48 protein-coding genes, 1 tRNA gene and 3 pseudogenes (1 of these 52 running past the window's edge) are annotated in these 57671 nt (G+C 32.1%); 30 read left to right on the top strand and 22 right to left on the bottom strand.

Features of this window, described 5'->3' with window-relative positions; genetic code table 11:
• The 9 genes from RCH18_RS05540 to RCH18_RS05500 form a co-directional block, all read left to right on the top strand.
• A protein-coding gene (locus RCH18_RS05540; RefSeq protein WP_326935760.1) for a galactose oxidase crosses the window boundary here: on the top strand, positions 1-594 show its 3' portion. The gene continues 540 nt to the left of window position 1, outside the view; 594 of the gene's 1134 nt are visible here — the last part of the coding sequence; its start codon lies beyond the left edge, outside the window; it ends in the stop codon at positions 592-594.
• A gap of 57 nt (positions 595-651) precedes the next feature.
• Positions 652-1896: an MFS transporter gene (locus tag RCH18_RS05535; protein ID WP_326935759.1), complete on the top strand. Its 1245-nt coding sequence runs from the start codon at positions 652-654 to the stop codon at positions 1894-1896.
• Positions 1897-2210: 314 nt separating this feature from the next.
• On the top strand, positions 2211-3401 hold the full coding sequence (locus RCH18_RS05530; protein WP_326935758.1) for an AGE family epimerase/isomerase: 1191 nt from the start codon (positions 2211-2213) through the stop codon (positions 3399-3401).
• Positions 3402-3511: 110 nt separating this feature from the next.
• On the top strand, positions 3512-4648 hold the full coding sequence (locus tag RCH18_RS05525) for a sialidase family protein (protein ID WP_326935757.1): 1137 nt from the start codon (positions 3512-3514) through the stop codon (positions 4646-4648).
• 101 nt (positions 4649-4749) lie between these two features.
• The gene (locus RCH18_RS05520) at positions 4750-7350 is read left to right on the top strand and encodes a family 20 glycosylhydrolase (protein ID WP_326935756.1); all 2601 of its coding nucleotides are present in this window, start codon (positions 4750-4752) and stop codon (positions 7348-7350) included.
• Positions 7351-7528: 178 nt separating this feature from the next.
• Positions 7529-8689: an MFS transporter gene (locus RCH18_RS05515; RefSeq protein ID WP_326935755.1), complete on the top strand. Its 1161-nt coding sequence runs from the start codon at positions 7529-7531 to the stop codon at positions 8687-8689.
• Between the two features lie 241 nt (positions 8690-8930).
• The gene (locus tag RCH18_RS05510) at positions 8931-9149 is read left to right on the top strand and encodes a hypothetical protein (RefSeq protein WP_326935754.1); all 219 of its coding nucleotides are present in this window, start codon (positions 8931-8933) and stop codon (positions 9147-9149) included.
• Positions 9150-9527: 378 nt separating this feature from the next.
• Positions 9528-10223, top strand: coding sequence for an ankyrin repeat domain-containing protein (locus RCH18_RS05505; protein ID WP_326935753.1), 696 nt, complete (start codon positions 9528-9530; stop codon positions 10221-10223).
• An 11-nt stretch (positions 10224-10234) separates the two neighbouring features.
• Positions 10235-11590 carry an amidohydrolase gene (locus RCH18_RS05500; RefSeq protein ID WP_326935752.1) on the top strand — a complete coding sequence of 452 codons (1356 nt, stop codon included), beginning with the start codon at positions 10235-10237 and terminating at the stop codon, positions 11588-11590.
• A gap of 264 nt (positions 11591-11854) precedes the next feature.
• On the opposite strand, the gene RCH18_RS05495 is transcribed toward RCH18_RS05500, so the two are convergent.
• Together RCH18_RS05495 and RCH18_RS05490 are read right to left on the bottom strand one after the other, a co-directional pair.
• Complete coding sequence (locus RCH18_RS05495; RefSeq protein WP_326935751.1) at positions 11855-12442, bottom strand: RsmD family RNA methyltransferase; 588 nt, start codon at positions 12440-12442, stop codon at positions 11855-11857.
• Positions 12439-13260, bottom strand: coding sequence for a DUF3822 family protein (locus tag RCH18_RS05490; protein WP_326935750.1), 822 nt, complete (start codon positions 13258-13260; stop codon positions 12439-12441). Before RCH18_RS05490 ends, RCH18_RS05495 begins: the two co-directional genes overlap by 4 nt.
• A 272-nt stretch (positions 13261-13532) precedes the next feature.
• On the opposite strand from RCH18_RS05490, the gene RCH18_RS05485 reads away from it, so the two are divergent.
• Positions 13533-14954 (top strand): ATP-dependent DNA helicase, encoded by a 1422-nt coding sequence (locus tag RCH18_RS05485; protein ID WP_326935749.1) that lies wholly within the window; start codon positions 13533-13535, stop codon positions 14952-14954.
• A gap of 485 nt (positions 14955-15439) precedes the next feature.
• Here RCH18_RS05485 and pgl read toward each other — a convergent pair whose 3' ends face one another.
• The 6 genes from pgl to RCH18_RS05455 all read right to left on the bottom strand — a co-directional run bounded on the left by pgl (position 15440) and on the right by RCH18_RS05455 (position 21582).
• A complete protein-coding gene (pgl, locus tag RCH18_RS05480) occupies positions 15440-16153 on the bottom strand; it encodes a 6-phosphogluconolactonase (protein WP_326935748.1) in 714 nt (237 codons plus the stop codon).
• On the bottom strand, positions 16137-17681 hold the full coding sequence (zwf, locus tag RCH18_RS05475) for a glucose-6-phosphate dehydrogenase (protein WP_326935747.1): 1545 nt from the start codon (positions 17679-17681) through the stop codon (positions 16137-16139). The genes pgl and zwf overlap by 17 nt, the downstream gene beginning before the upstream one ends.
• A gap of 17 nt (positions 17682-17698) precedes the next feature.
• On the bottom strand, positions 17699-19105 hold the full coding sequence (gndA, locus tag RCH18_RS05470) for an NADP-dependent phosphogluconate dehydrogenase (RefSeq protein WP_326935746.1): 1407 nt from the start codon (positions 19103-19105) through the stop codon (positions 17699-17701).
• Between the two features lie 72 nt (positions 19106-19177).
• On the bottom strand, positions 19178-19819 hold the full coding sequence (gene hxlA, locus RCH18_RS05465; RefSeq protein WP_326935745.1) for a 3-hexulose-6-phosphate synthase: 642 nt from the start codon (positions 19817-19819) through the stop codon (positions 19178-19180).
• Between the two features lie 42 nt (positions 19820-19861).
• Positions 19862-20428 (bottom strand): 6-phospho-3-hexuloisomerase, encoded by a 567-nt coding sequence (gene hxlB / locus RCH18_RS05460; protein ID WP_326935744.1) that lies wholly within the window; start codon positions 20426-20428, stop codon positions 19862-19864.
• Between the two features lie 266 nt (positions 20429-20694).
• A complete protein-coding gene (locus tag RCH18_RS05455) occupies positions 20695-21582 on the bottom strand; it encodes an AraC family transcriptional regulator (RefSeq protein ID WP_326935743.1) in 888 nt (295 codons plus the stop codon).
• An 856-nt stretch (positions 21583-22438) separates the two neighbouring features.
• Between RCH18_RS05455 and tnpA the strand changes: the two are divergent.
• Both tnpA and kdsB read left to right on the top strand, forming a co-directional pair.
• Positions 22439-22892, top strand: a pseudogene (gene tnpA / locus RCH18_RS05450) (IS200/IS605 family transposase).
• A 505-nt stretch (positions 22893-23397) separates the two neighbouring features.
• The gene (gene kdsB / locus RCH18_RS05445) at positions 23398-24123 is read left to right on the top strand and encodes a 3-deoxy-manno-octulosonate cytidylyltransferase (RefSeq protein WP_326935742.1); all 726 of its coding nucleotides are present in this window, start codon (positions 23398-23400) and stop codon (positions 24121-24123) included.
• A 38-nt stretch (positions 24124-24161) separates the two neighbouring features.
• On the opposite strand, the gene RCH18_RS05440 is transcribed toward kdsB, so the two are convergent.
• The 3 genes from RCH18_RS05440 to RCH18_RS05430 form a co-directional block, all read right to left on the bottom strand.
• On the bottom strand, positions 24162-24548 hold the full coding sequence (locus tag RCH18_RS05440) for an ion channel (RefSeq protein ID WP_326935741.1): 387 nt from the start codon (positions 24546-24548) through the stop codon (positions 24162-24164).
• Positions 24549-24667: 119 nt separating this feature from the next.
• Positions 24668-24832: a hypothetical protein gene (locus tag RCH18_RS05435; protein WP_326935740.1), complete on the bottom strand. Its 165-nt coding sequence runs from the start codon at positions 24830-24832 to the stop codon at positions 24668-24670.
• A gap of 51 nt (positions 24833-24883) precedes the next feature.
• Positions 24884-25549: a spermidine synthase gene (locus RCH18_RS05430; protein WP_326935739.1), complete on the bottom strand. Its 666-nt coding sequence runs from the start codon at positions 25547-25549 to the stop codon at positions 24884-24886.
• A 61-nt stretch (positions 25550-25610) separates the two neighbouring features.
• Between RCH18_RS05430 and RCH18_RS05425 the strand changes: the two genes are divergently transcribed.
• On the top strand, positions 25611-26165 hold the full coding sequence (locus RCH18_RS05425; RefSeq protein WP_326935738.1) for a 1-acyl-sn-glycerol-3-phosphate acyltransferase: 555 nt from the start codon (positions 25611-25613) through the stop codon (positions 26163-26165).
• A 35-nt stretch (positions 26166-26200) separates the two neighbouring features.
• Here the strand turns inward: RCH18_RS05425 and RCH18_RS05420 are convergent, their stop codons facing one another.
• Positions 26201-26674, bottom strand: a complete 474-nt coding sequence (locus RCH18_RS05420; protein WP_326935737.1) for a helix-turn-helix domain-containing protein — start codon at positions 26672-26674, stop codon at positions 26201-26203.
• Positions 26675-26983: 309 nt separating this feature from the next.
• On the opposite strand from RCH18_RS05420, the gene RCH18_RS05415 reads away from it, so the two are divergent.
• From RCH18_RS05415 to RCH18_RS05400, 4 genes are all read left to right on the top strand, one after another.
• Complete coding sequence (locus RCH18_RS05415; protein ID WP_326935736.1) at positions 26984-28138, top strand: M14 family metallopeptidase; 1155 nt, start codon at positions 26984-26986, stop codon at positions 28136-28138.
• A gap of 77 nt (positions 28139-28215) precedes the next feature.
• Positions 28216-28695 (top strand): Lrp/AsnC family transcriptional regulator, encoded by a 480-nt coding sequence (locus tag RCH18_RS05410; RefSeq protein WP_035672404.1) that lies wholly within the window; start codon positions 28216-28218, stop codon positions 28693-28695.
• A gap of 103 nt (positions 28696-28798) precedes the next feature.
• Positions 28799-31384, top strand: coding sequence for a phosphoenolpyruvate carboxylase (locus RCH18_RS05405; protein ID WP_326935735.1), 2586 nt, complete (start codon positions 28799-28801; stop codon positions 31382-31384).
• A gap of 10 nt (positions 31385-31394) precedes the next feature.
• On the top strand, positions 31395-31910 hold the full coding sequence (locus tag RCH18_RS05400) for a DinB family protein (RefSeq protein WP_326935734.1): 516 nt from the start codon (positions 31395-31397) through the stop codon (positions 31908-31910).
• A 1-nt stretch (position 31911) separates the two neighbouring features.
• Here RCH18_RS05400 and RCH18_RS05395 read toward each other — a convergent pair whose 3' ends face one another.
• The 6 genes from RCH18_RS05395 to aroB form a co-directional block, all read right to left on the bottom strand.
• Positions 31912-32388, bottom strand: a complete 477-nt coding sequence (locus RCH18_RS05395) for a DNA-deoxyinosine glycosylase (protein WP_326935733.1) — start codon at positions 32386-32388, stop codon at positions 31912-31914.
• Positions 32389-32403: 15 nt separating this feature from the next.
• Positions 32404-34506 carry a DNA helicase RecQ gene (recQ, locus tag RCH18_RS05390; protein WP_326935732.1) on the bottom strand — a complete coding sequence of 701 codons (2103 nt, stop codon included), beginning with the start codon at positions 34504-34506 and terminating at the stop codon, positions 32404-32406.
• Between the two features lie 89 nt (positions 34507-34595).
• Positions 34596-35000: a DNA primase gene (locus RCH18_RS05385; RefSeq protein ID WP_326935731.1), complete on the bottom strand. Its 405-nt coding sequence runs from the start codon at positions 34998-35000 to the stop codon at positions 34596-34598.
• A 7-nt stretch (positions 35001-35007) separates the two neighbouring features.
• Positions 35008-35979, bottom strand: a complete 972-nt coding sequence (locus RCH18_RS05380) for a deoxyhypusine synthase family protein (RefSeq protein WP_326935730.1) — start codon at positions 35977-35979, stop codon at positions 35008-35010.
• A 98-nt stretch (positions 35980-36077) separates the two neighbouring features.
• On the bottom strand, positions 36078-37478 hold the full coding sequence (locus RCH18_RS05375) for an arginine decarboxylase (RefSeq protein WP_326935729.1): 1401 nt from the start codon (positions 37476-37478) through the stop codon (positions 36078-36080).
• Between the two features lie 288 nt (positions 37479-37766).
• On the bottom strand, positions 37767-38834 hold the full coding sequence (gene aroB, locus RCH18_RS05370) for a 3-dehydroquinate synthase (RefSeq protein ID WP_326935728.1): 1068 nt from the start codon (positions 38832-38834) through the stop codon (positions 37767-37769).
• 92 nt (positions 38835-38926) lie between these two features.
• Between aroB and RCH18_RS05365 the strand changes: the two genes are divergently transcribed.
• The 8 genes and pseudogenes from RCH18_RS05365 (at position 38927) to RCH18_RS05330 (ending at position 45851) form a co-directional block, all read left to right on the top strand.
• Positions 38927-40096 carry a proline dehydrogenase family protein gene (locus RCH18_RS05365; RefSeq protein WP_326935727.1) on the top strand — a complete coding sequence of 390 codons (1170 nt, stop codon included), beginning with the start codon at positions 38927-38929 and terminating at the stop codon, positions 40094-40096.
• Positions 40097-40990: 894 nt separating this feature from the next.
• A complete protein-coding gene (locus RCH18_RS05360; RefSeq protein ID WP_326935726.1) occupies positions 40991-41473 on the top strand; it encodes an RrF2 family transcriptional regulator in 483 nt (160 codons plus the stop codon).
• An 18-nt stretch (positions 41474-41491) separates the two neighbouring features.
• Positions 41492-41818 (top strand): annotated as a pseudogene (locus RCH18_RS05355) (HesB/IscA family protein).
• Between the two features lie 83 nt (positions 41819-41901).
• A pseudogene (locus RCH18_RS05350) lies at positions 41902-42273 on the top strand (4Fe-4S binding protein).
• A 65-nt stretch (positions 42274-42338) separates the two neighbouring features.
• Positions 42339-42500 carry a hypothetical protein gene (locus tag RCH18_RS05345; RefSeq protein WP_326935725.1) on the top strand — a complete coding sequence of 54 codons (162 nt, stop codon included), beginning with the start codon at positions 42339-42341 and terminating at the stop codon, positions 42498-42500.
• A gap of 161 nt (positions 42501-42661) precedes the next feature.
• Entirely contained in the window at positions 42662-43594 is a 933-nt protein-coding gene (locus tag RCH18_RS05340) for a WD40 repeat domain-containing protein (protein ID WP_326935724.1), read from the top strand.
• Between the two features lie 797 nt (positions 43595-44391).
• Complete coding sequence (locus RCH18_RS05335) at positions 44392-45345, top strand: PSP1 domain-containing protein (RefSeq protein WP_326935723.1); 954 nt, start codon at positions 44392-44394, stop codon at positions 45343-45345.
• Positions 45346-45365: 20 nt separating this feature from the next.
• On the top strand, positions 45366-45851 hold the full coding sequence (locus tag RCH18_RS05330) for an OsmC family protein (protein WP_326935722.1): 486 nt from the start codon (positions 45366-45368) through the stop codon (positions 45849-45851).
• Positions 45852-46197: 346 nt separating this feature from the next.
• Here the strand turns inward: RCH18_RS05330 and RCH18_RS05325 are convergent, their stop codons facing one another.
• Positions 46198-47982, bottom strand: coding sequence for an ABC transporter ATP-binding protein (locus RCH18_RS05325; protein WP_326935721.1), 1785 nt, complete (start codon positions 47980-47982; stop codon positions 46198-46200).
• Positions 47983-48194: 212 nt separating this feature from the next.
• On the opposite strand from RCH18_RS05325, the gene RCH18_RS05320 reads away from it, so the two are divergent.
• A tRNA-Val gene (locus tag RCH18_RS05320) sits at positions 48195-48269 on the top strand.
• A gap of 317 nt (positions 48270-48586) precedes the next feature.
• Here the strand turns inward: RCH18_RS05320 and RCH18_RS05315 are convergent.
• Together RCH18_RS05315 and RCH18_RS05310 are read right to left on the bottom strand one after the other, a co-directional pair.
• A complete protein-coding gene (locus tag RCH18_RS05315; protein WP_326935720.1) occupies positions 48587-49921 on the bottom strand; it encodes a sensor histidine kinase in 1335 nt (444 codons plus the stop codon).
• A 1-nt stretch (position 49922) separates the two neighbouring features.
• Positions 49923-51266 (bottom strand): sigma-54-dependent transcriptional regulator, encoded by a 1344-nt coding sequence (locus RCH18_RS05310; RefSeq protein WP_326935719.1) that lies wholly within the window; start codon positions 51264-51266, stop codon positions 49923-49925.
• 181 nt (positions 51267-51447) lie between these two features.
• On the opposite strand from RCH18_RS05310, the gene RCH18_RS05305 reads away from it, so the two are divergent.
• The 4 genes from RCH18_RS05305 (at position 51448) to RCH18_RS05290 (ending at position 57207) form a co-directional block, all read left to right on the top strand.
• Positions 51448-52686, top strand: a complete 1239-nt coding sequence (locus RCH18_RS05305; RefSeq protein ID WP_326935718.1) for an efflux RND transporter periplasmic adaptor subunit — start codon at positions 51448-51450, stop codon at positions 52684-52686.
• Positions 52687-52777: 91 nt separating this feature from the next.
• Positions 52778-53491: an ABC transporter ATP-binding protein gene (locus RCH18_RS05300; protein WP_326935717.1), complete on the top strand. Its 714-nt coding sequence runs from the start codon at positions 52778-52780 to the stop codon at positions 53489-53491.
• A 4-nt stretch (positions 53492-53495) separates the two neighbouring features.
• Positions 53496-55913 (top strand): ABC transporter permease, encoded by a 2418-nt coding sequence (locus RCH18_RS05295; protein ID WP_326935716.1) that lies wholly within the window; start codon positions 53496-53498, stop codon positions 55911-55913.
• Entirely contained in the window at positions 55906-57207 is a 1302-nt protein-coding gene (locus RCH18_RS05290; protein WP_326935715.1) for a TolC family protein, read from the top strand. The genes RCH18_RS05295 and RCH18_RS05290 overlap by 8 nt, the downstream gene beginning before the upstream one ends.
• 330 nt (positions 57208-57537) lie before the next feature.
• On the opposite strand, the gene RCH18_RS05285 is transcribed toward RCH18_RS05290, so the two are convergent.
• Positions 57538-57671, bottom strand: a 134-nt coding sequence (locus RCH18_RS05285) for a transposase (RefSeq protein ID WP_326935824.1), incomplete at its 5' end; no start/stop codon positions are given.

The raw sequence follows: 57671 nt of genomic DNA, 5'->3' as shown, positions 1-57671 counted from the left end.
GAAGCTAATCCAAAGTGGAAAATCTTACCTACTTTACCAATGGCTTTAGCCAATGCAGTGGTGATTGCACAGCAAGGAAAAAACGGAATGAATATTTACGTAATAGGAGGAAGAACAAAAACCGCTTCTGGTATAAGTGATTTGCATAATACTACTTTTATTTTCGATTTAAAAAAACAAGCTTGGGAAACTGCTGCAACAATCTCTGATGGAAAAAAGAATATGAATTTTTCGGCTGGAGCTGGAGTTGCCGTGGGAGCACATTCTCTATTAATTATTGGTGGAGACGATGGTGTTATTTTTCACCAAATAGAAACCTATTTGTCCCAAATCGCCAATGCCAAATCAGAACAAGAAAAGGCTGATTTAATAGCTAAAAAGAATCAATTGGTAATCAATCATCAAGGATTTTACAACGGAGTGTTGTTATACAATACCATAGAAAATACGTGGTCAAAAATAGACGAATTACCATTTTTGCCCCACGTGACCTCTCCCGCAGTTTTATGGGATAAAAAAATAATCTTGTCAAGTGGGGAAATTAAACCAGGAGTTAGAACTCCAAATATTATGTTAGGTTCCATTACTAAATAGTTTTTTAATTATTTCCATTTCTTAAACAGTAAATAAGCTAAAAATATACGCATAAATATGAAAGATTCTAAATATTATCCGTGGCTTGTTGTAGCCTTGTTATGGATAGTCGCATTGCTAAATTATATGGATAGACAAATGTTGGCTACCATGCGTCCATCGATGGAAACCGATATTCCTGAATTAGTTTCAGGCGAAAATTTTGGACGCTTAATGGCTATATTTCTATGGATTTATGCTTTAATGAGTCCTGTATCAGGAATTATTGCCGACAAAATGAACAGAAAATGGCTTATTGTAGGTAGTCTTTTTGTATGGTCAGCAGTCACGTACGCGATGGGATTAGCAAATAGCTACAACCAATTATATTGGTTAAGAGCTTTAATGGGAGTGAGCGAAGCTTTGTATATTCCAGCAGGATTATCTCTTATTGCTGATTACCATCAAAAAAAGACACGATCACTAGCCATAGGCATTCACATGACAGGTTTATATATGGGTTCAGCAATTGGCGGTTTTGGAGCTACTATCGCTGCATCTTTTTCTTGGCATACCACTTTTCATTATTTTGGACTTATTGGAATCATATATTCTGGATTTTTAGTGTTTTTATTAAAGGAATTCAAGCATCCTAAATCACAATCTAAAGCCACTCTTGCTAGCGTAAAGCCAGAAAAAGAATCCGTACTTAAAGGCTTGAGTATCTTATTTACAAATATGTCTTTTTGGATTATCTTATTTTATTTTGCTATTCCTAGTTTACCAGGTTGGGCTACTAAAAACTGGTTGCCGACTTTATTTTCACAAAATTTAAATATTCCTATGGAACAAGCAGGACCTTTAGCGACTATCACAATATCGGTATCCGCTTTTATAGGAGTGATCTTTGGCGGTATTTTATCTGATAGATGGGTGCAAAAAAATGTTAAAGGTAGAGTTTACACCAGCGCTATAGGTTTAGGATTAACGATTCCTGCTTTATTACTTCTTGGTTTTGGTCATTCATTATTGAATGTAGTGGGAGCGGCACTTTGTTTCGGTATTGGTTACGGAATGTTTGATGCTAATAATATGCCGATTCTTTGTCAGTTTGTTTCTTCAAAATATAGAGCTACCGCTTATGGAGTTCTAAATATGGTTGGCGTAGGTGGTGGTGCTTTAGTTACATCTTTGTTAGGGAAATATTCGGATAGCGGTACTTTAGGTAGCGGCTTTGCCTTAATGGCAGGTGTAGTTTTACTTGCGTTAATTATTCAAATAAGTTTTTTGCGTCCTAAAGTCAATGATTATGTAGATGCATAATTCTTGATTTATATAATCAAGTATTCATTTATAAATCAAGTAATTAAATTTCAATAAAGTTATTTTTTTTGGTTAGATCCATCTGTTGAGGAGAAATATAAGGTTTCGCCTCTTCAGATAGGTATTTAAAATTTTAAAAAAAAAGAATTTATTGTTTTTGAAAACTTTTCCAAGAGTCAATTTATTAAATCTATTGAACACTTTTAAGTTAGAACTGAATTAAATAATAAGAAATAAGTAGCTGAAAAAATGCTTCAAAACAATAAAACAAAATAGATGGAAATAAAAAATCCATTTATAAAATACAATATAAGATGAGTTATTCAACGACAGATCTGCAAGAGTTAAAAGATTTTTATCAAAATCAATTAGTAAATGACACGGTTCCATTTTGGTTTCCACGTTCTATTGACACTGAATTTGGAGGATATTTATTAATGCGAGATCAAGATGGAAGTTTGATCGATGACGATAAAGCGGTTTGGATTCAAGGTCGTGCTGCATGGCTTTTATCCACGCTTTATAATACGGTTGAACCAAAAAAAGAATGGTTAGACGGGGCCAAATCAGGAATTGATTTTTTAAACAATCATTGCTTTGATACAGATGGTCAAATGTTTTTTCACGTAACTCGTGACGGACAACCGATACGCAAACGCCGTTACTATTTTTCAGAAACATTTGCGGTTATTGCAATGGCGTCTTACGCTAAAGCAAGTGGTGATAAAGCTGCTGCTGAAAAGGCACGCTATCTATTTGGAAAATGTATGGATTATTCTACTAATCCTAGCTTACTACAAGCAAAATTCACAACTACTCGTCCTTCAAAAGGGATTGGTGTGCCCATGATTATGATGAATACGGCACAACAGTTAAGAGAAACAATAGGTGATCCTCGATGTGATGAATGGATCGATAAATGGATTAACGAAATTGAAACCTATTTTGTAAAAGACGATATTAAATGTGTGATGGAGCAAGTCGCTCCTGATGGATCAATTATTGATCATATCGATGGCCGAACTTTGAATCCTGGGCATGCAATTGAAGGGGCTTGGTTTATTTTGCATGAAGCAAAATATAGAAATAGTGATCCTTATTTAATCAAATTAGGCTGCAAAATGCTTGATTATATGTGGGAACGCGGATGGGACAAAGAGCATGGCGGCATTTTGTATTTCCGTGATGTATATGACAAACCGGTGCAAGAATATTGGCAAGACATGAAGTTTTGGTGGCCACACAATGAAGTGATTATTGCTACGCTATTAGCATACACACTGACTGGGGATGAAAAGTATGCTAAATGGCATAAAATGGTTCATGATTATGCGTATAGTAAATTTCACGATAAGGAAAATGGGGAATGGTTTGGTTATTTACATAAAGATGGAACAATTGCACAAACTGCTAAAGGGAATATGTTTAAAGGACCATTTCACTTACCCAGACAAGAGTGGTATTGTTTAGAAATACTGAAGGAGTATTTAAATAAACAACTATAAACACAGCTCTTCATTTCACAAATTGTTGAATCGAAAATTACAAGATTTGGAGAATATTTCAATTTCTGAACTATACAAACAACACATACTAACACTAAATCAATTTTATTATGAAAAAGATTTTCACATCACTTTTTTTCTTTGCTGTAATAGCAATTTCCGCCCAAAATGAAAACTATCAAATTGCCGATGGAGTAATTTCACATCAGGACTTATTCAATACTTCAATGGTTGAAGGGGTAAACTGCTTTCGAATTCCAGCAATTGTTACAGCGCCAAACGGTGATCTAATAGCGGCTATTGATGAGCGTGTTCCTAATTGCGGTGATTTAAATAGAAGCGGTGATATTAATATTGTTGTGAGACGAAGTGCGGACAATGGTAAAACATGGTCTGGAATTGAAACGGTAGTCAATTTTCCACTAGGACTTTCAGCCTCAGATCCTTCGATGATTGTAGATCGAGATACTAAAGAAATCATTCTTTTTTATAATTACATGGATTATGAAAAAGAAAGAGATATTTATTATTTACACGTAGTAAAAAGTAGGGATAACGGAAAAACGTGGAGTAAACCAGAAGATATCACCAGCCAAATTGCCAAACCAGAATGGCATAAAGATTTTAAATTCATCACTTCAGGTCGTGGAATTCAAACTAGAGACGGTAAACTTTTACATACTTTAGTTAATCTAAGCAAGGGGTTATTTATTTTTGGAAGTGATGATCATGGAAAAACTTGGTATTTTATTGATACTCCAATAAAACCAGCTGATGAATCTAAAATTATCGAATTAGCTGATGGATCATGGATGGTTAACGCGAGAGTTAACGGCGGAAAAATGCGTTATGTACATACTTCTGCTGATGAGGGAAAAACTTGGACAAGCAAGCCAGAACCAGCGCTTATTGATCCAAGTTGCAACGCAAGTATCATTAGATATACCGCAAAAGCAGATGGATTTGATAAAGACAGAATTATTTTCTCCAACGCTAAAATGGAGAAAGGGCGTATGAATCTTAATGTTCGTATTAGCTATGATGAAGGGAAAACATGGTCAGAAGGGAAAACTATTTATGCGGGAAGTTCAGCTTACTCCTCTTTAACAGTTTTAAAAAATGGTGATATGGCTGTATTTTTTGAAAAAGACAATCATACACAAAATGTCTTTGTAAGCTTTTCTTTAAAGTGGTTAACAGACGGAAAAGATAAGTTTAAAAAAGCATCTAAAAAGAAAATCAAATAATTACTTTAACCCTTCAAGAATTTAAAATTTTTGAAGGGTTTTTATTTTTGTACGATGTCAATTTATTTTTTAATAACAAACCACTTTATAAAGTATTCTAGATGCACAATTTTATAAAAAAATATTGGTTTTATTATTTTGCAGTTTTCTTATCATTTTTAATTGGTGGAAATGCTAGCGCTCAAATCAAGAAAAGTAATTTTCCTGAAAGTATGTTTCCCACCTATTACCATCAAAGGGTAAGTCATTTTGAGACTTTGCCAAAGACTAAAAGTGATATTGTTTTTTTAGGAAATAGTATTACTGATGGCGCCGAGTGGAACGAGTTATTCAACGATAATCGAATAAAAAATCGTGGAATTAGTGGAGATTTTACCGCTGGAGTTCTGAATCGTTTGGACGAGATAAGTATTCGAAAACCGATGAAAGTATTTTTATTAATTGGGGTCAATGACTTGGCGAGAAACACTTCAACCGACAGTATTTTTAAAAATATCATACAAATTGCAAAATTTTTAAAACAAGAAAGTCCGTCAACAAAATTATATGTTCAAAGTATTTTACCCGTAAATAACAACTTCAAAACCTTTGGTGGACACACTAGTAAAGAAGAGCAAATTAAAACTTTGAACGCTGCTTTAAAGTTAAATGCATCTACAAATCACTATACTTATATTGACCTTTATTCAAATTTCTTGGATAAAAATGGAAAAATGGATATAAAGTTTACCAATGATGGATTGCACTTAACGGGCGATGGATATTTATTATGGAAACATATCATTTTTCCTTACGTTTTCGATTTAGAATTTAAACCCTCTTTACTGCCAAAACCACAGCAACTAATTTGGAATAAAGGCTATTTTGCTCTCACTGATACCAATACTATTTTTGTAGATAATCCTAATTTAATGAAAGAGGGATTAGCATTACAAAAAGCAATGGTGATGAGAGGATTAGAGGTTGAATTGACCAATAAAAAACCAAGTAAAGTAAATTACATTACACTTCAATTAGGCAAAGTAAATTCATCTCTGAATCCTGTAGAAGCTTATAACCTAAAAACTAGCACTGATAAAATTACGCTAACAGCTAACATGCCCAACGGAATTCATAACGGCATCCAAACTTTATTGCAATTAATGCGTGACAATGTTGCTGTAGATGCTTCGGAAATTACAGATTGGCCAGCTTTTGCATGGCGCGGTTTTATGGTTGACGTAGGCAGAAATTACCAATCTATGAAACTGTTAAAACAACAAATTGATGTAATGGCGGCATATAAAATGAATATTTTTCATTTTCATTTTACTGAAGACATTGCGTGGAGATTGCAAAGTAAGCTATACCCACAATTAACTAATCCAGAATTTATGCTTAGGGATAAAGGCGAATATTATACGGAGGAAGATTTAAAAGAACTGATTGCCTTTTGCAAAGAACGTTATATCACTCTTCTTCCTGAAATTGATATGCCGGGTCACAGCGCCGCATTTACAAGAGCAATGGGTGTAGAGATGCAAAGTGATGCCGGTTTAGTGATTGTAAAAAATATAATTAAAGAGTTTTGCGCAACTTATGATGTTCCTTATTTGCATTTAGGAGCCGACGAAGTGAAAATCACCAATCAAAAATTTTTACCTGAAGTGATAGCACTTACTGAAAGTTTAGGTAAGAGAGTAATAGGATGGGAGCCAGGTGGCAATTTTACTGATGGGGTAATCCGCCAGCTGTGGATGGAAGGAGCGACAAAAGTCAGTGAAAATAAAAAAATAAAGTATATAGATTCAAGACATTTATATTTAAACCACATGGATCCTTTAGAAAGTGTAGTCACTATTTTTAATTCACAGATTTGTAATTTACCACAAGGAAATGAAAACGCTTTGGGAGGAATTGTATGCATGTGGAATGACAGAGCTTTAGAAAATGGTGATGACGTAATGAAAATGAATCCGGTATATCCTGGAATGTTGACTTTTGCAGAACGCAGTTGGCAAGGCGGCGGATCTGCTGGTTGGACTGCAATAATTGGCGAACCCCAAAGTGAAAAAGCGCTTGCTTTTATTGAGTTCGAAAACCGTTTATTGGATCAAAAAAAGCAAAATTTTAAAGCCTTAGATTTTAACTATCAAAAACAAGCTGATTTAGTTTGGAATATATATGGTCCATTTGAGAATAAAGGCGATTTAACTAAAACTTTTGCACCTGAAACCCTAAAGTTTAATCCATCAAAAGAAAAACCAACATACAAAGCTACTGGTGGAACTTTAATAATAAGACATTGGTGGGCACCCTTAATTTCGGGAATTATTGAAGAGGTTAAAGAAAATACAACTTGGTATGCTCAAACCAAGATTTGGAGTGATGAAGATAAAGAGCAACAATTTTGGATTGGTTTTAATAATTTATCGCGTTCTATGAATACTGATTCGCCTGCTGCTGGAACTTGGAATAATTTAGATAGTTCCGTTTCCGTAAATAATAAGATAATCAGTCCGCCATTATGGAAACGACCTAATCAAAAAGGAAGTCTAGAAATACCATTAATTGATGAAGGCTATGAATTTAGAGAGCCAACAAAAATTAATCTAAAAAAAGGGTGGAATACAGTGAATGTAAAATTGCCAATTAGTTCTTTTAAAGGACAAAATTGGCAAAATCCTGTAAAATGGATGTTTACTTTTATACCAGTACGTTAATACTTTAAAAATTCTACTTTAAATAAATTATTCAACTTGAAGAATATAGAGTTCTTCTTTCAATTAAAATAACCTAACACATCATAATATAGAAAATTAAAAAAACGCTGAAGGTCTTTAAATAAGAAAACAAGACCTATTTTTGCATTCTTTTCAAATTCCATCTCTAAATTATACAATGAAACAAGTTACCCTTAGTAATCAAGTATTATATCTTTTAAGTATTTCAGCAGGTTTAGTAGTCGCCAATCTTTATTATAACCAGCCATTATTGCATCAAATAGCTGTTAGTTATAAAGTTTCAGATGCTGAAGTGAGTAACGTGGCTTTATTCACACAGTTAGGTTACGCTTTAGGTTTATTATTTATTATTCCGCTTGGGGATAAAGTTTCGAATAAGAAAATATTGCAATGGGATTTTTTAGTTATGGTTATATCGCTGATTGCTGCAGGATTAGCCAACTCTCTTTTTATTTTAATTATCAGTAGTTTTTTTGTAGGTTTTACATCGGCAATACCTCAACTATTTGTTCCTATGGCGGCACAACTTTCAGACGATAAAAATCGAGGAAGAGCTATTGGAATTGTAATGAGTGGATTGTTGATAGGAATTTTAGGAAGTCGAGTTATTAGTGGTTTTGTGGGAGAGCAATTTGGATGGCGAGTGATGTTTTATGCCGCAGCAGTGATGATGGTTTTGTTGTTTGTAATTTTAAAATTTAAACTACCTTCAATAAAACCAGTATTTGAAGGAAGCTATGTAAGTTTAATGAAATCGCTTTATCATTATTTTTCTACTGATTCTTCTTTGCGATTAGCCACTTTAAGAGGAGGTTTAGCTTTTGCTGGATTAAGTGCTTTTTGGACCACTCTCGTATTTTTAATGGAAGATTCGTTTGGTTACGGCAGTACGATTGCTGGTGCATTTGGTATTCTAGGAATTGTAGGAGCTTTAGGAGCAACGGTTGTTGGAAAAATGGGTGAAAAAATTAGTAATCATTCAATAATAGTATTTGGTACATTATTACTCATTGTATCATGGATCATAATTGTATTCTCTGGGCACTCAATAATTGGTTTGATGGCAGGTGTATTATTAGTGGATCTAGGAATGCAATCTCTCCACATTACCAACCAAAAAATTATATTTTCTAACACTCCCGAAGCTAGAAATAGAGTAAATACCATTTATATGGTTGGCTTTTTTATAGGTGGTGCTTTTGGGACAGTGGCAGGAGCACTAGCTTGGGGAAATTATAAATGGATAGGAGTAGGTACATTAGGAATTGTTTTATCTGTATCAATCTTAATAGTACATTTGGTATTTAGAAAGCGTTAAACTAAAAAGAAAAGGACTTTTCTAAATACGCTTTTGTTATTGATTTTTTAAATTTGCTAAATTTTAAAACGCATTATTTTCTGGATATTTTTAAACTTTGTGAAATATATAATGAAATAATGATGCTCATATTTACTTTGATTGTAATCCTGACAAAGTAGATAAATTAGTAGATATTGTTCATCAAGAAATTGATAAAATAAAAAATGGTGCAATTGCAGAGGAAGATTTAAATAAGGTTTTGACCAGTTATATAAAGGAACTGAAAGAAGAAAAAGAGTATACTGGTTATGAGTTAAATGTAATGTATGATTACGCTATTGAAGGTTATAATAGAAATAATATTAAGAATAACCTCAATCTTATAAATGCAGTTATGAAGCAAGACATTCAAAACTTAGTAAAAACAATGATCACTGGTGCTGAAAGTTTTGAGTTTATATTTAAACCGAAAAAGTAATGCTAAAACAAGTTCTATGTTGACAGTATAAATTTGTACAAAAACGAATAAATATAGTAAGGGTCATTTTTAAAAATGGCCCTTTTTTACTTTTTATAATACAATTTTTACGTGTTTTATACCTTTTTTATGCTGTCCCAGTGAAACTATTTCTGATCAAATTTTATTTTCATTTTGATAACAGATATTGTAGTTTACATATAGATTTAAGGTGAAACATAATGCCGAATGACTACTTAAGTTGATATAATTCTTATTGTGATGAGATATCATAATAAAGTTATGAATTTATTTTTTGACGAGTAAGTTGCAATAAAGAGTTGTTTTACCTTTATAAAGTAAATCATTTGCAGTACTTTTAAAAAAACGAAAGAAAACATGAAAAAAAAAAACAGAATAGTATCCAGTATGGTTTTATTGATGGTATTATTACTTAGTTGCTCACCGAAAAAAAAAGAATTAAACATGGATAATATGGAAAATAATAAAGCACTTTTTGAAGCCGTTTCTAAAAGTGACATACAAATTACCGCTGAAATTATCACAAAAAATCCTTCATTAGAACTAAAAAATAATCAAGGTAGAACAGCATTAATGGAGGCGCTGTACAATGGGAATAATGAAGCAGCGAAATTATTAATAAATTCAGGTGCCGATGTAAACGCGCAAGATAATATGAAAAATAGTCCTTTTTTATATGCTGGAGCAGAAGGTAATTTAGAAATCGTAAAATTAACACTTAATCATGGGGCGAATTTCAAAATTTACAATCGTTATGGAGGAACAGCACTTATTCCTGCTGCTGAAAAGGGACACTTAGAAGTAGTAAAGTTGTTAGTAAATTATCCAAATTTCCCAAAGGATCACATTAATAATCTTGGGTGGACAGCATTGCTTGAAGCGGTATTATTGAGTGATGGCGGAAAAGTACACGTTGAAATAGTAGATGCTTTAATAAAAGGCGGCTGCGATGTAAACATTGCTGATAGAAACGGTGACACTTCATTAGATCACGCTAAGAAAATGCGATATAAGGAAATGGTAAAATTGTTGGAAAAAGCAGGAGCAAATTAATAAAAAGAAAAATGGATCAAAACGCAATTAGTAGAAAAAAATTTTTGGGATTGAGTGCAGCTGCTACTGGCGCTGCGTTGTTCTCTAGTATTAGCGGCAAAGCAATGATTAATAAAACATCTGATGATAAAAGTACAATTGATGATAAAGGATATATATTATCAAATGTGAGATTAGAAGAAAGTTTTGAATACAACGATAAAAACGAAGTTGTTGCCACTAACACTTCTCTCTATAATTTACATATTGCCAATGGCAAAATAAAAAAAATAACTAAGGATAAACTTGATTTAAAATTAAAAAAAGTAGATGCTAAGGGATTTTTAATGCTTCCCGCATTACGAGATATGCACATACATATTGATAAAACCTATTATGGAGGGCAGTGGAATGCAGCGCCTAGAAAAGGGTTTACCGTAAAGGATATGATTGTGCTGGAGCAAAAAATTATTCCTCAATTGCTTACTGATTCACAACGTAAAGCCGAGGAAGCGATCGCGTTAATGAAAAGTCAGGGTACTTTTTTTGCTAGATGTCAATGCAATATAGATCCTGTGAGTGGATTGAAAAGTTTAGAACATTTGTTACTAGCGCTGGACAAAAACAAAGATAGTTTTGCCTGGGAAATAGTAGCTTTTCCCCAACATGGCATTCTCTATTCGCAGTCTGAGTCTTTATTGAGAGAAGCGGCTAAAATGGGAGTGGACTTTATTGGTGGACTTGATCCTACAACTGTAGATGGAAATTTAGAAAAGTCACTTGATGCGATGTTTCAAATTGCTATTGATAATAATAAAGGAATTGATATTCACTTGCATGAATCTCCACCATCAGGTAAAGCCGCAATTGAATATATCATCAAGAAAACACAAGAGAATAAGCAACTTCAAGGTAAAACTTATATAAGTCATGGATTTGCATTAGCTCGAATGGAGCCGAAAGAAGTAGAAAAAATTGCCGAACAAATGGCGCAACTTGGTATTGGTATAGTTTCAACAGTTCCTATAGGAAGAACTATTATGCCACTGCCAACACTCAAAAAATATGGTGTAAAACTCACGACAGGAACAGATAGTATTGTTGATCATTGGCAGCCATTTGGCACTTGTGATATGCTTGAAAAAGCAAAGTTGTGTGCTCAGTTATATGGCTGGACAGATGAATTTAGTTTAAGTAGAGCCTTGCATATTTCTACAACTAACGAGATTTTACCGCTTAATGATGCTGGTATTCGTGCATGGCCTCTTGAGGATAACGAAGCTAATTTTATTTTAGTTAACGCTAGTTGTTCGGCAGAAGCAGTTGCACGATTGCCTAAAAGAGAAGGAGTGTTTTTTAAAGGAAAACGTATAGCAGGAGAAATGTAAGTTTATGGTTTGTTTTCTCCGTTTCCTATTCCAAACTACTATTTTAAAAAAAAAGATGCCGTAATAGCATCTTTTTTTTTATTTTGAATTCGCATAATTATATAAATTAATTTCAGAAACGATCTTGATACACTACGAGTCACTGGATATTCTTTCCGGTTTTACTGCTTGCAGAAAATCAGATTCAAACCAATATTATTTTGTTACTGATTTTAGGAAACTTAATAAATAACCTTTGTAGTCTTTTTTGTAAATAAAACAATATTACTCTTCTTCACTTTCTGAAAGCTTTAATTCTTGCTCTTCAATGTCAGAAGCAATTTCGAAGAAACTAAAAATAGAACCACCATAGCTTTTTTGAAAAGAAAAGTGAATCATGTGTTCCAGTTTAGTGTATTTAGAATGTTCAATAACCATCATTCCCTCTGTATTAAGCAATTCTCTTTCAAAAACTAATTCTATAATTTTTTCAAAGGTTTTTTGGTCAAATCCATAAGGTGGATCAGCAAAAATAATATCATACGATGTTTTACATCTTTCTAGATAAGTGTAAACATCACTTTTTGTGGCAGCGATATTAAAATCATATTCTGTAGCCACTTGCTTGATGAACTTTACACAACCAAAATCACCATCTACAGAGGTAATTGGCGTACTACCGCGTGAAGCAAATTCATAACTAATGTTTCCAGTTCCAGCGAACAAGTCTAATATTTTAAGTCCTTCAAAACTAAAATGATTATTCAAAACATTAAATAAGGCTTCTTTAGACATATCGGTGGTAGGACGAACGGGCAAACCTTTTGGTGGAGAGATGCGTCGTCCTTTGTATTTTCCTGAAATTATTCTCATGAGTTAAAAAGTATAAAATGTTTTCTGTTTTCTACTTCAGAAAAATTGTTATTTTTGTTAAAATCTTCACTGTTTATTAAAGAAACATTCCTGATGTATTTATAAGCTATTTTAAAATATTCGCTTTTGGATTCGATATCTCCAATAAGATCTAAATGGAAATTCTCTGGATTTAAATTTAATTGCTCTGCTGTAAACAAGATATAATAGATATAATCTTCAGGAGTGTTGTAATCAAAACTATTATAAAGAAGGAGTTTTTGATTCTCAACGATAATTATTTCAAAATGAAAAGAACTAAAATGGACAAACATCTTTTTTTCATCTTTATTTTTTGAGGCTATTAATAGTGTAGGAACTAAAATAGTACTAGAATGCTTATAATCAAAACTGCCAAAATGATCTATTAATAAATTATTGATATTGACGTATGGAATATAAACTGAATTTAATTCATAGTTTGGAATCACGTCAAAGGCAAAAAAGTCAGTATTAAAGACCTTTATATTATATTGCAAATAACTGCCTAAATAATCTTCGTCAAATAATGATTGAGGAACAAACGTAGATAGATTGTTCGCATGGATTACTAAAACTTCATCATATAATTCTCTTAATTCTGGGTAATTGGTGAAAGAATCGTTGATGGCATTTTCAATTTTAAAATTAGGCTCTTTCTGATCAAAATTTATTTCCTTAAAAGTGATAATAGTTTTATTCAACGTATCAAAACAACAATAAGAGAGACCGTTTAAAGAAATCTGAATTGATAATTTTTTGAAAACTTTTTTAGTAATATTAATTTCTTTTGTTAGCATTTTTTGTTAGCTGGGTTGCTTACTTTTTTTCTTTAAAAAAATAAATTAAGAGTACAAACTTACAAATAAAATTAGCAAAGGCAATTGCATTGACAATATCAATTTTGAAAATCAATGCCAACTTTATTTCATAATTAAAAAACACTTTTAATTATTAAAATTAAGAAAAACGTAATATTTAGTGTTTTATAGTTTTATATTAACCCGCTATTTTTGTCAGTCAAATTGATTATTACCACTGAAATAGCTTACTTTGCATTAAAATAACATTTATGAATTCCTCATTGTTTTACAGTGTTTTAAAGCGAAAATTTCCATTTCAACCTACTTACAAACAAGATATATTTTTTCAAAAAATCGCTATTTTTTTGACAGAAACTGACAACAGAACTATTTTTGTGTTAAAAGGGTATGCTGGAACAGGAAAGACAACCGTAATTTCGACAATTGTAAATAGTTTAATTGACATCAATAAAAAGTATGTCTTACTAGCGCCAACGGGTCGTGCAGCGAAAGTGATCGCTAACTATTCAAATAAACCAGCGTTCACTATTCATAAAAAAATATATTTTCCAAAAAAATCTTCTGGAGGAGGAGTTGCCTTTACACTGCAACAAAATAAACATAAAAACACCATTTTCATAGTTGATGAAGCTTCGATGATTTCAGATACAAATTCTGATTCTAAATTATATGAAAATGGTTCCTTGTTAGATGATTTGATTTCATACGTATACTCAGGAGCAAATTGTAAAATGATATTGCTAGGAGACACAGCACAACTACCGCCTGTGAACTTAGATATAAGTCCCGCTTTAGACATTCAAACTTTAGCGATCAATTATGATAAAGAAATTGAGCATATTGAACTGGATGAAGTGATGCGTCAAGAAGAAGACTCAGGGATTTTATATAATGCGACGGAATTAAGGGAATTATTAAAGGATTCATTTATCGATGAATTCAAATTTAAAGTCAAGAAATTTAAAGATATAGTTAGACTGACTGACGGTTATGATATTCAAGATGCTATAAATTCGGCTTATAGTAATTACAGTATTGAAGACACCGCTTTTATTGTTCGTTCGAATAAAAGAGCAAATCAATATAATGAGCAAATAAGAACCAAAATTTTAGATAAGGAAAGTGAACTTTCTACTGGCGACTTTTTGATGGTTGTCAAAAACAATTATTTCTGGCTCAAAGATTCAGATCAAGCGGGATTTATTGCCAATGGTGATATTATTGAAGTTTTAGCAATCTTTACTATAAAAGAGTTATATGGATTTAAATTTGCCAACGTAAAAATTAGAATGATTGACTATCCTGATCAAAAACCTTTTGAAACCGTTTTATTATTAGATACCATTAAAAGCGAATCGCCTTCACTAACGTATGAAGAATCAAATAGACTATATCAAGAAGTTTTAAAAGATTATGAAGGCGAAACCAAATACAAGCAGTTCCAAAAAGTTAAAGAAAATGAATATTTCAACGGACTTCAAGTAAAATTTTCTTACGCAATAACTTGTCATAAATCACAAGGTGGACAGTGGAATACGGTTTTTATAGAACAACCGTATTTGCCAGATGGTATTAATCGAGATTATATTAGATGGTTGTACACCGCAATGACAAGAGCCAAGAATAAATTGTATTTAATAGGGTTTAAGGATGAGAGTTTTGAGGAATAAAATAAAATTCTTTTTCCCGAAGAGATACAAATTACCCTCGCATCTCTTAAAGATTTAACTGTATTTGTAGAAATATGGTCAACTTAAGAAAATAGATTCTTTTTTGATGATAAAATTTAACAAAACAAAAAGTTTTTCTCTCATTTTAAAAAAAAACTCCGTAATGATTACTCTTGTTAAAACAGTTAAAGTAGAATGTCAAGAAATTAGAATTAGGGATAAAGCTCTAATCGACTTGTATTCGTTAGCAGTGTTGAGAATTAGACAGCCTGTAGAATCCCTTTTAAATTAATTAATTGAAAAAAGAAATATTCAATTAGCATGTAAAGTCAGATCTACAAAAGGATCGTTACGACATCTGTTTGGCAAGATTGCAGCTGCCTTTACAAACATAATATTTTCACCTTTTTTTGACATAATTTAGTTAATTACAAATATATTGGTTAGCTAAATGCGCAGTTTTTCTTTGCGTTTCAAAATTATCTTTATCCATTTATTGCAGCCTGATCAGTCAAGAATAACAATGTTCCGTCCAAGGGTTTAATTAGTTGTGTAGGATATTTTTCGGGATTATAATCACCATATAAAACTTCGTTTAATGCATGCGCTTTACTTTTTCCGAAAGTTATTACGACAATTTCCTTCGCTCTATTAATAAAAGGCACAGTTAGGGTTATTCGATGCATACTTTGCGATTCGAGATAATAAGCTGATACCCATTTATTATTTTCATGCAATACGGCTTCACCAGGAAAAAGTGAAGCGGTATGTCCATCATCGCCCATTCCTAATAAAATCAGGTCAAATTGTCCATGCTCTCCTATAAGACTCTTTATTAATTCTTCATATTTCAAAGCATATTCCTCCGGTGAAAAGCCTTGTTTATACATTGGAAACAAGTTGCTTTTTGGTATGCCAACATGATTTAACAGGTAGTCGGACGACATTTTCGCATTGCTGCGTTCATCATCAAGGGGCACCCAGCGTTCGTCACCCCAAAAAACAAAAATATTTTCCCAATCTATTTTGGCCTTGTACCGAGGAGTCGCCAAAAGCTTGTAGATAGATACAGGCGATGAACCACCTGTAAGCGCTACTATAAAGCGGCCCCGCTTCTGTATTGCATTTTTTGCCGCAGCTACAAATATATTGGCCGCATGAGGTGTTATTTCTTCTTTACTACTAAAAACACTTACCATCTGTTACTTCTTTTTCTTCTAGTTCTACGTCATTTAATGAGTTTGATGCCCATTCATGTCCCTGGCGGGCAAGTAATTTATTTGCTTCTTCAGGACCCCAGCCCCCAGCTTCATATTTATACAAACTTAAAAGCTTGTCGTTTTCCCATGCTTCCTGAATGGTTGTTACTACATCCCATGCTTCTTCAACCTGATCTGAGCGCATGAATAAAGTTGGGTCTCCCAACAAAGCATCCAATACTAATGTTTCATAAGCTTCAGGAGATTGAGTGGAACATGAAAAATAATCAAAAACCATTTCTGCAGGTTTTAGCGAAAGTGACTGGCCAGGTTTTTTTGTCATAAACTGCAGCCTAATATCCATTGCAGGTTGAATATTTATAATTAAACGGTTTGGCATCATACCTTCTTTACCAAAAGAAAAAGTAGAATGGGGTACAGGCTTAAATTGTATGACGATCGAGGATTGTTTTTTCTTCATTCTTTTGCCTGTTCGAACGTAAAAAGGAACACCTTGCCAACGCCAGTTGTCAAGATAAAATTTCATGGCTACAAATGTTTCTGTGTTAGAATTGGCTCCAACTCCCTTTTCTTGTAAATATCCGGGTACTAGCTTTCCTTTTATTGATGCCTTATCATATTGACCCCTGACTGTGTAATGTTTTACTTCTTCTGGAGTTATACGTCGTATCGCTTTTAAAACATCAGCTTTACGGTTTCTGATTTCATCTGCTTGCAATGATGTAGGAGCTTCCATCGCTACCATAGTTAAAATTTGCATCAGGTGATTTTGTATCATATCCCTAAGTGCGCCGGCATCTTCATAAAACTCGCCACGATCTTCAACACCAACTTCTTCTGCAACAGTAATCTGGACAGAATCAATAAAGTTACGGTTCCATAGCGGCTCAAACATCGAATTTCCAAAGCGGAAAGCTAGGATATTTTGCACCGTTTCTTTGCCCAAATAATGGTCGATTCGGTATATCTGTTCCTCTTTAAAAGTTTGTGACAATAACTCATTTAAAAGCACTGCAGAACTTTTATTGTATCCAAAAGGTTTTTCAATAATGATACGATCTTGTGCAGAATTAGCGGCAAGATCCATTTTCTTTATATTATTTGTAATTATTTCAATGAAAGATGGCGCTATTGACAAGTAAAAAAGTCTGTTGGCACGTTCGCCAAAAGACAAATCTATACCGTCCAACTTTTGTTTCAGTACTTGATATGATTCTTCTTGATTTATATCATGTTGCAAATAGTTGATATGAGAAGCAAATTCTTGGTAGACTTCTGTTGTAGCTATTTTATTTCTGGAAAACGCTGTCAGGTTCTCGCTTACATGGTTTCTATATAATGAATCGCTTCTCTCTGCTCTTCCTAGCGCTAAAATTTTAAACTTTTTCGGCATGCGACCATCAAGGTATAGATTATAAAAAGCCGGAAAAAGCTTTCTTTTTGCTAAATCGCCCGTTGCCCCAAAAACAATAATGATGGTGGGCTTTATAGTATTGACAATATTCATTTTGTTACATTTAAAATTTAGTCATTCCACTCTGTGTGAAATTTACCGCTCGTATCAATGCGCTCATAAGTATGTGCCCCGAAATAGTCACGCTGCGCCTGTATAAGACTAGTAGGAAGTTTTTCGGATCGATAAGCATCAAAATAAGCTAAAGAATTCATTAAGCCCGCAATAGGTATCCCTTTTTGAACTGCGAATTGTACCGTAGACCTAACACTAGATTGATTCTCATTTATTGCCTTCGCGATAGTATCATCAAGCAATATGTTTTTTAGTCCACTATTTTTGGCGTAAGCTTGGCGGAAATCCTCAAGCACGACAGAGCGAATAATACAACCACCGCGCCAAATCTTAGCAATGATTTCAAGGTTCAGGTCATAATTATACTCTTGTGAAGCTTTAGTTAACAATGCTAATCCTTGTGCATAGGTTATTAATATAGAAAAATGTAGAGCTCCTCTTAGTGCTTCTACAGCCGAAGGTAGATTAGTGTTATCTTGTTCTGCATCCCAAACTAATTTCGCAGAAGCCTCAATTCTTTCCGGTTTGTTTTTCGACATATTACGCATTGCAACCGCAGCGTCTATGGTGGGTAACGGTACTTCTAAGTCCATCGCATTTTGAGAAGTCCATTTTCCGGTTCCTTTAGATTTTGCCCAATCGGATATTACGTTTATTAGCCTCTGGCCGTCAGCATCTGTTTTTTTTAAAATATGCCCTGTAATTTCAATTAAATAGGATTGAAGTTCGGTATCATTCCAGTCTTCAAATACTTTTTGAATGGTTGTATCGTCTAGGCCGTACCCTCGTTTCATAAGATCGTATATCTCTGAAATAAGCTGCATGATACCGTATTCAATTCCATTATGAACCATTTTTACGTAATTTCCAGCAGATCCGTTGCCCAAATATTCTACACAAGGTTCCCCATCCACTTTGGCCGCTATGGATTCAAAAATAGGCCGTAGTCTTTCATAGGCTTCTTTATTACCGCCAGGCATAAGGCTCGGACCAAATCGTGCTCCTTTTTCACCACCAGAGATACCCATTCCAAAAAAATGGATCCCTTTGGATGATAATTCTGTAAATCTACGGTCGGTATCCGTAAAATAGGTATTTCCACCGTCGATAAGAATGTCTCCTTTATCCAAGTAGGGAAGTAGGCTTTGAATGACAGTATCCACAGGCTTACCTGCAGGAACTAATACCATTATAGCTCTTGGTTGTTTTAGAAGTTCTACAAACTCTTTCACTTCTGCTGTGGCCTTAATATGTTGTTGGGAATTAGATTCCTGTGTCAGGGATAAAACTTTTTCCGTATCCAAATCCAAACCTGCCACAGCATATTTTTGGTCGGCCATATTTAACAGCAGATTACGACCCATGACCCCTAGCCCAACTATACCAAAATCGAATGTTTTCATAATTAGTATCTAAATTTATTATTGCAAAAAAAGGCTGGAATTAATTTATAAATTCCAGCCTTCATCCATCAATTACGCTACAGTTACACTGTTTATAGCATCTTTTAATGCTTTAGCAGCAGCAGCTGGGTCTTCAGCACCATAAATGGCACCCCCTGCGACAGCTACATCAGCACCAGCAGCTACAACGCCTTTTATTGTATCGATGCTAACGCCACCTGCAACAGAAAACGGAACTTTTGCTAATTTTCCTTCACTAATAAGTGTTTGTACAGAGTATCCTGCTAATGTTTGCTCGTCAAGACCAGCATGTAACTCTACAAAAGCAACTCCAAAAGCAGTTACTTCTTGAGCTCTTTGCACTCTGTTTTTAACTCCAATAGTATCAACTACTACCTTTCTACCGTATTTTTCTGCAGCTTGCACCGCTCCTTGTATAGTAGCATTATCTACAGCACCCATAACTGTTACTAAATCTGCACCTGCTAAAAATGCAATCTCTGCTTCTAGGAAACCAGTATCTGCAATTTTCATATCTGCAAAAATTAATTTGTCAGGGAAAGCTGTTTTCATTGCAGTAACAACTTTTAAACCTTCCGCTTTAATGAGCGGTGTACCTAATTCTATAATATCTACGTAAGGTGCTACTTTGTGTGCTAATTCTAATGCGGCTTCTGTTGTAAGTAAATCAATTGCGACTTGTAATTTTGTCATGTCTAAATGTATAAAAAAAAATTAATAATATAAAAAAAATCGTTATTCTAGGTTGGCGTGTTTGGGCCATAGTGCTTCTTTGGTCAAACCTGATTCTTGCCATAGGGTCATAAAAACACCTTCCAGGATAAATAATGTAAATTGTTCAAAAAGGCTGCCTGCATATTGCTTAGAAACGGAAACACCGAAGTCTGTTTTTGTTGCTGCGTTTATTAGTATGATACTGTCTGCCAATTTTGCTAATTTGCTTTCTGCATCAGCAGTAATAGCAATAACTGTAGCTTGTTGACTCTTAGCTTTCTCAGCCGATGAAAGTACGGAAGAAGTAGTTCCTGAACCAGATGCTAGAAGTAGCAGATCTCCTTTTAATATAGCAGGTGTATTCGTTTCCCCTACAATGAAAACAGTATACCCTAAATGCATAAAACGCATAGCCGCCATTTTTAATGCAAGTCCGCTTCTCCCAGCAGCCATAACAAAAATTCGTTTGGCTACTTTTATTTCGTGAACCAAAACTTTTAGCTGTTGTGGATTCACCTGATTTGCCAGTTGTCTATTTTCCTCTAGAATAGCAAGCAAATTGTTGTTTGTCAAGATATTTGTGTTCATATTGTTTTATTTTTAAATAAGGCCGTCCGCTCATTATATCAGTCAAATTATCACACTATTAAAATTGGGTAATTTAAAATGCAATTTTATGCAGTAACTATTTATTACGGGATACATTTATATTTGTGATTCCCATGTGTATAATCAAACGGGATAATTATCCTATTATAACTATTTTGAAATAGTAGTTTGTATACATTTGATTCGTAATAATTACTGATACAAAGATATATCTGAAGGGAGGGAGTAATGTTATATATACAAGACTATGCGGTATAAATTTGCGCCAATCCGTTTTGAAGGTCGGTTGGCGTTTCTTTTAATTTTGCTTTTACAAATTTATTAAGTGCAGATGGGGAACTAAATCCAAGATCAAATGCGATTTCTTTATGAGAGTGATCAGAGAACAATAATTGTCTTTTAATTTCAATAAGAATGCGGTTATGAATTGCATTTATTGCGGTTTCGCCAGAATATTTTTTAGTTAGAGCATTAAGTTTTTTTGTACTAACAAAAAGTTTTAATGCATAATATTGCACGCTGCGCTCACTTTTATATTGATGGTTTAAAAGTTTTTTAAAAGCTATATAAATATTTTGATTTGGTCCTTGCGTGTCGTGATGTAAAACGGGATGTTGGCCGTGTATTGATTCTATAAGTCCTAAAAGAAAAATTTTGATGTAAAAACGAGCCTGTTCTTTTTTAACAAGGCTTGGGGCGTTGTAAATATCTTGTATGTTCTTTATAATTGGGAGGACTTTTTTAAATTCTGGACCAGAAAGTGCAGTATTATTAAGGTGTACCGATAGATTAACATTATAAGCACTGAGTTCATTTTTCAATATATCCGAGCAAAATAATACTTCTTCAAATAATATAATTTTGCCAACCAAATCGGTACTCAAATTTGAAAAAAAATGAATTTGATCCGGAAATATAATAGAGATATTTCCTGATTTTAATAAATATGTTTTATCCTCAATATGTACTTTAATATTTCCAGACTCAATTACAATAATACAAAAATGATCTTTTTTATGTGGTTGAAAATAATCTTGAATACTTGCCGTCTCAAGGTCAAAAACCCGAAACGACAAATTTTTATCATCCGTTTTTTGAATGTTTTTCTTGATCTCAAGCCTCTTTAAGTACATAGGTTATTTTTTATATAGGTACACTGCGCGCTCAAATCAAAAATTCCAAGCAATCACGTTCATTTGGATATTGTGTGTAGTAATACTCGCAACGATAATTTATTAAATTCAATAAAATTATTTTCCTGCTCGCATTTTGTTATTATAATTATGATTAACTAATAATAATAGAAAAATGAAATGGCAATAAATTTACGTAAAATAGTTATTTCCAAAGATAGACTTTTCTTAATGGTCAGAAAATAACAAAGCCTAAAATTAGGCTAAAAATGGATTTAATACTTTTCTTAAGTCGGTAAAAAGGAATTTTATTTGACACTTTTATAGGAAAAATAAGAAAATTAAATACTCGATTCCAATGTAAATGGAACACCAGTTATCGGATAAATGTAATTGGTTATTTTATATCAGTTAAACAAAAAAAATTAATTAAGAATCAGAAAGAAAGTGGTAAAAAGTGAAACAAGAACACGTACACTAATAAAAAATAATTTCAATTTAATTGTATCCTACTTTTGTTTTTTAAGGTTCTAAAAAAACAGTAAAGAAGTTAAATTTAACTTAAATAAAACCTTGATTTTTTAATAACTCAAGCGATCGAAAAGAACATATTTCAGCAGTTTTTATTTCAATTCTTAGTTTCAAAAAAGATATAAAAAAAATATTTAGGGTATAATTAGAGCCAGTAATTCCCTAATAAAATATTTTTTTCGAAAGGAAATCACATTTGGTTCTCTACACTTGGGCAATATTGAAATTTTTAATTGTGTATAAAATCATAAATACTTTAGATTTACTGGTCTTGAAAACAGTTAAAATTATTCACTTTAATGCCCCTCGCTTATAGCCTCAAATATTGTACGTAAAAGATACCAATTGTCAAATAACAAATAAACATAAAGTATTAAGATTAAAAATTCATATAGTTTGGGTTACAAAGTACAGATATGGAGTTTTGCACGGAGATATTAAAATGAGATACAAAACTATTTTGATACAAATATATGAAGGGGAAGGCGTTCAGATATTAAAAAGAATAGTGTCAAAAGATCATGTCCAAATGTATATTGAATATCGACCTTCCCAGTATGTAAGCACTTTAGTTAAATTACTGAAAGAGCTTTCTTTAAGAAAACTAAAAATTGAATTCCTGGATCTGAAAAAAAGATATTGGAGGCCTCATTTTTGGACAATAGGTTTTTCATGTTTGGAGTACGTGTAATATCACAGATATAATGGTAAATCAATTTTTGGAAGATCACAGAAACCCGAATAAAAATAATAATGACAACTTAATAATTGACGAATAGCAGCCGTGCAGACTTTAAGTCTGCCAACCAATTCTATGGACTTACAGTCCTTAATGGTTTATTAATTAAAATAGGATATTTTTTACGATTATATTTGGGCTTGACCATCAAGACAGCCACATATTTCTGTTCTCTATTTTTAGATTTGTGCTGATTAAAAGGAATAAGAACTGATAAACAGATAGTAATGTTTTTAATAAACCTAAAGGTAATTTTACATTCATTAATTCGTATTGTTTTTAGGCGAGGTGCATTGATTATTGATAAAAAGAATTATTTTTGAAAGATTGTACGTTACTAATTACTTTTTACTTTATGATTTTTAGTGATATTAATACAATGCAAAATAGTTGCAGTTTTGGGATCATACTTGATTTTTACGGCTTTATTGTAAGAATAAAAATAAAAAAGAATTCATTATAGAATTAACCGATGAAAACCAAACGCATTATTAGTAAAATAAAAAAATCATATTATCTTAGCGCATCAGCAATTCCGGATAAAAATGAAAATAATAGCAGTCATACCCGCACGATATGCATCCACTCGATTTCCAGCAAAACTTATGCAAGATTTAGGGGGGAAAACCGTGATTTTAAGAACCTACGAAGCCGCCATTAAAACAAATCTATTCGATGATGTTTTTGTAGTAACCGATTCAAATTTAATATTTGATGAAATTATTTCGAATGGCGGAAAAGCAAGTATGAGTATAAAAGAACATGAATCAGGAAGTGATCGCATTGCCGAAGCTATTAAAGATATTGATGTAGATGTTGTTGTTAATGTGCAAGGTGATGAACCTTTTATTAATGCCGAACCTTTACAGCAACTAATTGACATTTTCAAGAAAGATTCTACTAGTGAAGTTGATTTAGCTTCGTTGATGCGAGAAATAAAAACAGAGGAAGAAATTAATAATCCTAATAATGTAAAAGTTGTTATAGATCAAAGTCAGTTTGCTCTCTATTTTTCTCGTTCCGTAATTCCATTTCCAAGGGAGAGAAATATAGGTGTTCGTTATATGCAGCATATAGGTATTTATGCTTTTAGAAAACAGGCATTACTTGATTTTTATAGTTTACCAATGAAATCTCTGGAAGCATCCGAAAAATTAGAGCAACTACGTTATTTAGAATATGGAAAGCGTATAAAAATGGTTGAAACTAGCCATATAGGAATAGGTATTGATACGCCAGAGGATTTAGAAAAAGCTCAAAAACTACTTTAACTTAGTCAATATCATCGTGATCAAAATAGCCTTTAGTATTAATTTTTGTAGAGAAAAAATTCAAAAAAAGGACAACAAAAAATAAAAATAGTGAGGAATTGTGTCGTTACTAGGAATTTTCCAATAGGATTCACAGGATAAAGATCACCATAGCCTATTGATGAAGATGTGACAATACTAAAATAAATAGGGTCAAACCAGTGCGTAAACTCTTTATTTAAATAATTACCAACGGAGTAAAAGGTAGCAAATTCAAAAGCTATTTCTATATAATTAAAAAATAGTAATAACATCGATCTTTTATAAGAACGTGGTTTTCCAAACTTATCTGAAGCAAAAATTAGAGTAGGATTATAGAAAAGAGTTTCTAAAAACAGATAAATAAGTATCCAGATGATCCAATCGTGATGTTGCCATTGATTCATTAAAATCAATAATGAAAATACAACCTTTAGTAAAACATAAAAATCTGAGGCTAAATCTTAGTATTCAATACCTTTTTTACTAGCAAAACACTTAATATATACCTGAAAAAAAAATGTGACTACGCAAATATCAACCTCACGATTTTTTCGATACCATTATCATTTTGATGCTCATTGTTCCATATAGACTCAATATTCCGAATCCTTTTTTGGATAGGATTATAACGTGGTTGCACACCTTCGGAACTTTTTCCTAAAAAGAGTTTCTTTATCTTTTTTTTCATTTAGAAATATTATTATTTAGTTGACGCCTAATTTTTTAATATATAAATCTTTCAAAACAATTTTTCGATTACAATTAGTTCGTTATGCTGTTCAATACGAGCTATGGTTTTGATAGTAAAGTTAGAATCTGTAAATTGAGTAACGTACTCTTTATTTCTTTTGTTATGATTGTCATTTAATATCATCGTATTAAATAATATAAAACCGCCTTTTTGTAAAAGAAAGCAAATCCTTTTTACAAAAAAACTTTCAAAAAGGAAATTTGGCATTATAGTATCTTGGAAGACATCAACAATAATTAGATCATATCTTTCTTTCGATTTTAAAATAAATTCAAAAGCATCATCACATACAATTTCTAAATTTTTAATTTCATTTAATTTAAAATAGGTGTCAGCTATTGTGATAATTTCTGGATCTATTTCAACTCCCGTAATTTTACCTTTATAGTTAATTTCATCTACAATAGTTTTGATAACGCTACCGCCAGCAACGCCTAAAACTAAAATATGATTCATCGAGCTTATTTTATCGAATCCAATATTTTTTAAACCTAATCGTAAAATACGCTGTAAACTACCATAAGAATAATTTGTGTTTTCAGAATCTAAAACTAATTCACCATTTGCCCAAGTAACCTCAATAGACTTACTTATGGCGGAATTCACTTGATATATTTTTATTGGAATAAAATAACTAAATAATTTTTTTAGCATTGCTAACACATTTAATCAAAAATAGGATTTAATTATTTATTTTGCGATAAATAATAAGGTAATGAAGAAACAATTATACACATTTATATTTTTCAAGCTCATGGGTTGGAAAATCGTAGGAACTATTAATCCAAGTATAAAGAAATGTATTATGATGGTAATGCCACACACTAGCGCACATGATTTTTATTTGGGAATATTCACAAGAGGAATCACAGAGATTGAGATGAATTACGTGGGTAAAAAAGAGTTGTTTCGTTTTCCTTTTGGCTGGTACTTTAAATATATGGGAGGCGAACCACTAGATCGAAGTGGAGGAATGAATAAGGTAGATGCTGTAGCAGCTATTTTTGATAAAAAAGAGATTTTTCGATTAGCTGTAGCTCCAGAGGGAACAAGAAAAAATGCAAACAAAATAAAAACGGGCTTTTATTATATAGCTTTAAAAGCAAATGTTCCAATAATTACAGTAGCATTCGATTTTGGAAAAAAAGAAGTAAGATTAGGACAACCACTATTACCAACAAATAATTTAGAAGCTGATTTAAATATTTTGAAAAAAAATTTTATTGGTGTAAAAGGTAAAATTTCGGAAAATGGATATATTTTTAATTAATTTACAAAGAGTTCATTCTTTATGAACTGATACTATCAGCTGGGACGATAACTCTTAAAAGTTCCATTTTTATAAAATATTACTATTTTATCAACTTCCTCATTTTTATTTTGTGAGTCAACATTTTGATTAGTTATCTTTTTTGCTGCAATTGAACCAGTTGAATTTGTACTTTGATTTTCAGAAAATAAATCTATATTATTGTTTTCTGCAATTTCACTAACAGGGGTAATCTTTTGAGGTTCCAATTTAGCAGCAGTGGATATTACATTATTTTCTTCGGTTTTTGGAAAAGTACCTTTTCCATTTAAAATCCAGTACAAATCAATATCTGGAAAAACATCCAATATTTTAAGCACAAAATCCAAACTAGGTTTATTTCTACCTGATAAAAGGTGAGACAAACTCGAGCGTTGTACACCTATCTTATCTGCAAAAGTGGAGGCATTTAAATGATAATAATCTAAGATTATTTCCAATCTTTTTACAAAATCTTCTGTGTTTACCATTGTAAATTATTTTAAAACTTATCTATTTACAAATGTAATTAAATCAAATCACAAAACCTAAATTACAGTTGTAAATTATCAAATATAATATTTATATATTAAATAATTACTATAGGTAGTTAAATACAAAGATATGGTTATCAACACTTTAATTTTAAATAATATTATCATTACAATTGTAATCACTAGTCCTATTGAACAGCAAACAATTACTGATAAGATAATTTACATTATTAAATAATTGTCAAAATTAATTGTTTACAAATGTAAATACAAAGATGTTTACTTTTGTAAATTAAAATAAATAGTATGAATTTACAAAAGTTATATTTAGATAATAAAGAACATTCTTTAAGCGGACGTTACATTACATTACCATCTATTGAACCTCTTTTACAAAAATTGAATAGCAATAATCAGCTAAAAGTGATCGGAAAATCTGTGCTTGAAAAACCTATATATTCTTATGAATTAGGAACTGGAAAAACTAAGATTTACTTATGGTCACAAATGCATGGTAATGAAAGTACCACTACAAAAGCGCTGTTTGATTTTTTTAATCTATTAAAAAACGGATCTTCATTAGCAGAAAAACTTTTAAAAACTTTTACTTTTTTTAGTATTCCAATGCTAAATCCTGATGGAGCCATTTTATACACTAGAGAGAATGCTAATAATATTGATCTTAATAGAGATTCACTAAACCTCTCACAGCCTGAAAGTCAGATTTTGAGAAAGATATTTGATGAATTTAAACCGAATTATTGTTTTAATCTTCATGATCAACGCACTATTTTTGGTGTTGGTGATTCTGGTAAGCCAGCAACTCTGTCCTTTCTTGCTCCTTCTTATAATGAAGAGCGCGCGATAAATGAAACCAGATTAAGTGCTATAGAAGTCATTGCAGCCGTTAATGGAGAATTACAAAATTATTTGCCAAATCAAATTGGGCGTTTTGACGACTCTTTTAATATAAATTGTATTGGTGATATGTTTCAAAGCTTGGGAGTACCCACTATTTTATTTGAAGCAGGCCATTTTCAAGATGATTATCAGCGAGAGGAAACGCGTAAATTTGTTTTTATGGCATTAGTTTCAAGTTTTAAATACATAAACGAAAACGTTATAGTTGTTAATGGAATTGATAAATATTTGAATATTCCTCAAAATAAAGTCGTTTTTTATGACTATATTTATAAAAACATCAAAATAAATTATGATGGTATTGAAAAAATCACCAATTTTGCAGCACAATACAAAGAAGAATTAATTGAAAATCAAATTTGTTTTAATGCTTACATTTCTAAAATAGGAGAATTAGAACAATATTTTGGTCATTTTGAATATGATGCTGAAAATCACCTTTATACAGATGGTGAGAAAGATATTCCGAAATTGGATCAAAAAGCTGATTTTTGTTTAGGTAAAAACATAAAAGTTACTAATGGAATGGTAAAAATGTAGTTTTTTAGTCTTTTATTTATTATTTATTCATAATTTTATACTTTGTTAAAGCATTTAAAAATATTAATTTTAGAGTTATGAGTAAATTTCGTTTAGATGAAGTAGATCACCAGATACTAGATATGTTGATTGATAACACAAGAGTTCCTTTTACAGATATTGCAAAAAAACTTTTGATTTCAGCTGGTACTGTGCACGTGAGGGTGAAAAAGATGGAGGATGCAGGGATAATAATGGGATCTTCATTAGTCCTTGATTATGATAAATTAGGGTATTCTTTTATAGCATACGTTGGTGTATTTTTGAATAATACTTCTCAAACAAAATTTGTCTTAGAACGTATCAATGAAATACCTTATGTAACTGTTGCGTCTGTTACGACAGGTAAATTTAATATTTTTTGTAAAATTAGAGCTAAAGATACTAAGCATGCTAAAGATGTAATCTTTATGATCGATGATATTGAAGGTGTATATAGAACTGAAACTATGATTTCGTTAGAAGAAAGCATTAACGATAAAAAGCGTTTGATGCATACTATTTTTAAAAATATGTAACTACTCTTGATCGCGATATATAACCATATAACCTCAAGTTAATTCTTGAGGTTTTTTTTTAAAAAATTAACTAACTAACTACAACAACTATAATTACCACAAGATGTACACATTACCTAAAATTGAACGGTTTAATCAGGATGTTTTGTCTAAATACAATATTTACAATAGTGTTTTTATCACACTTCCTTTTGATTCTATAGACAACACAGGAGCTTTACTGCCATTATTTACAGAAAGTTGTGATGCTGGTTTTAAAAAACAAGAAACACCTAAAGAGATTGTAGATTTCTTTGCTAAACGTTATCTTCAAGATGCTACAGAAGAAGATAAAATAGATATCATGTTTCGATTTATTCAGTATATCGAACGCCAAATTGTATTATTTGACGCCATTGAAGACGCCGCTTTTCTGGTGATTAACAATATGGAGGGAAGAGGTTCACTTCGAGATATAAAAGAGAAATCTGATGCAAAGAATAAGCAAGAAGAATTAATTGAGTTTTTAGAAGATTTTCATGTGAGAACAGTTTTAACGGCACATCCTACTCAATTTTATCCAGGAGCTGTTCTAGGAATTATCAATGATTTAACTATTGCCATTCGGAATAATGATTTGTTAATCATTAAACAATTACTAGCGCAGTTAGGTAAAACTCCATTTATTCAAAATGAAAAACCAAATCCTTATGATGAGGCAGTAAGTTTGATATGGTATCTTGAAAACGTATTTTACCAGACTTCGGGTGAAATGGTGCATTATTTGCAAAAGAATATATTTGATGGGCAATCCATCAATAATCCAATAATTCAGCTTGGTTTTTGGCCTGGAGGCGATAGAGATGGAAATCCATTTGTAACTACCGAAATTACTTTTAAAGTAGCGGAGCGTTTAAGAACTTCTATTTTAAAATGCTACTATATTGAAATTAGAAAATTAAAAAGAAAGCTAACCTTCTCAGGCGTTAATAATCTAATAAACGAACTAGAACAAAAATTATATCGTTCTGTTTTTTACTCTGTAGGAGAAATTTATATCACTTTAAGTGAATTTAAAGCGCAATTAAATAAAATAAAGCAAATTATAATAGATCAGCATCAGTCTTTGTATCTCGATGATTTAGATGCGCTATTGATCAAAGTCAATTTATTTGGTTTTCATTTTGCCTCTTTAGATATTAGACAAAACAGTAAAATCCATGATGCGGTTTTTAACGACGTGGTCGATTATTATTTAAAAAATAATTCAACTGTTTTCCCTGAAAACTATTTTGAACTATCAGATGAAGACAAGTTTCAAATTCTTTCAAAAACTACTGGTAATCTTGATCCCGCTGTATTTGAAAATGAATTGACACGACTAACTATAGAATCTATTCAAGCAATTAAAGCCATACAAGGAAAGAATGGCGAATTTGGTGCAAACCGATATATAATTAGTAATAATGAAAGTGCACTTAATGTGATGGAAACTTTTGCATTATTTCGCTTGAGCAATTGGGAAGATCCCAAAGTTGATATCATTCCGCTTTTTGAATCTGTTGATGATTTACAAAATGCACACACCATCATGGAAAAGCTTTATACTAATCCTGCTTATGCTGCACATTTAACTAACAGAGAGAATAAGCAAACGATAATGCTAGGATTCTCTGATGGGACTAAAGATGGTGGTTACTTGATGGCAAACTGGAGTATATATAAAGCAAAAGAAGAATTAACAGCAATTTCAAGAAAGTACGGTATAAAAGTAATTTTCTTTGATGGTCGTGGTGGTCCGCCAGCTCGCGGTGGTGGTAAAACGCATAAATTTTATGCTTCTCTTGGACCAACAATTGAGAACAATGAAATTCAAGTTACTGTTCAAGGACAAACAATTAGTTCTAATTTTGGTACTTTAGATTCCTGCCGTTATAATCTGGAAAATTTGTTGAGTGCTGGAGTCACAAATCAAGTATTCAGTAAAGGAGAGAATGAATTATCTGGTGATGAAAAGACCATTTTAGATCAGTTAGCCGGTGTTGGTTATGAAAAGTATTTAAGTTTTAAAAATCATCCTAAATTTATTCCCTATTTAGAACAAATGAGTACCTTAAAATACTACGCTAAGACCAATATTGGAAGTCGACCTTCAAAAAGAAGTAAATCTGCCAGTTTAGATTTTGCTGATTTAAGAGCGATCCCTTTTGTGGGTTCTTGGAGTCAATTAAAGCAAAATGTTCCTGGTTTTTTTGGTGTTGGAACTGCTTTAAAAAAGTTTGAGGAAAATGGACAATGGGATAAAGTTCAAGATTTATATAACAGCTCCTTGTTTTTTAAAACCCTATTAGAAAATAGTATGATGTCGTTAGCAAAATCATTTTTTCCATTGACGGCGTATATGCAAAAAGATCCCGAATTTGGTGAATTTTGGCAAATTATTTATGATGAATTTTTAGAAACTAAACGTTTATTATTAAAAATCGCAGGTCATCAAACACTTATGGAGAACTATGCGGATGGTAAAGCTTCTATTGAAATAAGAGAACGTATCGTATTGCCTTTGATAACAATACAACAATATGCGCTATTAAGAATTAATGAATTAAATAAGGAAGCAATCGTAAATGATGAATTAATAAAAATATACGAAAAAATAGTTATGCGATCGCTTTTTGGAAATACTAATGCGAGTAGAAACTCCGCTTAAAAAATAAAAAATGAATGCATCACAATTGCCCATTAAAGAATATGCAGAATACTACTTTAAATACATAAATGTATTAGAAGAGGTTACATTACTGGAGGAGTTGGAAATTTCGCTACACGATTTTATTCGCTTTGTACAAAACATTCCTATGGATAAGTTTGATTATCGCTATGCCGAAGGAAAATGGACTATCAAAGAAATTATTCAACACGTGATCGATACAGAACGTATTTTTGCTTATCGCGCTCTTCGCATCTCTAGAAATGATAAAACGCCACTGCCAGGATTTGATGAAAATGATTATATAGACAATACTGACGCTAATAGCCGAAGCATTCAAGCGCTTTTAACTGAATTTTCGGCAGTTAGGCATTCTAATATTTATTTGTTTAAAAGCTTTTCAAACGTTCAATTAGAAAGAATGGGAATGGCTTCAAATGCTGGTGTATCTGTTCGTGCTATTGGTTTTATAATGATTGGTCATCAAAAACACCATCAAAAAGTATTTGAAGAAAGGTATTTCTAATTTACTCTAAAAATACGGACCATTGTTGCAATTTCTTTTCGAAAGACATAGTATTTGCAGGACTTGTAGAAGGCATCACATAATAAGTGATGCCTTTAATGTGTCCAAATTTTTTGAGAAAAAATTTATGACTTTCTTTGCCATTGAAAACTATTTTATTTATTAGTGGAAATGTAATAAATAAAGTTTCGAAATCATTTTCCTGATGGTTTTTAATATGCATGTCTAAACTGCCTTTTCTTTCGCAGTGTTGCAAAACATCCCATAATCCAATATTATTATTTTGAAGCACTTTTATTTTTTCTTCGAAATGCGTTGATATTGGTAAGCAATCAAAAAGAGTGTATATAATTTTCCAAAAATGATTTCTTGGATGCGCGTAATATTCTTGTTTTTCTAAAGAAGTTATGCCAGGCATTGTTCCTAAAATTAAAATCTTTGAAGTTGAATGTACAAATGGCGTAAAAGAATGAATCATATCATTTTATTGAATCTATATTCCTTGTTTTTCGATTATTGCTAATGCCAAGCGGATTTTACCATAATCCATTTTCTCTTCAAAATAATCAAAATAAGGTTTTAAAGCCACGGGTGATTCCAGTGTAATTTTTGCCACAGCGATTTGTTGAACTTCCTCATGCGAAATAAATAGAGTCAAGTCAATTGGGGAGCCATCAAGATATAGTTTTGCTAAATGAGACATGATCGTGCTTTGACCTAATTTTCTTTTTTCGGCGATTGCTTCAACGGAGAATCCATTATTATACATTTCTAAAGTTTCTTGATAAGTTGTTCCTTCTTTCTTTTTTTTTACAACTTTTGTTTTTTGGAATTCAATTATCGCTTTTATAAAAGCATCACCATATTTTTCAAGTTTCACTTTACCAACTCCATCTATTGCCAGTAATTCCTTATCGCTCATCGGTCGCTCTGTTTCCATTTGGCGCAAAGCCGCATCACTAAATATAACATAAGCGGGAACTTCCTCTTCTTTAGAAATTTCATATCGCAATTTTCGTAAGATTTCAAATAGTGAATTTGCGGTTGATGCGATTTTATTTTCTTTACCTTCTTGTTTTTCGGTGAACTTCTGAACGTTAGTTAATTCAACTCTTTTGCCCTCAAAAAGTACTTTTTTGGCGAAAGCCGTCAACCTAATTTTATTTTGCTGGTCAAATGCAATCTCGCAGTACCCTAAATTGATCAATTGAATTAAATATTGATTCCAGTTGAACCAAGAAAGATCATTACCAACTCCATACGTTTTTAATAGTTGATATTCTTTTTCATAAATATAAGCGTTTTTGGAACCGCGCAAAAAATCAATAATGACTGGTAATGGCTCTGATTCCTTCAATCGAATAATTGCCGACAACGCTTTTTGAGCGATAATAGTTCCATCAAAAAACAAAGGTGGGTTTTTACAAATATCACAGTTTCCACAATTTTCGGTTACTAATTCACCAAAATAAGAAAGTAAAATTTTACGACGGCAACTTAGTGCGTCAGCGTATTGTTTCATTCTTTCTAATTTTGCCAGTTGTACTTCAGCATTTAGACCTTGTGATGCAAATTTCTGCAACTGAATCATATCGCCATAACTTTCAAAAAGTACTGTTTCAGACGGCAATCCGTCACGACCTGCGCGACCAATTTCCTGATAATAACCTTCAATATTTTTTGGTAAATTATAATGAATCACCCAGCGAACATTAGATTTATCTATTCCCATTCCAAAGGCAATGGTAGCACAAACTATTTGGCAATCATCATTTATAAATTCATCTTGTGTCTGCGATCTAATTTTGCCATCTAATCCTGCATGGTACGCTTTAGCATTGATACCTGTTTTTTGTAATTTTGCCGCGAGTTCTTCTGTTGTTTTTCGACTTAAGCAATAAATAATTCCAGATTCCTTTGGTTTATCTTGTACAAAATCTATAATTTGTTTTACTCTATCTAAGGAGGGTCTTACTTCTAAACTTAAATTTTTTCTATCAAAAGAAGCAATGAATATTTGAGGATTTATTAAGTTTAATTGTGTGCTAATGTCTTTACGTGTAGCTTTATCCGCAGTTGCAGTTAAAGCTAAGATTGGAGTAGAAGGGAAGCGATTTTTAAGATAACCTAAGTTAGTATAGGCCGGGCGAAAATCATGTCCCCAAGCCGAAATGCAGTGCGCTTCGTCAATAGCAATAAGGCTTATTTCCAAACGATTAAAAAGATTATCCAAAAATGATAAACTCTCAGGTGCCACATAAACTAATTTGATTTTATTGGACTGTAAGCTTTCAATATAAAATTGTCTCTCGCCTTCTGTTTGGCTACTGTTGATATAACAAGCTTCAATTCCGTTTGCTTTTAAGCTATCTACTTGGTCTTTCATCAACGCAATCAACGGCGAAATTACAATTGTAATTCCTGGAAAAAGTAATGCTGGTAATTGAAAGCAGATCGATTTTCCGCCACCTGTTGGCATAATTGCTAGTGTATCTTTTCCGGATAAGATACAATTTATTATATCTTCTTGGTTGGGTCTAAATTTCTCAAAACCAAAATTCTCTTTTAATGTGGTATGTAAAATAGCAGTAGTCATTTTTGGAGTATAAATTCGATCTAAATTAATAAAAAAAGGAACCCAATTACGAGTTCCTTTAAAAATGTATATTTTAAAAATAATATGAATTAATCCTCATCCTCTTGATCATCGTCTTCATCAATAAAATCTTTTTCATCATCATCATCATCGTCATCTCCTGAATCAGAATCTGGTTTATCTAAATTTTCATCATCCTCATCGTCGTCTTCAATGTCATCATCAAGATCTAAACCTTTAATAGGTTCAACCACTTCATCAATTATTAATTCATCATCTTCGTCGTAATTTTCAATTCTATCAGAAAGTTTAGTACTTACCTTTACTAAATAAATCGTGTCAACAGTGCGTACCTCCACTGCTTCAATCAATTCATTTTTAGCATTTCTAAAACTGATGATATTAGAATCATCATAACCATCTGGGAATTTTTCTACCAAAAGGTTTAAAATTTCGTGGGTAAGCTTTGCGTAATCAACTATTACTCTTTTCATAAATATTCTATAGGTCTAACAAATAAGCGAAAATTAAAGGTGCTACAATTGTAGCATCTGACTCAATTATAAATTTTGGAGTTTTTATATCTAATTTACCCCAAGTAATTTTTTCATTCGGTACCGCTCCAGAATACGAACCATAACTAGTTGTTGAATCTGATATTTGACAGAAATAACTCCAGAAAGGGACATCATGCATTTCCATATCTTGATACAACATAGGAACAACACAAATAGGGAAATCTCCTGCTATTCCACCACCTATTTGAAAGAAACCAACACCTTTACTACTATTTTTTGGATACCACTCTGATAAATAAATCATATACTCAATACCTGATTTCATCGTTGATGCTTTTAAATCACCTTTGATCACATACGAAGCAAAAATGTTACCCATCGTACTATCTTCCCATCCTGGAACAATTATAGGTAAATTTTTCTCTGCAGCTGCGTACATCCAGCTATCTTTTAAGTCAATTTCATAGTATTCTTCAAGAACACCTGAAAGTAACATTTTATACATAAATTCATGAGGAAAATATCTTTCTCCTTTCTCTTCAGCATCTTTCCATATTTTATAAATATGCTTTTGCAAACGACGGAAAGCTTCATGTTCAGGAATGCAAGTGTCTGTAACGCGGTTCAAACCTCTTTCCATCAATTCCCACTCTTCTTGAGGAGTTAAATCACGATAATTTGGAACTCTTTCATAATGCGAATGAGCTACTAAATTCATAATGTCTTCTTCGAGATTTGCTCCAGTACAAGAAATAATATGAACTTTGTCTTGACGGATAATCTCAGCAAAAATTTTCCCAATTTCGGCAGTACTCATAGCACCCGCCATAGTGACCATCATTTTTGCTCCGTTAGCTAATTGTTCTTCGTATGCTTTAGCTGCGTCAACTAAAGATGCAGAGTTGAAATGCAAATAATGCTTTTCAATAAACTGACTAATAGGTCCTTTGCTCATTTTTAAAAATTTTATTTCTTGAATTTATAATCTCATAGTGATGTAAATCAAATTTAACAAATTTAATTTAAAATAAATCACTATGAATGTTGTTTACTTTATTTTTTATGATATCCTAATATTTTTAAGACTTCATCAGCGGTTTGCTGAGCAGAAAACACTTCTGTAGCAAGAATTCCATTTTCATCTCTATCGATCAAGATGTGTTTTGGTTGCGGAATTAAACAGTGATGTAAACCGCCATATCCACCAATTGTTTCTTGATATGCTCCAGTATTAAAAAAACCAATATACAATGGTTTTTCTTTGTTGTACTTAGGCAAATAAATAGCATTCATGTTCTGCTCTGAATTATAGTAATCATCGCTATCACAGGTTAATCCGCCTAGTAATACTCGTTCGTAAGTTTCATTCCAACGATTGACAGCAAGCATTATAAAACGTTTGTTTATAGCCCAAGTATCAGGCAAAGTGGTGATAAAAGAAGAATCGATCATGTTCCACTTCTCTCTATCATTTTGTTGTTTTTGATATAAGACTTGGTATATTGCGCCACCGCTTTCACCAACAGTAAATGATCCAAATTCAGTAAAAATGTTAGGAACATCAACTTCAGCTTCATCACAAGCAATTTTTATCTGATTGATAATTTCGTCAATCATATATTGATAATCAAAATCAAACGCTAATGAATTTTTTATTGGAAAACCACCACCAATATTTAATCCGTCTAATGAAGGACACTCTTTTTTTAGGTTTACATATACTTTGATACATTTTACAAGCTCATTCCAGTAATACGCAGTATCATTGATTCCTGTATTGATAAAAAAGTGCAACATTTTTAATTCCAAATTCTTATTATCTTGAATTTGTTTTTTGTAAAAGCTTACAATATTTTTATAGCCTATTCCAAGTCTTGACGTATAGAATTCAAATTTAGGTTCTTCTTCAGCGGCAATCCGGATTCCGATTTTAAATTTACCTTTAATTTCGGCTTGCAGTAAGTCAAGCTCTTCATAATTATCGATAATTGGAATGGTATTTTTATGGCCGTTATTGATCAATCGAGCGATGTTTTCAATATATTCATCTCTTTTAAAACCATTACATATTACATAGGTACTTTTATTTATCTTGCCATTTTCTAGTAAGTTTTCGACAATATTAATATCAAAAGCAGATGAAGTTTCGATATGAATATTGTTTTTAAAAGCTTCATTCATTATGTATTCAAAATGAGAACTTTTAGTACAGTAGCAATAGTAATATTTAGCTTCGTACTTATTTTTTTCCATCGATTTTCTAAACCAAGCTTTAGCTTTGTTTATGTTATTAGAAATTTGTGGTAAATACGTAAATTTTAAAGGAGTGCCATATTGCTCTACTAATTTCATCAAATCGATATTGTGAAATTGGAGATTATCTTTGTTTAATTTAAACTCGTCTTGAGGGAAATAGTATGTTTGATTGATTAAATCAGAATATTTTGTATTCATTAGATTTTGATATTATAGATTAGAATATTTAATAAAGATTACATCTAAAAGATCAAACTCGGATATTAGCATAAATTATTTGAAGTTTCTCATGGTCGGCTTTCAAATATTGGAATATATCAAAACTAAAGTTTCCTTTAATTGAATAAAATCGCTTCAATATCCTCAAAAAAGAAAATTTTTTTCGAGTTTTTGTAGAACTATAACCGCGTTTGTTTTGACATTTTTTCATTGGTGCAAATGTAAAAAAATAATATAAACACTCAGTGTGCTTTTTATAAAATTTTATTATGATTTATAATCTTCAAACGCCTCAATAATTAGTTCATTTTCAACGGATTGATTGATTTTTATTTTTCCTATTCCGTTTAGTAATGCAAACTGTATATTGCCATATTCGTTTTTCTTGTCATGAATCAATAATTCCAAGATAGGTTGGATATCATTTTCTTCAAAAAGGATGTCATCATAAATTGATTTTAAGCTGGATTTAATCTGTAGATATTCCTTTTTATCTATTAATTTTTTACTCATAGAGATATAACTTTCTAATATCATTCCTACAGCAATTGCTTCACCATGCAGTAATGTTGTTTTATTTTCATTTTCTAAAAAGTGACTTTCAATAGCATGTCCTAGCGTATGACCAAAATTCAACGATTTCCGTATATTGTTTTCAGTTGGATCTTGTGTAACAATCTCATTTTTTATCTCAATAGAGCGATAAATTAAAGAATCGAAATCAGCAAAATCTACTGTTTTTAAATCTAAAAATTGTTCCCAATACATTTTATCATAGATCAAACCATGCTTTAGCATTTCAGCAAGACCTGAGCGCATTTCGTTTTGTGGCACCGTTTCAAGATATTGTGTATCTATAAGCACTATTTTTGGCACATTAATTACCCCAATTTGGTTTTTCAAATTGCCTAAATCAACTCCGTTTTTTCCTCCAACTGATGCATCGACCATTGCCAATAATGATGTGGGGATATGAATAAAGTCAATACCTCTTTTAAAAGTAGAAGCAACAAAACCTCCTAAATCAGTTACAACGCCACCACCGAGATTTATTATTAGTGTTTTTCTATCAGCGCCAAGTTCAGTTAGGACATTCCAAACTTGAGCACAAGTTTCTATATTTTTATTTTCTTCCCCTGCTTCAAATTCAATAATTTCAATCGTTAAATCTGATTCTAAATAAGGTAAAAAGGTAGGTAGGCAAAACTCATTTGTATTACTGTCTACTATGATAAATATATTAGAATATTTATTTACTTTTAAGTGAATGTTTAGTGCTTGGTATCCCTTTTCGTTAAAATGTATGGAATAACTATTGGCTTGAATTGACTGCATATTTACTATTTTATTATATTGGCAAAATAAGGTAATTTTTGCTGAATAATGTTTAAAAGTCTCTTTATATTTGTACAAAAATATCACAATTAATGGAAAAATTATTTGATAACACACAAGTTGCATTCGCATTAAAAAGCGACACAGAACTAGATAGAGCTTATTTTCTTTTTAAAATGATCGATAATCAGCCGTTAGTTCGAATAGGTACCGCGGTAACTAATTTTGCTTTAAAAGCAAATCTTCCTGTTGAGGGATTGATTCGAGCAACTGTTTTTGATCATTTTTGTGGAGGTATAAATGAAGTTGATTGTCTTTCAGTGGTTGATAAATTGTACACTAAAGGAGTATCATCAGTGCTTGACTATTCTGTAGAAGGAAAAGAGGAAGAAAATCAATTTGATGCGGCCTTAAAAATGACTTTAAAAACCATAGAATTTGCTAAAGAGCGTCTCGCAATTCCTTTTGCCGTTTTTAAACCTACTGGTTTTGGAAGATTTGAATTGTATGAAAAAATTGGTACAAAGGAGGTTTTAACTTTATCAGAAAGTGAAGAGTGGAGCAGAGTTGTAAATCGATTTGACTTAGTTTGCAGTGAAGCTTATAAAAAAAATGTGGCATTGTTAATTGATGGAGAAGAAAGCTGGATGCAAGATGCAGCCGATGAATTAGTGACACAAATGATGCAGAAATACAATAAAGATAAATGTATTGTCTTTAATACATTGCAATTATACCGCTGGGATCGCTTAGATTATCTTAAAAAATTACACGAAAAAGCTAAAAGCGAAGGTTTTTTTATTGGGATGAAGTTAGTTCGTGGCGCTTATATGGAAAAAGAAATTACACGCGCTATTGAAAAAGGATATCCATCGCCAATATGTGAGACCAAAGATGCAACGGATAAAAACTATGATGAAACCGTAATCTACATGATGGAACATTTAGATCAAATGTCAATTTTTTCCGGGACGCACAATGAATTAAGTACTTATAGATTGATGGACTTAATGAATGAAAAAGCTATTAAAAGCAATGATGATAGAATTTGGTTTGGCCAATTATATGGTATGAGTGATAACATCAGTTATAATTTGTCTGAAAACGGATACAATGTTGCCAAATATTTACCTTTTGGACCGGTAAAAGATGTGATGCCCTATTTAATTCGTCGCGCTGAAGAAAATACTTCGGTAGCTGGACAAACAAGTCGGGAATTATCGATGATTAAAACCGAGAGAAAGAGGAGGAAGGGGAAGTAGTGGTTCGTGGTTCGTGGTTCGTGATTCGTGATTCGTGGTTCGTGGTTCGTGATTCGTGATTCGTGGTTCGAGATTCGTGATTCGTGGTTCGAGATTCGTGGTTCGTGATTCGTGGTTCGTGATTTGTGGTTCGTGGTTCGAGATTCGTGGTTCGTGATTGGTGATTTGTGATTCGTGATTCGTGATTTGTGATTCGTGATTCGTGATTCGTGTTCCGTTGTTTTATAAGTCAAAAAGCTCCAATTTTTCAATTGGAGCTTTTTGACTTATTTGTATTTCTTATTATTACTCTTGCGTAACTTATTAAGGAATTTTTTTAAGAATTGCTAAACTGTAAATTGCTTAGGTTTTTATAAATACCCTTTTCTAAACTGATCAATTCTTGATGTGTACCTTGTTCAGAAATGGTTCCATTATCCAATACTAAAACTTGATTCGCGCTGCCACTAATTGAAAGTTATGATAAATTAATACTTCTTGCTTTTTACTGTATCGTATTTTTATCAAATTTATCAGATAATTGACTGTAATTTGCTAAGAAAGAGTAAATTAAATGTTGAAAAATTGATCAAGTGACATCGTTGTATGCCGTGTACACTATCGCTACCATCCTCGTGTCGCAAACGAAAGTTGATCCTCTATTACTTAATTAGCGCGTTAAAACATTCAAAATTTACAAGAAATGTAAAAGAGCTGCTTTCAGAAAAGTTCATTAGATGTTAATTTATGTCCTATAAATCATCTTTGATGTTTTGCTAAATCTTGCTATATACTTTTAAGTATAAATTAATCTATACTTTTTAGTACATATTAAAAAACAAAGAATATATTTGTCCTTAAGGTTTATTTGAATTATTAAAAAAAAACATTATTAAAATTTAAAACTTTTTAACAATGAAAATAACAGCCCAAGACGAATATGGTTTAAGAATATTAGTTCGCATTGCAAAATGCAAAGATCATTCTGGATTGAGCATTCCGCAACTCAGTCAAGCTGAAGGATTGTCACAGCCCAATGTTTCTAAATTAACCCGAATACTAAGAATGGAAGGTTTGATAAACAGCACCAAAGGCCATGTTGGCGGATATGTGCTTGCCAGATCTGCAAATATGATAACGGTAAATGATATTTTGAATTCGTTAGGCGGACGTTTATTTGATGAACAATTTTGCGTAAACCATGTTGGCATAATGAAAATATGTAGCAACTCGACAGATTGCTCCATTCGCTCGCTTTGGACCATCGTTCAATCTGCTATAGACAAATTATTAGATACGATAACACTTGCTGATTTATCGCACGGTGAAAAAGAGGCTAACGTTATTTTTCAAAGCCTATTTGAAGAAATAACAACTCAGAATAAAGGCGTATTATAATCAATATTAAAAGATAAAATGATAACAGTTTCAGAAAACGCAAAACAACACTTGTTACGATTAATTGCAAACGAAAATAGTCCGGAAGGAACCTTTATCCGCGTAGGTGTTGACGTTGGTGGTTGTTCCGGTCTTACTTATAAACTGCCCTTTAATCATATTATTACGCAAACCGATACGATTTTTGAAGATAAAGGAATACAAATCGCCGTTGACAAAAAAAGCTTTTTGTATCTAATAAAGACAGAACTTGATTAGGTAGGAGGATTAAACGGAAAAGGATTTGCATTTGTCAATCCAAATGCAAGTAGAGCATGCGGTTGTGGGAAGTTGTTTGGCGTGTAAAATAGTTGAAAAAGTTTAAAGTGCCAAAGCGCAAAATGGAGACATATTTCTTGAAAAATAGTACACATTGCAACATTGGAGTTATGAAAAATAGTAAAAAAATGGCAATTATAATAACAGATGAATGTATTAATTGTGGCGCTTGTGAACCAGAATGTCCTAATAATGCAATTTACGAAGGCGGAGATGAATAGCGTTTTTCTGATGGAACTTCAATAAAGGGACTATTCACTTCAAAAAGCGGATTGACCGCCGATGTTAATGAACCGCAATAACAGGTCTCGAATGATGTTTATTATATAGTGGCCGACAAATGTACTGAGTGTATTGGTTTTCATGATGAGCCACAATGTGCCGCCGTTTGTCCTGTTGATTGTTGTGTAGATGATAAAAACTGGCATGAAAGTAAAGAAGAACTATTTGCCAAAAAAGACAGTATGCATTTAATATTATAATCAAAATGATTTTTGGAATTGGGATTTACCAATGAACAAAATAACAATCGTAAAACTTAAATAATATGAACGAGGTTTTAGAACAAAAACTTAGTACAGAATACAAATACGATTTTGTAACCGATTATGAAGCTGACCACGCACCGAAAGGAATAAATGAAGATTTTATTCGTTTTATTTCTGCAAAGAAGGACAAATCCGAATGGATTTTAGCCTACAGATTGTAGGCAATAACCATCAGAAGCATGGAAGCTTTCGAAATATGGAAAGACAAATATTCTGAAGCAAAAATTATTAATTAATCCTTTGGGTGCAATTATTAATTTAATAAGGAACTAGTTTACAGATTTCTAAGCAAAATAGTGTAAACCTAATTTTTTAAAATAAAATGGAGATAATAAAAAAATTGAGCATTGATATAAAACACATAGCAACACTTAATGGCCACAGTGGCTGTGTTTATGCGATCGATAAAGGTACAACTGAACATACGGTTTTTACCGGTGGCAGTGATAAATTTATTGCACTTTGGAATTTAGAAACCTTGCAAGCCGAAAAATTTACAGCTTCATTGCCATCTCCTATTTATACAATTTGTCATATTCCTGAAAAAAATATAATACTGGCGGGAACAACTACTGGGAGCATTCACATAATTGATTTAGAAAAAAAGAAAGAAATTAAAATACTGCAACATCATCTGGCTCCTGTTTTTGATATAAAATATTCATTAGAAACCAATTGTTTTTATTCCGCTGGTGGAGATGGTAATTTTGCCGTTTGCTCACTCGATACTTTGTCATTGGTAAAAATGAAAAAATTATCACACGAGAAAGTACGTAGCATTGATTTGAATTATATTACTTCTGAAATAGCGGTTGCCTTGGGTGATTGCTATATTCTTATTTTCGATCTGCACACATTGGAATATAAAAAAGATTTTATTGCGCACAAACTTGCGTCAAATGTTGTGCGTTATAGTCCAGATGGCAAATTCCTTTTGACAGGAGGAAGAGATGCTCATTTAAACATTTGGTCAGTTGGAAATTACGAATTAGTACACTCAATTTCGGCACACAATTGGGCAATTTACGATATTGTATTTAGTCCAGACGCTACTTTATTTGCCACGGCTAGTCGTGATAAAAGTATCAAAATTTGGGATGCAAAAACGTTTCAATTGTTACAACGCATCACAAAAGAAAATTTTGACGCGCATACACACTCGGTAAACAAATTAATTTGGAGTACTTATTATAATTATTTAGTATCTGTAGGGGATGATAAAATGGTTATGGTATGGGAAGTAAATAGAATATAAAAATCTACAACACATTATATTTGGTGGTTCTCGTTCAAAAAAAAGTTTACAGAAAATAATAGGAAAAAGGAGTTAAAAATAATAGAAATCACAAAAGAATAAGTTTTCGAAACTTAAAAAAATGCAAAAGATCTTGATTTAAAAAAGGATTTGGTAACTCTGCACACTATAAAAGATTGGAAGTAAAAAATTAAAGGTCATTGTAGTAATGAGAACGCCTGCATACTAAACGGAAGAACTGATTTACAACACTTTTCTAAATTCAATTTCGCATTTTTTAGCTAAAAAAACGAATATAAATGTCAAAATGATCTGCGATTTTTTTTCTGTAAAAGCAGTTGTTTTTTACTGCCAAAAGTTAAAAATAGTATTAAAGTAGCGTCAGTTAAAAATGATGTCGGGAAATTAAAATCACCTGCCCAATTAGCAGATGTTAAATGCAGAATTATTAAAATTACGCCTGTCTTTTTTCAATAAAAGTGTAAAAAAATTTAAAAAAATGAACTTAATGATCTTTATTCTAGACGAAATAAGGCTAAATTTTGTCATAAAGAAATCTGTAATGATTTTTTTTGTACTTTTTGAGGGCTGAATAAGGATTAAATTTGGCAAAAAAGAAAAGCAAGTATTTTTACATATTAAAAAAATAGGCGTTAAAAACGGCGCTACAATTAAAATACGCTTGTAATATGCTGTTCGGAAGTAATGAAGATTAGTTTTTATTATCTTCCCCTTGTTATAAAACAGACATTTCAAGTTTTTACAACTCTCTAAAGAGAATTAATATATAGGTCAGTATGAAAAATTCAACGGAAGGTCCTTTTAGACCAAATGAAACCAAAGTTACCGATTCAAATTTTACTTATGGTCATAACCAATCAGATGTATATGACTGGCTATCGGATATTGTTACACCACTTGATGATAAAATTTACAATATTATAGAGATTAAATTCAAAGGATCTCGTAAGGAATTTTATTTGAATCATCAAAATATGGATTTAAAAAACGGAGAATTAGTTGTTGTTGATGGCAATAGGAGTGGTTATGATATAGGACACGTTTCGTTGACGGGTGAACTAGTGCATTTACAGCTTAGGAAGAAAAATGTGCATAAAGAAGATATCTTCAAAAAAATCCATCGTAAAGCGACTCCTTATGATGCAAATAAATGGAAGCTTGCCAAAGAGAGTGAATTACCAACGATGTTAAAAGCACGCTGCATAGCAAGAGAGCTGGGAATATTGATGAAACTAACTGATGTAGAATATCAGGGTGATAAATCTAACGCTACATTTTATTACACCGCCGAAGGACGTGTCGATTTTCGTGCGCTAATTAAACATCTTTCGGAAGCATTTCACATAGGCATTGAGATGCGACAAATTGGGTTACGTGAAGAAGCAAATCGCATTGGCGATATTGGTCCTTGTGGAAGCTATATGTGTTGCCAAACTTGGTCAACTAATTTTAAAACCGATTCTCCTTGGGTATCTCTTCACAAAAAAAATTCTTTATATAAGCGACAAGCTGGTAAATTTGAATGTTACATCAATGATGAGAGTGAAAATAACCAACAAATTAAATCAGATGCTTACAGGGATGATTCCCGCACAAGCAAAAAATCTGCAGTTCCTAAGCCTTTGTCCTATGTAAATGTTGTAGGTCAGGATAGTATAACTCGTTTTGATAATAAAGAAAGTGAGTTAAAAAAAAACAATCTCAAAAAAAAGAAACGCAAACCGTTATAATAAGTTAAAAATATACAACCATGTCAGAACATAAAGTTGCTATAAGTTGGAAAAATGAGCAGGATGATTTCTCGTATAAAAATTATGATCGAACTCACAGCTGGAAATTTGGCGGTGATATTGTTATTAAAGCCTCTGCCGCACCAGAATATCTTGGCAAAAAAGAATTTGTAAACCCCGAAGAAGCATTTGCTGCTTCATTAGCAAGCTGCCACATGCTTACTTTTCTTGCACTTGCATCAATAAAAAAATATACCATATCATTTTACGAGGATAATGCTGTAGCTATTTTGGAAAAAAATGAAAAATTTTCTTCGTCAAGCTCAGGACCAGCAAGAATGGCCATCACAAAACTTTATCTAAGGCCAAAAATAACCTTTTCAGGAGATAACATTCCTAATGAGACTATAATAAATGAAATCCATCATCGTGCACACATGGAATGTTTTATTGCAAACTCGGTTTTAACAGAAATAATTATTGAGCCTGTATTTAATAAAGTATAAATTGTCAATAGGACATAACAATTCATCTGCTAGTCAAGTTTTAACAAAGATGATTTTTACTTTATAGTTTCATTATCTAGTTTCCTTTTTAAAATTTGAGAGCGCTTAATCTTAGTTGTTAGGGATTCTTAAATCAAAATTTGAATCTCACAAAATATAAAAGCAAATAAAAAAGATAAATTTATATCTATTTCAGCTGAAAAATTAAACAATTGAAAATACTATTTTTAGTAAAATCATCTAAAGTTTTTAGTTTTAATCTAAAGGAAGTTTTTTTCTATTATTGTACTTTTTAAAACTCCCACCCGTATCTGTTTTTATCAGAATGAGTGGGTTGGACAAAAAATTAAGAATTACTAAATTGTAAATTACTTAGGTTTTTATAGATACCGTTTTCTAAATTGATCAATTCTTGATGTGTACCTTGTTCAGAAATGGTTCCACTATCCAAAACTAAAATTTGATCTGCACTTCGTATAGTTGAAAGTCTATGTGCTATGATAATGCTTGTTCTTCCTTCCATCAAAATTTCTAATGCCTCTTGAACTAGTTTTTCGCTTTCACTGTCCAATGACGAAGTTGCTTCGTCTAAAATTAAAATACTTGGATTTTTTAGTAATGCTCTTGCAATTGCAATACGTTGTCTTTGTCCGCCAGACAATTTAATTCCTCTTTCGCCCACGAGCGTTTCAAATTTTTCAGGAAAACTTTCGATAAAAGTAAAAGCATTAGCTTGTTTTGCCGCTAAAAGAATTTCCTCATCTGATGCGTCTGGTTTTCCGTATGCAATGTTTTCTTTAATGGTTCCACCAAATAAAATCACATCCTGAGGAACAATACTCATATTGCCTCGAAGTTGTTCCAAATCAAAATCGTAAATGTTTTTTCCATCTACCAATATTTCTCCGCTATCAATATTATAAAAACGCAATAGTAGTGAAGCAATTGTTGACTTTCCTGTTCCACTTGGTCCTACAATTGCTATTTTTTGACCAAATTTAGCTGTGAAATTAACATCTTTTAAAACTTTGATTTCTTTACGGGATGGGTAACTAAATTTTACATTCTTGAAAGTTACATCCCCCTTTATTTTCTGAGTGGCTGCATTTTGAACTGAATTAATTTTTTCTGGTGATTCATCTAATAATTCAAATACACGCTCTGTGGCTCCAATCGCTTTTTGAATTTGGGCATAAAGCTCTGCAATTCCTCCAAACGAGGCTCCAACAAAAGTAGAGTACAAAACAAATGAAATTAATTGTCCAACGCTCATCTCGCCACTTATACTTAAACGAACGCCAAACCAAACAACGGCAACGATAGCTCCAAATAAGCAGAAAATGATAAAAGAAGCAAAGTAACCCCTATATTTCCCTCCTTTTATGGCTATTGCGACAACTTCCTTGATTTTGCCATTATAACGCGCAATTTCATACCATTCATTGGCGAAAGCCTTCACAATAGAGATCCCTTGCATTGTTTCTTCAACAATAACTTGGCTTTCAGCCACTTTATCTTGAACACTTTTGGAATATTTTCTAATAAACCTTCCAAATATAACTGCAGCAACGGCAACTAAAGGAACGACTGATAACATCAATAATGTAAGTTTAATACTTTCATTTGCAAGTAATAAAACACCACCAATAATTAGAATAAATTGTCGTAAAAATTCAGCAATTGTTGAAGTTAATGTGTCTTGAATTTGCGTTATATCAGAACTAATGCGGCTATTTAATTCACCCACGCGCTTTTGTGAAAAGAATGACATAGGGAGTTTTACTAAATTGCTATACAATGCTAATCTTAAACTTGCCAAAGTGTTCTCGGTAAAATTTACAAATAAATACAACCTAAAAAAGGAAAAAATGGATTGCATAAATAATATTACAACTAAACCAAGCGCAATATAATTAGCTTGCGACATATCTTTATTTTTTACGCAGTCAATAAGCATTCCCATCAATTTAGGAAAGGCTAGGGCAGTTGCGCCTGTAAACAGTAAAAAAACTAAACCAACATAAAATTTCCATTTATGATTGCCTGCGTATTTAAAAATTATCAGTGCTTTATTGAGAGAAGTTGCTGTAATTTTTGATTTGGGTAAATCATTTTCTTTGAATCTTGCCATCATTTATTATTTATGCGACAAATGTAAGACTATAGCAAGTCACTACAAAAAAATCATATCGATTAGTCTCTTATTTAAAATGCTGTAAAAGAGTGGGAAAGAAAATAAATGCTAATTTTTAATAATTTATTTCAAAAAAGTGCTTGCAGATACCATTTCTAAATGTATATTTGCACCAGCAATAACGGAAACAAAACTGCTAAAATGCATGAGGGCGATTAGCTCAGCTGGTTCAGAGCACCTCGTTTACACCGAGGGGGTCGGGGGTTCGAACCCCTCATCGCCCACAAAAGACAAATAACGCCAATGTAAGACATTGGCGTTTTTGTTTTCAGATTTATACTATTTTAGGTTTTCAAAAAAAGTCAAAATTGGTATCAAGTGCTCGATTGTAGCCACTGACAGCCCCCCAATAATTACAAACCTCCAAAGTCATTTGATTTTGGAGGTTTTTTTGGTTCGAAGAATTGACAGATATTTTATAAAATCTCTCAACACCATTAATTGCTATAATGGCAGGTTCGAATTGCGTAAGGTCCTAAGAAATAATCCAATAACAATAATTTTTTTTACTCCTACATTTTTTTTCTCTTTTTAGGATTAATTAATTATCAACCAAACAAATCACAAAAGTGGTTTTTCCATCATCATTTTTATGCGCCAAATAGCCGCCATGAGCTTCTACAATGCTTTTTGACAAAGTCAAGCCAATTCCGGAACCTTCTTTGCGAGTAGTGAAAAAGGGTAAGAATATTTTACTTTCTATTTCTTTTTCAATGCCTTTTCCATTATCGGTAATCATTATAAAAGTTCTCTTTTCTTTTACTTCCGCCGAAATAACAATCTGTTTCTTTACGCCATCTTTCAAAGCATAAATACAATTCGTTAAAAGATTAATCAATACCTGTTCCATTTGCTGAGAGTCAACATTTAGCCAGCGGTCAAAAGAAATCGTGTTTATGACTTCTATTTGCTCTTTTTTAAATAGTGGAGCCATGATTTGAAAACTGTTTTCAATCCATTTCAAAAATTCTGTTTTTTCTTTTTTGGGAGAAGGTAACATAGCTAGTTTGCGATAGCTTTCTACAAATTGCTGTAAATGGTCGCTTCGTCTCAAAATTGTGGCAACACTACTTTTCATATCATCTAAATCTTCCGCTGAAATGGTTTCCTGTTGAACTAAATCTTGTAAATTCTGAGAAAGTGATCGAATGGGAGTAATAGAATTTAAAAGCTCATGCGAGATCACTTTCATCAAATTGCTCCAGGCTTCTTTCTCTTTTTTCTCAATTACATTCTGAATTGAATCCAGTGAAACAATAAAATAATCCTGATTGTAAATTTCACTTCTGGAAGTCTGCATCAGAAATGTTTGTGTGTCTTGCTGATTAACACGGATTTCTAATGACGTTTTAATTTCTTGAAAATCCTGCTGTTCAATAATTTCACATAGAGAAGGTAACTGATTTTTCAAGTATTTCCATTTAGAAACTTTTGGCACATCAAAATGCTTGGAAAAATAGTCATTCATCAAAAAAATTTTCCAGTCGTTTCTATCTTTTTGCAGAATAATAATTCCCGTTTCGATAGTATTTAGAATAGAACGATACACAATATCTTTTGAAACCTGTTCGTTTTCTTTGCTTTTCAGGGTTTCATATAATTTGAATAAATTGGAATAATTTTGATACGATTTATGTTTGGAAAAATCCGAGGTGAAATCATTTTGCAAAATGGAAGCAATTATTCTGTCGTAAAGCAGAAAGGCATTTTTAAGATAAAAATACATTTCTACCATAAGTAAGAAAACCATAAAAAGACCAAATACAGCGGTAAAAACCAATCCTTTCTGAAAAAGAAAAATGGAAATTCCAGCAACGGAAAGAATAATAATCAATCTAAGAAAAAGGAGTTGGTATATTTTTAAAGATGTAAACATATTAGTTAATGTTATATTTTTCTAAACGTCGGTATAATGCACCTCTAGATAATCCTAGTTCCTCGGCAGTTTTACTAATATTATTGTTATTTTTCAACAGGATTTTCTCAATAGCCGTTTTTTCTACAGCCGAAAGTTGAATGTCATCTTGATTCTCTTCATAAGTTGTGATTTGCTCTAAATCTAAATCTGAAACGTTAATATGATTGTTCTCGCAAAGAATCACGGCGCGTTCTATTCTGTTTTCCATTTCTCGAATATTTCCATTCCAAGCGTGATTTGCTATTTGTTCCAATGCTTTTTCGTCAAAAGTAATTGTGTCTCGTCCGTATTTTGTCATCATTTTTTGCAAAAGATACTGCGACAAAGGAATTTTATCTTCGATTCGCTCGCGCAATGGAGGCAACACGATTTCCATAGTGTTGATGCGATAATATAAATCTTCTCTAAAATTTTTATCGGCAACTTCCTGTTTCAAATTCAGGTTGGTGGCTGTAATAATGCGAACATTCAGCGGCCTAGCTTTTGATTCTCCTAAACGGGTTACCATTTTGGTTTGAATTATCTGCAAGAGTTTAGATTGTAAATGCAATGGGACGTTTCCTATTTCATCCAAAAAAATAGTGCCGTTTTGAGCCATTTCAAAACGTCCTGGCGTATCAACCTTCGCATCTGTAAAAGCTCCTTTAGCATAGCCAAATAATTCGCTTTCAAAAATATTGGAATTTAAAGAACCCAAATCAACGTGAATAAAAGGACTATTTTTTCGCTCTGATTGCAAATGGATATGATGTGACAACACAAATTTACCGGTTCCGTTCTCACCAAGTATTAACACATTGGCGTCGGTTTTGGCTACTTTATCGGCCAGAGAATAAGCTTTTTTTATAACCTCTGAATTACCAACAAAAAATTCGTCTACAATCTCGATATTATTTGATTTCTTTTGCTCTTTCCTACTTTTGTCAACTGCTTGTTTTACAACGCTAAGTAATTTTTCGTTTTCCCAAGGTTTCAAAATATAATCAAAAGCACCTGCTTTTAAACCTTCTACAGCTGTTTCTACTTTACCAAAAGCGGTCATCAAAATAACGATCGTTTTTGGCGAAAGCGTTTTTATTTCTTTTAATAAATACAAACCTTCTCTGCCGTCTTCAAACCCTATTCTGTAATTCATATCGAGCAAAACCACATCAATGTTGTTTTGTGATAATAGTTCCACAACATTTTTAGGGTTATTAAGCGTATAAATATTTTCAAAGTGCTTTTTAAGTAGCATTTTGGAAGCAAAAAGAATATCTTCTTGATCATCTATGACTAATATGGAGGCGTTGGTCTTTTTCATTCTAATGCAATAGCTATCTTTTTTTATTCAGAAAATGGAATCATTGTTCGGTTTCGGACAAATAGTGTTCAATTATGGACACAGTGTAAATTTTATTAAAATTAAAATACTGATTATAAGATTATTATAATTTTTAATTTTCTGGTACGATTATCCTAATAGACTATACAAATAATAAACAATGGACACCAAAATCGTACGTAAAACTAACAAAAATAAGTATCTTTTACTGGCTTTGCCAATTATCTTACTCTTTGGGTATTTTGTTTTTACATCTGCTACCAAAAAAAGAAGTTTGAACGTAAAAAGAGCTGAAATTACAATTAAGACCGTTGAAAATAATTTTTTCGAGGATTTTATGTCTTTTCAGGCGAAAGCAGTTCCATTAAATTCAATGTTAGTGAATATTATAGAAGGTGGAGCCGTTCAGGAAATATTCGTCGAAAATGGCGATATGGTTATAAAGGGGCAACCTCTTGCAAGATTGTACAATCCTAATGCAGAGCTGGCATATATGCAACAGGAAACAGCAATTATTGAACAAATTAATAATTTGGATAAAGCCAAACTCGATTTGAGAAATCAGGAATTGAATTTAGAAAAAGACTTGATTGGTATAGAACACGATTATTTGGATGCCAAAAACTTATTCGAATTGAACCAAAAACTTTTTGACAAAGAAATACTTTCTAAAAATGAATGGGAAAAGACGCAAGAAAATTATCGTTTTCAAAAAGAACGCATGAACATCATTAAAAAAAGTGTCAAAAAAGAGAAACTAGCCAATCAAGGCCAGATAGGACAATTGAATCAATCTATTGGTTTCATGAATAAAAGTTTGGATATTTTGAGAATGAATAAAAAGAATTTCCTTATCACAGCACCAATTTCTGGTAGACTTTCTTCCTTTGAACCTATACTGGGGAAAACCTATGTGCAAAATACAAGTATTGGTTTTATTGATGACAGAAAAGGCTATAAGTTGATAGCTGACATCGATGAATTTTATTTGGATAAAATTGCAGCGCAACAAAAAGGAGCCGTAGATTTTGAAAACAAATCCATCGAAGTGCAAATAACCAAAGTGATTCCGGAAATTAAAAATGGAAGGTTTCAAGTAGAATTGGATTTTGTTTCATCTGAAAAATTAGATTTAAAACAAGGATTGAGTTTTGGTGTAAAACTAAACCTGTCAGAAAAAACCAAGACGGTAGTACTTTCCAAAGGAAGCTTTAACGAAGAAACTAGCGGAAAATGGATTTTTGTTGTCAATGGTAACAAAGCAGAGAGAAAAGCAATCAAATTGGGGCGAGAAAACCCTTTGTATTATGAAGTTCTCAGCGGTTTAAAAGCGGGCGAAAAAGTGATCACTTCATCCTATAAAGATTACAAAGAAGTCGAGATTTTGAATTTAGAATAAAGAAAAAGAGCTTAGAGGAAAGAAGCAAGAGTAAAGAGTAAATAATAAAGAGAAATAAACAAATATCATCAATCAAAAAACGAATAATAGTATGATTCAAATTAAAAATCTTTCTAAAGTATTTAGAACCGAAGAATTGGAAACAATGGCATTGAGTGAAGTTTCACTTACCATAAATCAAGGTGATTTTGTTTCAATTATGGGGCCTTCGGGAAGTGGAAAGTCCACTTTATTAAATATTATTGGATTGCTAGATAACGCTTCGAGCGGAAGTTATAAGTTACTCAATCAAGAAATTATTGGGCTGAAAGAAAAAGAAAAATCGAAAGCCAGAAAAGAAAATATTGGCTTTATTTTTCAGAATTTCAATTTGATTGACGAATTGTCGGTTTATGATAATATTGAATTGCCGTTGATTTACAATAACGTTTCTTCGGCTGAAAGAAAGAAAAAAGTAGAAACAATAGCTGATAAATTAGGAATTTCCCACCGATTAAAACATTATCCACAACAGCTTTCCGGAGGACAACAACAACGTGTAGCCGTGGCAAGAGCCTTAATTAACGATCCAAAAATTATTCTTGCCGATGAACCAACAGGAAATCTGGACAGCAAAAATGGAAATGAAGTAATGGAACTTTTAACTGATTTACATGCCAATGGAGCCACAATATTAATGGTAACGCACTCTGATTATGATGCTTCTTTTTCTCAAAAAACCATTTTGATGAAAGATGGAATGATACTTTCAGAAAAAGTTAATAACAGGAACGTGGATATATTAGGAACGGAATCTAAAAACTAAAATCATGCTAAAAAATTGGATAACTATATTTTTATACCACCTCAGAAAGAATAAGCTATTTTCTGCCTTGAATATTTTTGGATTGGCCATTGGAATTTCAGGATTAATTTTCGCATTACTGTATTGGAATGAAGAACAAAGTTATGATGCTTGGAATCCCGAAAAAGACAATGTGTATCAGGTTTTAGTACAGTTAACAGGAATGCCAGTTTTTTCAGATTGTGCTTTATTCCTAAAACCTATTTTAGATAAAGATACTAATGTAGAAAAGGTAGTTTATGCTGACAGCTGGTATCAAAAGGATAAAATTATCTACAAAGGCAAGAAAGAAATAGTTGATAAAATTATTAATGTTGAGCCTGATTTCTTTTCTCTTTTTCCATTTGAAATTATTAAGGGAGATGAGGTTTCGGCATTAAAAGATGATTCAAGTGTTGCTATTTCAGATGTGATTGTTAAACGAGTTTTTGGTGACGAAAATCCGATTGGTAAACAAATAACATGTTTGGATCAAATGTTTATAGTGCGCGCTGTGTATCATATTCCAGGGAACTCTTCAATTGCTCCAGATGTTATAATGAATAAAATGACGCAGTTCAAAAGTGAAAATACGACAGGACCTTTTATATTCAAGCTACTTCTTAAAATTAAAGATCCATCAAAAATTGAGAATACTCGAAAGAGTTTAGAGAAAACTTATAATCAAGATTTTGTTCGGAGAATTGCTCAGGAAGAAGGTTTTACTTTAGAAGAAATGGCTAAGAAAATGGGTCATTTTAATGTAGTTATAGAGCCACTTTCAAATGCGAGATTACATTCTATTACAGATGGATATCCAGAAGGGAGAGGGAATTATCAGTTTTTGTTGATTATGGTTGGGTTATCTGTTTTCATTCTCATTCTTTCGATTGTAAATTATATTAATTTGGCTACAGCGAATGCGGTTAAACGTGCTAAAGAAGTTGGTGTTCGAAAAGTTGTGGGGGCTTCAAAAGGTACTATTGTTATTCAATTTATTTTTGAAACTGCTCTAATAAGTTTGTTTTCGATTTTACTAGCATTAGTTATTGTTGAGTTGACTTTGCCGTATTACAATGATTTTTTAAATAAGAGTTTACGAATAATTGGTAGTCAGTTTTATCTGCAATTATTTCTGATTTTCTGTATTACAGTTTTGGTAGCAGGAATACTTCCAGCCGTTTACGTTGCTAATTTCGAAACTTTAAAAGTTCTCAAAGGCAATTTTGGAAGAAGTAAAAACGGAATCTGGTTGCGTAACGGAATGTTGATTTTCCAGTTTACAGTGGCTACTTTCTTTAGTGTTGGTTCTTATATTGTGTATCAGCAAATCGATTATCTAACCAATAAAGATTTAGGTTTTAAAGGAGATCAAGTGATGGAAATTAATTTGAATTTTCTGGATTCGGATTATGAAGTGGAAAACGTAGGGCAAAATATCTACAACAAATACAGTACAATAAAACAAGAACTGGCTAAAATAAAAGGTGTAGAACAAGCTTCTACAGGATTGATTTCATTTGATGGTTCAGATGATTCATTAGGAGGTGTATTGTACAATGATGAACTTTTTAAAGCACGGACAATTGCAGTTGATTTTGGTATGTTCGAAATGATGAAAATAGAAGTAGTTAAAGGAAGGTCTCTTGATCAGCAACATGCTTCGGATACTATTACTTCTGTGGTGATTAATGAAACAGCACAAAAATTGATGAACATGAAAGAGCCTATAGGAAAAGAACTAATTATCAAAGAACGAAAATTAAAAATCATAGGAGTTGTAAAAGATTTTAATTTATTAAGTCCTGAAGTTGAGGTGTCAGGGATGTATTTCTATCATCTTAAAACGGTAGATATTGCTCAAAATATCAATAAGGTTTTCGTAAAACTAAAATTGGATAATATTGAAAATACAATTACCGATATCGAAAAATTATGGGCAAAAATGGATACTGAGTATCCTTTTAAATATGATTTTGTCGATAAACAATATGCAAGAACTTATGAATCGTATGTGAAGCAAAAGAATCTATTTTCATTGTTGAATGTAGTGGTAATTCTAATCGCTCTTTCCGGGTTATTCGCCTTGGCTTCGTATTCAATTCAAAGACGCATGAAAGAAATTGCAATCAGAAAAACGCTTGGAGCAGAAACCAGTTTATTATTGAAAGAACTCTCTAAACAGTATGTTTTGTATTGTGTCATTGGGTTTTTAATTGCTTTGTTTCCCACCTATTATTTATTGAATATGTGGCTTGAGAATTTTGCTTTTAGAATTGAAATGACCTTGTTTCCATTCCTTTTTGGCTTTATAATATTATTGGTTTTAACGTTAATCATTGTTTTGTTAAGAGCCTATCAAGCAACAAAAACAGATGTTTTGAAATATTTAAAATATGAATAAAAAAATTGTTTTTACGGTTGTATTTTTAGCCTTTTGTGCATTGGCAAGTGCTCAGGGTACTTCTTGGTCGCTCACACGTTGTATGGAAACGGGATTGCAGAAGACTATTGAAATAAAAATCAGACAGCTGGAAATTAAAAGAACACAAAAATCACAAAATTCGGTTTTAAATCGAATGTTACCTACTGTCGATTTGTATGGACAGCAAGGTTATAATTTTGGTAGCACCATTGATCCTTCGACTAATGGAAGAGTAAGTTCTAATATTCAAAATGATAATTTCTATCTCAATGCCAAAACGAATCTGATTGATTTCAGTGCTTTTGCGAATGCTAAAAAAGACAAAATTAATATTGAGCAAGCCAAAGCGGATGTAGAAGTCATAGAAAATGAATACAAACTGCAAATTTTAGATGGCTATTATCAAGCACTTTATATACAGGAGTTATTGAAAATCCAAAAAGAACAACTCAAGCAAGCTTCATTCAATTTGGATAGAATAAATAAAGAAGTTGCTATTGGGAGTAAATCCCAAAGTGATTTATATGATATGCAGTTGAGCTTTTCGACTGAAGAAATCCGAAATCAGGAAACAGAGCAATTGTATGCTATAAAAAAGACAGAATTGTTTCAGTTGATGAATATTGTAGATGTGGCGACAGACGAAGTAATATTAGAACCTTATTTAAAGGAAGTAAATAAAGATTTTGATACTGAGTTGTATAATCCTAAAATTAAACTTGCCGAGCTCAATTATCAAAACAGTTTACAGTTGATCGGTTTAGAAAGAGCCAGCAATTATCCGATACTGTCAGCGTATTATGGATATTCTACTTTTTATTATAAAAATATAAAACAAGCAAATGCCAACACAGATTCTTTTTTCAATCAATTAGAAGATAATAAAAGTCAACAAGTTGGTATGCAGTTGAGCGTTCCTGTTTTCAATGGCTTTAGGAACAATAAAAAAATAAGTGCATCAAAAATAGCAGGTGATCAGGCAAAACTAGTAGTTGAACAGGAAAAACAACTATTAGAAAAACAAGTGATACTAGAAGAACAAAACAAAAGAAATTATTCGCAACTGCAATATAAATTAATCGAGAAGCAAAAGTTTGCTAGAGCTTCTTTTGCGACTACACAATCTAAATTTACTAGTGGCAAAGTGGAAGCAATTGTTTATTCCTCCGTGAAAAATCAATCGCTTTCGGCTGATTTTGAGGTTTTAAAAAACAATCTTCAATTGCAATATATTAATTTGAAAATAAACCTATTGAGAAGGAATCAGTTGTAAATATAATGAGTAATAATTAAAGGAATATTTAATCTAACGTAGTATCGATAACTTCTTTAAATCCTGCATAAAATGGTTCGGAAACGATCCCTTATGGACCACAGAAAAACAAACAACGCCATTGGAAGACAATGGCGTTGTTGTTTCACATTTATACTATTGTAGGTTTTCAAAAAAAGTCAAAATGGGTATCAAGTGTTCGATTGCAGTCCCTGACAGCCCACAAAATTTTAACAACTCCAAAGTCATTTGATTTTGGAGTTTTTTTTTAGATAAAACGCAATAAAATTAATTTATGGCTCTTCGCCTAAATTAGTGGAATTATATATTTTAGGCATTTCCTAAATAATACACCATCTTTATGAAATTCTGCGAATTTCTATAACCTCTTGCTCTAGATCTTGCTAACTGCATTACGCTATTTAATCCTTCTGAAACAGCATTTGTTATTCCCGTTTTGATAG

It is taken from the genome of Flavobacterium sp. PL11 (assembly GCF_035985025.1).
Lineage (GTDB): Bacteria > Bacteroidota > Bacteroidia > Flavobacteriales > Flavobacteriaceae > Flavobacterium.
The sequence above is the reverse complement of the archived record's forward strand: the minus strand, read 5'-3'. Positions and strand labels throughout refer to the sequence as shown.

Bases quoted from the DNA above. Each gene is read 5' to 3' on its own strand.
- RCH18_RS05410 (WP_035672404.1), top strand. From the start codon at position 28,216: ATGAGTAAATTTCGTTTAGATGAAGTAGATCACCAGATACTAGATATG.
- RCH18_RS05365 (WP_326935727.1), top strand. From the start codon at position 38,927: ATGGAAAAATTATTTGATAACACACAAGTTGCATTCGCATTAAAAAGC.
- RCH18_RS05515 (WP_326935755.1), top strand. From the start codon at position 7,529: ATGAAACAAGTTACCCTTAGTAATCAAGTATTATATCTTTTAAGTATT.
- RCH18_RS05310 (WP_326935719.1), bottom strand. From the start codon at position 51,266: ATGAAAAAGACCAACGCCTCCATATTAGTCATAGATGATCAAGAAGAT.
- RCH18_RS05295 (WP_326935716.1), top strand. From the start codon at position 53,496: ATGCTAAAAAATTGGATAACTATATTTTTATACCACCTCAGAAAGAAT.
- hxlB (WP_326935744.1), bottom strand. From the start codon at position 20,428: ATGAACACAAATATCTTGACAAACAACAATTTGCTTGCTATTCTAGAG.
- aroB (WP_326935728.1), bottom strand. From the start codon at position 38,834: ATGCAGTCAATTCAAGCCAATAGTTATTCCATACATTTTAACGAAAAG.
- RCH18_RS05325 (WP_326935721.1), bottom strand. From the start codon at position 47,982: ATGGCAAGATTCAAAGAAAATGATTTACCCAAATCAAAAATTACAGCA.
- RCH18_RS05455 (WP_326935743.1), bottom strand. From the start codon at position 21,582: ATGTACTTAAAGAGGCTTGAGATCAAGAAAAACATTCAAAAAACGGAT.
- RCH18_RS05375 (WP_326935729.1), bottom strand. From the start codon at position 37,478: ATGAATACAAAATATTCTGATTTAATCAATCAAACATACTATTTCCCT.
- RCH18_RS05425 (WP_326935738.1), top strand. From the start codon at position 25,611: ATGAAGAAACAATTATACACATTTATATTTTTCAAGCTCATGGGTTGG.
- RCH18_RS05530 (WP_326935758.1), top strand. From the start codon at position 2,211: ATGAGTTATTCAACGACAGATCTGCAAGAGTTAAAAGATTTTTATCAA.
- RCH18_RS05340 (WP_326935724.1), top strand. From the start codon at position 42,662: ATGGAGATAATAAAAAAATTGAGCATTGATATAAAACACATAGCAACA.
- RCH18_RS05435 (WP_326935740.1), bottom strand. From the start codon at position 24,832: ATGAAAAAAAAGATAAAGAAACTCTTTTTAGGAAAAAGTTCCGAAGGT.
- RCH18_RS05385 (WP_326935731.1), bottom strand. From the start codon at position 35,000: ATGAAAAGAGTAATAGTTGATTACGCAAAGCTTACCCACGAAATTTTA.
- kdsB (WP_326935742.1), top strand. From the start codon at position 23,398: ATGAAAATAATAGCAGTCATACCCGCACGATATGCATCCACTCGATTT.
- RCH18_RS05495 (WP_326935751.1), bottom strand. From the start codon at position 12,442: ATGAGAATAATTTCAGGAAAATACAAAGGACGACGCATCTCTCCACCA.
- RCH18_RS05490 (WP_326935750.1), bottom strand. From the start codon at position 13,260: ATGCTAACAAAAGAAATTAATATTACTAAAAAAGTTTTCAAAAAATTA.
- RCH18_RS05535 (WP_326935759.1), top strand. From the start codon at position 652: ATGAAAGATTCTAAATATTATCCGTGGCTTGTTGTAGCCTTGTTATGG.
- RCH18_RS05405 (WP_326935735.1), top strand. From the start codon at position 28,799: ATGTACACATTACCTAAAATTGAACGGTTTAATCAGGATGTTTTGTCT.
- RCH18_RS05520 (WP_326935756.1), top strand. From the start codon at position 4,750: ATGCACAATTTTATAAAAAAATATTGGTTTTATTATTTTGCAGTTTTC.
- RCH18_RS05430 (WP_326935739.1), bottom strand. From the start codon at position 25,549: ATGCTAAAAAAATTATTTAGTTATTTTATTCCAATAAAAATATATCAA.
- RCH18_RS05360 (WP_326935726.1), top strand. From the start codon at position 40,991: ATGAAAATAACAGCCCAAGACGAATATGGTTTAAGAATATTAGTTCGC.
- RCH18_RS05305 (WP_326935718.1), top strand. From the start codon at position 51,448: ATGGACACCAAAATCGTACGTAAAACTAACAAAAATAAGTATCTTTTA.
- RCH18_RS05500 (WP_326935752.1), top strand. From the start codon at position 10,235: ATGGATCAAAACGCAATTAGTAGAAAAAAATTTTTGGGATTGAGTGCA.
- pgl (WP_326935748.1), bottom strand. From the start codon at position 16,153: ATGGTAAGTGTTTTTAGTAGTAAAGAAGAAATAACACCTCATGCGGCC.
- RCH18_RS05440 (WP_326935741.1), bottom strand. From the start codon at position 24,548: ATGAATCAATGGCAACATCACGATTGGATCATCTGGATACTTATTTAT.
- zwf (WP_326935747.1), bottom strand. From the start codon at position 17,681: ATGAATATTGTCAATACTATAAAGCCCACCATCATTATTGTTTTTGGG.
- gndA (WP_326935746.1), bottom strand. From the start codon at position 19,105: ATGAAAACATTCGATTTTGGTATAGTTGGGCTAGGGGTCATGGGTCGT.
- RCH18_RS05485 (WP_326935749.1), top strand. From the start codon at position 13,533: ATGAATTCCTCATTGTTTTACAGTGTTTTAAAGCGAAAATTTCCATTT.
- RCH18_RS05290 (WP_326935715.1), top strand. From the start codon at position 55,906: ATGAATAAAAAAATTGTTTTTACGGTTGTATTTTTAGCCTTTTGTGCA.
- RCH18_RS05505 (WP_326935753.1), top strand. From the start codon at position 9,528: ATGAAAAAAAAAAACAGAATAGTATCCAGTATGGTTTTATTGATGGTA.
- RCH18_RS05300 (WP_326935717.1), top strand. From the start codon at position 52,778: ATGATTCAAATTAAAAATCTTTCTAAAGTATTTAGAACCGAAGAATTG.
- RCH18_RS05415 (WP_326935736.1), top strand. From the start codon at position 26,984: ATGAATTTACAAAAGTTATATTTAGATAATAAAGAACATTCTTTAAGC.
- RCH18_RS05345 (WP_326935725.1), top strand. From the start codon at position 42,339: ATGAACGAGGTTTTAGAACAAAAACTTAGTACAGAATACAAATACGAT.
- RCH18_RS05395 (WP_326935733.1), bottom strand. From the start codon at position 32,388: ATGATTCATTCTTTTACGCCATTTGTACATTCAACTTCAAAGATTTTA.
- hxlA (WP_326935745.1), bottom strand. From the start codon at position 19,819: ATGACAAAATTACAAGTCGCAATTGATTTACTTACAACAGAAGCCGCA.
- RCH18_RS05335 (WP_326935723.1), top strand. From the start codon at position 44,392: ATGAAAAATTCAACGGAAGGTCCTTTTAGACCAAATGAAACCAAAGTT.
- RCH18_RS05525 (WP_326935757.1), top strand. From the start codon at position 3,512: ATGAAAAAGATTTTCACATCACTTTTTTTCTTTGCTGTAATAGCAATT.
- RCH18_RS05400 (WP_326935734.1), top strand. From the start codon at position 31,395: ATGAATGCATCACAATTGCCCATTAAAGAATATGCAGAATACTACTTT.
- recQ (WP_326935732.1), bottom strand. From the start codon at position 34,506: ATGACTACTGCTATTTTACATACCACATTAAAAGAGAATTTTGGTTTT.
- RCH18_RS05380 (WP_326935730.1), bottom strand. From the start codon at position 35,979: ATGAGCAAAGGACCTATTAGTCAGTTTATTGAAAAGCATTATTTGCAT.
- RCH18_RS05315 (WP_326935720.1), bottom strand. From the start codon at position 49,921: ATGTTTACATCTTTAAAAATATACCAACTCCTTTTTCTTAGATTGATT.
- RCH18_RS05330 (WP_326935722.1), top strand. From the start codon at position 45,366: ATGTCAGAACATAAAGTTGCTATAAGTTGGAAAAATGAGCAGGATGAT.
- RCH18_RS05420 (WP_326935737.1), bottom strand. From the start codon at position 26,674: ATGGTAAACACAGAAGATTTTGTAAAAAGATTGGAAATAATCTTAGAT.